This is a genomic window from Hydrogenophaga sp. NFH-34 (genome assembly GCF_021401345.1).
Taxonomy (GTDB): domain Bacteria; phylum Pseudomonadota; class Gammaproteobacteria; order Burkholderiales; family Burkholderiaceae_C; genus Hydrogenophaga; species Hydrogenophaga electricum.
The window spans coordinates 221977-278482 of record NZ_JACBGE010000003.1 but is presented as its reverse complement, the minus strand read 5'-3'; the positions used below and the strand labels follow the sequence as shown (position 1 = coordinate 278482).

The following is a 56506-nucleotide window of genomic DNA, read 5'->3' as shown; positions in this document are numbered from 1 at the left end:
GTTGGCCGAGATATTCAACCGGGTGGCCGGGCAGGGCACGGCGCTGCTGCTGATCGAGCAGAACATGTCTTTGGTGGTGCGGGTGGCGCAGCGCTACCTGGCCATGGCCAAGGGCTCGGTGATGGCGCAGGGGCCGGTGGTGCATTCGCGCCAGGGGCTTGAGGAGCTGGAGCGCCACGTGATGGTCTGAGGCCGGCGGTGGGGCAGCGACGCACGGACCAGCGCTCCTGCGGCAACCGAGCCCTCAGCCTTTGTCCTTCCCCTTTGTTCAACGGCTGCCGGACCGCTTCCGGCGATTGCAACCCCATGGAGACAAGATGTTCAAGCTGACCCCTCTTTCCCGCGTGCTCGCGGGTGCTGCGCTGATCGCGGTGTTGCCGCTGAACGCCGCTGCCCAGGCCAAGGACCCCATCAAGGTGGGTCTCGTGTCGTCCAAGTCGGGCGTGTTCGCCCAACAGGGCGAAGAAGTCATTCGTGGCGTGAAGTTCGCCGTGGAGGAAGCCAACGCCAAGGGCGGGATCGACGGGCGCAAGGTGGAACTGGCTGAGGGTGACGACGAAAGCACGCCCGATGCCGGCCGCCGTGTTGCCGAGAAGCTGGCCCGCGAAGGCCACAGCCTGCTGATCGGTGCGATCCCGTCCAACATTTCGCTGGCCATCGCACAGAGCCTGGAGCGCTGGGATGCGGCCTACTTCGCGGTGGCCTCCAAGTCCGACAAGCTCACCGGCGACACCTGCCGCCCGCGCAGCTTCCGCACCGTGCATTCGGATGCCATGGACATCGCCATGATCAACGAATGGGCCAAGAGCCTGAAAGACAGCAGCTTTGCCGTGCTGGCCGCCGACTACGCCTGGGGCCGCGATTCGGGCGAATCGTTCAAACGCGCCATCGAAGCTTCGGGCAAGAAGGTGCCGCTGAGCCTGTACGTGCCGCTGGGGACCAAGGACTTTTCGCCCTACATCGCGCAGCTCAAGGCCGCCAATGTGGACGCCATCTGGGTGGCCGAAGTGGGGCGCGATGCGACCGCCTTCATCAAGCAGGCCGAGGAATTCGGGTTGATTCCGAAGACCAAGATCATCGGTCACGCGCTGGTGCAGAACTTCATCATCAATTCCACCGGCAAGGCGCTCGAAGGCACGGTCGGCAACACGGCCTACACGCCCGATATCGACAATCCGCGCAACAAAGCCTTCGTCGATGCCTGGAAGGCCAAGTTCAACCGGCTGCCGACCGACAACGAAGGGCAGGCCTACAACGGCGTGCAGGTGATGTTTGAAGGCGTCAAGCTGGCGGGCAGTGCCAAGCCGGGCGACGTGAGCAAGGCTTTGCGGGGCGCGCAGCTTGACACCGTGTATGGCAAGGTGACGCTGCGCGCAGCGGACAACCAACTGGTGCTGCCCAACTATGTGGGCCGAGCCAAGGTGGTGGACGGGGTGCTGCGACCGGTGGTGGAGCAGGTCTTTCCGGCATCGCTGACGCCCGCGCCTTCCGCGCTCTGCAAGATGTGAACGAACGATCTCCCGGGCCCCCGTCCCGGGGGTGAACGAGGCGCTGCGGTGTCGCTGGAGCGCGGCCCGTCAGGCATGCCGGCGCGGCAGCTGGCGCTCAGCGCTCCACGCCCATGCGGTCCAGCAGGTCGGACACCAGTTCCAGCCGCAGCAGCGGGTTGTCCAGCGCCATCAGCCGCTGCTTGAGCTCGGCCGGCGCGGGCAGCAGCTCGGTCCAGCGGTTGGCGACCCAGCCGCAGTCGTCCCACTGGTAGGGCGGCTGCAGTGGCAGTTCGTTCACGGCCTGCGGCTCGCGCTCGCGCAGGTTGGCCAGCACGCGCTGCAGGGCATCGCGCGTGCTGCGCAGGTGCTCGGGCACGGCGACGGCGGGTTCGGCCGCATCGAGCTGCACGTCGGCGACCCATAGCCCGTGGGGCAGCTTGTGGCTGCTGGTGATGCGGAAGCGCTGCTGGCCCCGGCAGTGGATGAGCATGAGGCCAGCTTGCGGGCGCGCCACCTGCTCGATGCGTGCGAGCGTGCCCACTGGAAAGAAAGCCTCGCGCGCGAAACCATCGGGGGCCTTGGGGTCGGCACGGCGGACCTCGCTGCCTTCGGACAGGCAGACCACCCCGAAGGGCGCACCGGCTTCGTGGCAGCGCCGGATCATGTCCAGGTAGCGCACTTCGAAAATGCGCAACGGCATCCAGCCACCTGGGAACAGGACGGTCTGCAGCGGAAACAGGGGCAGGTGGGTGAGGCTCAGGGGCGCGCCGGAGCGGCCCTGGGCGGGCGCTTCACTCAATCGGTGACCACCGCGTCGGCGCTCTGGCGCTGCAGCATCGCCAGGGTGTTGGCCACGGTGCTGCGCAGCTCGCGCCGGTCGCAGATGAAGTCGACCGCGCCCTTGGTCTGCAGGAACTCGGCGCGCTGGAAGCCTTCGGGCAGCTTCACGCGCACGGTGTTTTCGATCACGCGCGGCCCGGCAAAGCCGATCAGCGCCTTGGGCTCGGCGATCACCACGTCGCCCACGAAGGCGAAGCCGGCGCTCACGCCGCCCATGGTCGGGTCGGTCAGCACGCTGATGTAGGGCAGGCCCTTCTTGGCCAGGCGCGTGAGGGCCGCGTTGGTCTTGGCCATCTGCATCAGCGAGAGCAGGCCTTCCTGCATGCGCGCGCCACCGGTGGCGGTGAAGCAGATGAAGGGCACTTTCTGGGCGATGGCTTCCTCGACGCCGCGCACGAAGCGCTCGCCGACCACGGAACCCATGGAGCCGCCCATGAAGTCGAACTCGAAGCAGGCCGCGACCAGGCTGATGCCCTGCACCGCACCGCCCATGACGATCAGCGCGTCCGTCTCGCCCGTGGTTTCCAGGGCTTCCTTCAGGCGCTCGGGGTACTTGCGGCTGTCTTTGAACTTCAGCGCATCCACCGGCAGCACTTCCTGCGCCAGCTCGTAGCGGCCTTCGGCGTCAAGGAAGGCGTTCAGGCGCGCGCGCGCGCCGATGCGGTGATGGTGGCTGCAGTGCGGGCAGACGTTCTGGTTTTTCTCCAGATCGTTCTTGTAGAGCACGGCTTCGCAGCTTGGACACTTGATCCACAGGCCTTCGGGCACGCTGCGGCGCTCGGCCGGGTCGGTTTGCGTGATCTTGGGCGGCAGCAGTTTTTCAAGCCAAGACATCAGATTTCTCCTTAACGACGGTGGATTAGACCACGGTGCCTGGCCCCGGGCCAGCCCGGGCGGATCGTCCCGCGAGGCCGGCGGGCGCCGGCTCTCGGGGCAGGCCGGGCTCAGGCATCCAGCGCTTTGCGGATCGTGCGCAGGAAGTTGGTGGCCACCAGACCCACCTTTTCAAACGGTTCGTTTTCGATCAGCTGAATGATCTTGCTGCCGATCACGACCGCATCTGCCGTCTGGCCGATGGCCTTGGCGGTTTCCGCGTCGCGGATGCCGAAACCGACACCGACGGGAATGTGCACGTGCTGGCGGATGCGCGGCAGCATGGCCTCGACCTGGCCCACGTCCAGCGTGCCGGCACCGGTCACACCCTTGAGCGACACGTAGTACACATAGCCGCTGGCCACGCGCGCCACCTGCGCCATGCGTTCGTCGGTGCTGGTCGGTGCGAGCAGGAAGATCAAGTCCAGGCCGGCAGCGCGCAGTTCGGCAGCAAAGTCTTCGCATTCCTCGGGCGGATAGTCCACCACCAGCACCCCGTCAACGCCGGCGGCCGCTGCGTCGCGCACGAAGGCGCCCGCGCCGTGCTTCTGGTTGTAGCGTTCGATCGGGTTGGCGTAGCCCATCAGCACCACGGGGGTGCTGTCGTTGTCCTTGCGGAAGTCGCGCACCATGGTCAGCACCTGGGACATCCCGATGCCCAGGGCCAGCGCGCGGTCGCCGGCCTTCTGGATCACCGGCCCATCGGCCGACGGATCGGAGAAGGGCACGCCGAGCTCGATCACGTCGGCACCGCCCTCGACCATGGCATGCATCAGCCGGGGCGTGATGTCGGCGTAGGGGAAACCGGCGGTGACAAAGGGGATCAGCGCCTTGCGGTTCTGCGCTTTCAGTGCGTTCAGGGCGGTTTCGATGCGGCTCATGCCTGGCCACCTTTCACGGTATGACCGCGCATGGACGGGCGGTCGTAGAAATCCACGCCGGAGAGGTCGGCCACGGTGCCGATGTCTTTGTCGCCCCGGCCGGACAGGTTCACCAGCACCGATTGCGTAGGGCTCATGGTTTTGGCCAGTTTCATGCCGTAGGCCACCGCGTGGCTGGATTCCAGCGCCGGAATGATGCCTTCGGCGCGGCACAGGTAGTGGAAGGCCTCGAGCGCTTCCTGGTCGGTGATGCCGACGTACTCGGCCCGCCCGATGTCCTTGAGGAAGGCGTGTTCGGGGCCGACGCCGGGGTAGTCGAGACCGGCGCTGATGCTGTGCGTCTCGGTGACCTGGCCGTTGTCGTCCTGCAGGATGTAGGTGCGGTTGCCGTGCAGCACGCCGGCGCTGCCGCGCTGCAGCGAAGCCGAGTGCTTGCCGCTGTCCAGGCCCTCGCCAGCGGCCTCGACACCAATGAGGCGTGTGGCCGAGTAGGGGATGTAGGGGTAAAAGATGCCCATGGCGTTGCTGCCGCCGCCGACGCAGGCGACCACCGCGTCGGGTTGCTCGCCCGTGCAACCGGCCTCCTGAAGCATCTGCGGCATTTGCACCAGGCATTCGTTGCCAATGACGCTCTGGAAGTCACGCACCATCATCGGGTACGGGTGCGGGCCAGCCACGGTGCCGATGATGTAGAAGGTGTTGTCGACGTTGGCCACCCAGTCGCGCATGGCTTCATTGAGCGCGTCCTTGAGGGTTTTGCTGCCGCTTTCCACCGGCACCACGGTGGCGCCGAGCAGCTTCATGCGGTAGACATTGGGGCTCTGGCGTTTGACGTCTTCGCTGCCCATGTAGACCACGCACTCCAAGCCGTAGCGGGCGCAGATGGTGGCGGTGGCCACGCCGTGCTGGCCAGCACCGGTTTCGGCGATGATGCGCGGTTTGCCCATGCGCTTGGCAAGCATGGCCTGGCCGATCACGTTGTTGATCTTGTGCGCGCCGGTGTGGTTGAGGTCTTCGCGCTTGAGGAAGATCTGCGCGCCGCCGGTTTCGCGGCTCATGCGCTCGGCGTGGTAGACCGGGCTGGGCCGGCCGACGTAGTGGGCAAGTTCCTTGCGGAATTCGGCCAGGAATGCCGGATCGTGCTGGTACTTCGTGTACGCGGCCTTGAGCTCGTTGATCGCGTGGGTGAGCGTCTCGCTCACGAAGTTGCCGCCGTAGATGCCGAAATGGCCGCGGGCGTCGGGTTGCTGGTAGCTGCTGGTGTCCATGAAGGGTGTCCCGTTGCTGGGGCCCGGGCCACCCGTCGGATATCGAACCGGGGTCAGCCTGGGCGGGAAATCTGGGTGTCGGCTGCGCGCACGGCAGCCACGAAGGCGAGCATGAGTTCGGGGTCCTTGATGCCTTTGAGGCCTTGGCCCTGCGGGCCGGTGGCTTCGACCCCCGAACTCACGTCAACGGCCCAGGGCCGCACGAGCGTCATGCCATCGGTCACGTTTGCAGGCGTGAGTCCACCAGACAAAACGAGGCGAGAGCTGGCGTTTAGTTTGGGGTGTGACCAAGGGAAAGCAGTCCAGTTGAACGATCGGCCCGCGCCACCGTAGCCCTCCACATGGGCATCGAGCAGGAGGGCCTGCGCGGCGGCGAAGTCTTCGGCGTATTTTAGGAGATCGAAGCCATCCCCGTCGGCACCGAGTGGAATGCGTGCCGCCCGCAGAAAGGGCCGGCCGGCGGCCAGGCAATCGGCCGGGCTTTCATCGCCATGAAACTGCAACAGCGCGTTGGGTACCGCAGCCACGCCCTGGGCGAGAAATTCGGGGCTGGCGTTGACGAACAGCAGAACCGGTGTGACGAAGGGCGGTAGTCGGCGCGCGAGTTCACCCGCCCGTGCGGGCGGGACGAAACGCGGGCTTTTCGGATAGAGCACGAAGCCGACGGCATCGGCTCCGGCGCGAACCGCTGCGTCGACGTCGGGCTCGCGGGTCAGGCCACAGATCTTGATGCGGGTTCGGTGCGGTGTCATGGCAGCCAGTCGAAAGCGGGTGTGCACTCGGGCAGACCCCAGGTCGCATCGTAGACCGGGCCGAGGAAGTACAGGCCGTCCGGGGAAAACGTTGGCGCGGCCGCGTCCCGGCTGCGGGCGGCCAGCACTTCGGCCATCCAGCCTGCAGGGCGGTTGCCGCTACCGATGGCAATGAGGCAGCCCATGATGTTTCGGATCATGTGGTGCAAGAAGGCATTGGCCTCGAATTCGAACCGCCAGTAGGCGCCTCGGCGGAGGATGCGAATCTGCCGCAGGGTCTTGACGGGCGTGTGGGCCTGGCAGGCGGCCGCACGGAACGATGTGAAGTCGTGCTCTCCGATCAGGGCTTCGGCCGCCGCAGTCATGGCGGCCTGGTCCAGCGGGCGGAAGACCCAGCCGACACGCCCGGCATCGACGCTGGGACGCACCGGGGATTCGAGCAGCACGTAGGCATAGCGGCGTGCGATGGCGCTGGCACGCGCATGGAAACGGTCGGGCACGTGACGTGCCCACTGCACGGCGATGTCGGGGGGCAAAAAACTGTTGGTGCCACGCACCCAGGCGTTTTCGGGGCGCGCCAGTGGGCTGTCGAAGTGCACCACCTGCCCCAGGCCATGGACACCGGCATCGGTGCGACCTGCACACAGCGTGGACACTTCGTCAACGGCCAGCAGACGGGCCAACGCCTGTTCCAGGTGGTCCTGGACGGTGCGACCACTGGGCTGGCTTTGCCAGCCATCGTAGGCCTGGCCGTTGTAGCTCACGGCCAACGCGACACGGCCACCGCCGCTGGGCGGTGGTGGGGTGGGGGGGGCTGGGTCGGACAAGGGCCGTGTCGGGCGCGGGATCAGGTCAGGTCCGCGAGGAAGGCGCTGGCCTTGGTCTTGAGCGTGCCGGTGGCTTCAGCCAGCACCTCTTCGGCCAGCGAACGGGCGCCTTCCAGATCACCGATGGCACGGAACTCTTCGGCCAGCGACAGCTTGGTTTCCAGCGGGTTCTCTTCGGTGAGGCCCATGGGCTGCGGCTCGGGCGCCTTTTCGCCGAGATCCAGGTTGATGTCGTTCAGATCGAACGAGAGCATGTCGGCCGGTGCCGGTGTGGCCGCAGCCAGCGGTGTCGGCTCGTCGAAGCTCAGATCGGGCAACTGCGTGTCGACGGAGGTTGCCTTGGGTGCCGACGGTGGTTGGTCCAGCGGTACGGGTTCCGACGGGAAGTCGAGGTCGAAGTCCATGGGCATGGAGGCGGGGCCCAGGCGCGACGGCGGGTCCTGCGTCAGCTCGGCGGTCTGGTCGAGATCGGCCATGCCGGAAACGGCGGGGTGGGCGTTGGTGAAGTTGGTCGATGGCGCCGGGGCGGGCGCGCCGCCCATATCCAGGTCCAGGTCGAGGTCCAGATCCAGCGGGAGGTCGGCATCGTCGGCCCCGCCGGCATCGCTCGCGTTCTGCATCAGGGTGCTGGCACCGAACGGGATGGTGTTGTTGGCGATCGCGCCCTCGGAGTTGACGGCGACCTTGCTGACGGGCTGGCCGCCGGGCTGGTAGAGGGTGTTGGCCGGATCGAGTTCGCGCCCGAGTTCGCAGGCGTGTTCCCACTCGGGGCCTTGGCCCTGTGTCAGTGCAAACGCTTCGTTGGCCACGACTTCAAACGCACGGGCGTCGCGGCGTTTGGCGTAAATCTCCAGCAGCTTGCCATGGATGGCCACACGGGTGGGCGTGGCGCGCATGGCTTCTTTGAGGATTTCTTCGGCTTGCAGGTCGCGCCCGTAGGCGAGGTAGACATCGGCTTCAGCGACCGGGTCGACATCGCCCGCCGCATCCAGCTGGCTGGGTGAATACACCATCGAAGAGCCGGACGCGGTGGCCTCCGCGGTGTCAATGCGTTGACCGCCGCTGGAGCCGAAGAACGAATCGGGCTGCAAACGGCTTTCAAGGAAGGAACTGTCGACGGCCGCGGCCTTCTTGCGCTGGCGCGCTTTGTACACACCGAGCCCCGCCAGCAAAGCCAGCAGCAAGGCTGCACCGGGCAGAACCAAGGGATTTTCGGTCAATTGCGACAGGAACGAGGGTTCGGCCGCCGGCGGTGGTGCTTTGGGCGCTGGTGTCGGCACCGCAGCCGCAGGGGCTGGCGCCGGTTCGGGGGCGGCTGCAGCAGGTGCCGGTGCCGTCGGCGTGTCGGTGGGCTCCGCTGCTGCGGGTGCCTCGGTCTGGGCAGGGGGCGCTGGGGTGGGCTCGGTCGCGGCGGTCGCCGGTGCCGCAGGCGGCGTTACGGCATTGAGCTTGGCGAGCTCTTCCACGTTGCGCGACAGTTCCGCGACCCGGGTGGCGCTGTCCTGGCTCTGGCGCTCTTCGGCGATCTTGGCCTCAGGTGCCGAGGCCGCAGGCGATTGAGGCTTGCTCAGCGTCAGCTTGTCCTGGGTGGGCGCTGCCGGCTGGGTTTCACGGACTTCGGCTTCAATGCGGCCGCTCGCTTGGCGGTCGGCTGTTGCCACGCTGGCCTGGGGCACGGTTTGGGCCACGCGACGGCGGAACTCGTTGAAGTCCCGGCTCTGCGCCGCAATGATCTGACGGGCTTCCGGCTGCGGAACCGATCCGGCAGTGCTCGCGTCCGGCATGTCGAGCACGGCGCCAGCACGCACGCGGTTCACGTTGCCCCCGATGAACGCATTGGGGTTGGCGCGGAGCATGGCGACCAGCATCTGGTCCAGCGAGACGCCGTCCGAACGGTTCGCGTTGGCGATGCGTCCGGCGGTATCCCCGGGCTTCACGCGCACTTGTGCTGCCTGGGCGGCCACTGGCGCTGGCGGTGTTGCTGCCGCACGTTCAGCCGGTTGCGGCGTAGGGACTGGGGGCCTGACGGTCGGTGTCGCTGGCTGGGTGGCCGGGGAGTGCGTCGGCGCAGGAGCAGAAGCGGGCGGCAGCGTCACGCTCGGCGGCATTGGGGCCGGCGCCGGGGCAGGACGGAGATTCGGGGGGTCGAACAGCAGGGTGTAGTCGCGCACCAGCCGACCGCTGGCCCACTGGGCTTCCAGAATGAGGTCCATGAAGGGCTCGTTCACGGGGCGGCTGGTGTGCAGGCGCAGATAGGCGCGACCATCGGGGCGACGCTGCAGGCTGATTTGCAGGTCGGCCAGGGCGGCGCTGATTTCCATGCCTGCGGCCCTGAAGGCATCGCTGGGCGCCAACTGGACACGCAGGCTGGACGCCTCTTCGGCGTTGATTTCGGGAACGTCGACCTCGGCGCGCAGCGGCTCGCCCAATGCCGATTGCACAGCGATGCGGCCCAAGGCCAGAGCTTGGGCGTCCAGTGGCTGCAAAAGGGTGGTGCCCAGAATCACCGCCGTGGCCACCGCATGCAACCGGGCAAGACCACTCGAACCGGACATAGGCTGGGACCCGGCAGGCAGGGATGGGGTTGAACGGGTCATGATGGGCACAGAAACCTCGACGTTATATACCGTGAATTGACCATAACATCAACGCATTACGGTGACAAGCTGAGAAACCGCTTGAGTTTCCGGCCTCGCTTCTGAACGTGACTTTCCTGTGGTTCTGTAACGACAAAGCCGGGTGGTCCCGACTTTGCCGATACAGCGCAAGAGGGCGGTTCAGGCCTCAAGCAGGATGCGCAACATGCGGCGCAAAGGCTCGGCAGCTCCCCAGAGCAACTGGTCGCCGATGGTAAAGGCCCCCACGTACTCGGGCCCCATCGCCAGCTTGCGGATACGGCCGACCGGAATGCTCATCGTGCCGGTCACGGCGACCGGTGTCAGATCCTTGACAGTCGCTTCCCGGGTATTCGGCACCACCTTGGCCCACGGGTTGTCGGCGGCGATCATGGCTTCGATATCGGCCACCGGCACATCCTTCTTGAGCTTGAACGTCAGGGCCTGGCTGTGGCATCGCATGGCACCGACACGGACGCAGAAACCGTCGACCGGGATCGGCGCCGAACCGAAGTCCTCGCCCAGACCCAGGATCTTGTTGGTTTCGGCCATGCCCTTCCATTCTTCCTTGGACATGCCGTTGCCCAAGTCCTTGTCGATCCAGGGAATCAGGCTGCCACCCAGCGGTACGCCGAAGTTGGCGGTCTCGGTGCTGCTGAGGCTGCGCTGCTTGGCAATGACCTTGCGGTCGATTTCGAGGATGGCACTCTTGGGATTGTCCAGCAGGGCCTTCACCTCGGCGTTCAACGTGCCGTATTGCGTGAGCAGCTCGCGCATGTGCTGGGCGCCACCGCCCGATGCGGCCTGGTAGGTCTGGGTGGACATCCACTCGACCAAGCCAGCCTTGTACAACGCGCCCACGCCCATCAGCATGCAAGAGACGGTGCAGTTGCCGCCGATCCAGTCCTTGCCGCCTTGGGCCAGGGCGTTCTTGATCACTGGCATGTTGACCGGGTCAAGCACGATGACTGCGTTCTTTTCCATGCGCAGGGCGGAGGCCGCATCGATCCAGTGGCCCTTCCAGCCGGTGGCACGCAGCTTGGGGTAGACCTCGTTGGTGTAGTCACCGCCCTGGCAGGTGACGATGATGTCGCAACGCTGGAGGGCGGCGATGTCGTTCGCGTCCTGCAGAGTGGCCTCGTTCTTGGCCATGGCCGGGGCTTGGCCGCCGGCGTTCGAGGTGGAGAAAAACAGCGGTTCGATGAGGTCGAAATCGTTTTCTTCGACCATGCGATCCATCAATACGGAGCCGACCATGCCGCGCCAGCCGACCAGACCAACCAACTTGCTCATTTACTAACGCCCTTTCAAGTGAAGAAACAGGTCACAACCGGACCGACTTGCCCCGGCTCGTCCGGCCGGGGAGGGCGCACGACGATCCGGAGCTGGGTCAGCCCTTAATGGTCGTGGTTTTGGTGGAGATTGCGCGCGCAGCCACGCCCGTCTTGGCGACGAGGGCGTTGTTCAGGGGGAACCGGCGGGTGGCAAACATGCCGGAATTGTAGCGGAATCCGCCTGTTGTGCGGTTGACGTGACGGGCCACACCGAGCCCTGCGTTTGTGGCGAGGGAGCGGTACGATGGCGGTCCGTCTTCCTAGGAAAACCGTTCCATGTACCTTGCTGCCCAAGGGGTCGTCCTGCTGGTCGCCCTGATCCACGTTTACATCCTCGTGCTGGAGATGTTCTTCTGGGACAAGCCGCGGGGCATGAAGGCCTTCGGCCTGCAACCCGAGTTTGCTGCAGCGACCAAGGTGCTCGCGGCCAACCAGGGGCTTTACAACGGCTTCTTGGCGGCTGGGTTGTTCTGGGGGTTGTGGCAGGGCGCACAGGGCCAGGCGGTACAGGTCTTTTTCCTGCTCTGCGTGCTGGTAGCGGGCTTGTATGGGGCAGCCACGGCGAGCCGGCGCATCCTGTTTGTGCAGGCCTTGCCGGCGGGTATGGGCCTTTTGCTGCTGGCTCTGGCCCGATGAATCTCGGGGGTTGAGGTCGCTGCAAGCACAGCGCCCTCAACCCCCGGCAGATCAAGCCAGGGCCTTCACGACCGCATCACCCATCTGTGCGGTGCCGACCTTGGTCGCGCCTTCGCTCCAGATGTCGCCAGTGCGCAGGCCCTGGGCCAGCACCTTCTGCACGGCGGCTTCGATGCGCTGGGCGGCTTCTTCCTGGTTCAGGCTGAATCGCAGCATCATCGCGGCCGACAGGATGGTCGCCAGCGGGTTGGCGATGCCTTTGCCCGCGATGTCGGGTGCGCTGCCGTGGCTGGGCTCGTACAGGCCCTGGTTCTTCACGTTCAGTGAAGCCGAGGGCAGCATGCCGATCGAGCCCGTCAGCATGGAAGCTTCGTCGGACAGAATGTCACCGAACATGTTGCCGGTAACGACGACGTCGAAGGCCTTGGGCGCCTTGACCAACTGCATCGCGGCGTTGTCGACGTACATGTGCTCCAGCGCCACGTCGGGGTACTGGGCGTGCACCTCGATCATGGTGTCCTTCCAGAACTGGAAGGTTTCCAGCACGTTGGCCTTGTCGACCGAGGTCACCTTCTTGTTGCGCTTGCGTGCGGCCTGGAAGGCTACGTGGGCGATGCGCTCGATCTCGGGCTTGGAATAGCGCATGGTGTCGAAGGCTTCGGGTGCGCCCTTGAATTCGCCATCCGGGGCCTCGCGGCGGCCGCGCGGCTGGCCGAAGTAGATGTCGCCGGTCAGCTCGCGAATGATGAGGATGTCCAGACCCGCCACCAGCTCGGGCTTGAGGCTGGAGGCATCGACCAGTTGCTCGTAGCAGATGGCGGGGCGGAAGTTGGCGAACAGGCCCAGGTTCTTGCGCAGGCCCAGGATGGCCTGCTCGGGGCGCAGCGGGCGGTCCAGCTTGTCGTACTTCCAGTCGCCGACGGCGCCGAACAGGATGGCATCGGCCTCCTTGGCCAGCTTGAGCGTGGACTCGGGCAGCGGGTGGCCGTGCGCGTCGTAAGCGGCGCCGCCAACCAGGGCCGATTCCATCTCGAACTTCAGGTCGAGCGCGTTGAGGACCTTGACCGCTTCGGCGACGATTTCGGTGCCGATGCCGTCACCGGGGAGAACTGCGATTTTCATGAGAGAACTTCAGATTGGGGTGGTGTGTTCGACGTTGCCGTGGAACCGGCTTTGCCGGGCCACTGGCAACGCCCCCTTGAGGGGGTGACGCCGCAGGCGGCGCGGGGGTGGGTCTGTTTACATGGTGTGCGCGAGCCAGGGCTTGGTCGCCAGGCGCACTTTCTCGAACGCCTCGATCTTGTCCTTGTGGCGCAGCGTCAGGCCGATGTCGTCCAGCCCGTTGATCAGGCAGTACTTGCGGAAGGCGTTGACCTCGAAGGGAATCTCTTCACCCTGCGGCTTGACGATGACCTGGCGCTCCAGGTCGATGGTCAGCTGATAGCCGGGGAAGGCGAACACTTCGTTGAACAACTGGTCCACCTGCGCTTCGCTCAGCACGATGGGCAGCAGGCCGTTCTTGAAGCAGTTGTTGAAGAAGATGTCGGCGTAGCTGGGCGCGATGATGGCGCGAAAGCCATACTGGTCGATAGCCCAGGGGGCGTGTTCGCGGCTGGAGCCGCAGCCGAAGTTGCGGCGCGTGATCAGCACCGACGCACCTTTGTAGCGCGGCTGGTTCAGCACGAAGTCCGGGTTGGGCTTGCGCGCACTTTCCGGCACACCGGGCTCGCCCGGCTGGTCCAGGTAGCGCCACTCGTCGAACAGGTTGGGGCCGAAGCCCGTCTTGCGGATCGACTTGAGAAACTGCTTGGGAATGATCGCGTCGGTGTCGACGTTCTCGCGGTCCATGGGGGCCACGAGGCCCTGGTGAATGGTGAATGTCTGCATGGTGATGGTGTTCAGTTGGTCGCGCCCTTGACGGCGTCGCCGGCTTTCTCCAGCCCGGAGCCGACCGCTTGGCCGGCCGCTTTGCCGCCTTCCACGGCCTTGTCCTTGACCTCGACGGCGGTGTCGACCACAACGTCTTTGACCTCAATGGCCTTGTCGACCACCTTGTCCTTGACTTCGACGGCCTTGTCCTTGACGACGTGCGCGTCGTGTTTGACGCCTTGCACGGTGTGGCTGCTGCAGGCGGCCAACGCGGCCAGCGTGGCGGCGGCGATCAGGTAGGCGACGGGCTTGAGCGTGGGCATGGGATGACTCCTGGCAAAGGGTTCAGGGTGAAAACTCAGGCGATGGTGCGCACGTCGATGAAATGGCCGTGGATCGCCGCGGCGGCGGCCATCGCGGGCGAGACGAGGTGGGTGCGGCCACCGGCGCCCTGGCGGCCTTCGAAGTTGCGGTTGCTGGTGGAGGCGCAGCGCTCGCCCGGCTCCAGCCGGTCGGCGTTCATGGCCAGGCACATCGAACAACCCGGCTCGCGCCACTCGAAGCCGGCGGCCTGGAAGATCTCGTGCAGGCCTTCGCGCTCGGCCTGGTCCTTCACCAGGCCGGACCCGGGAACCACCATGGCCAGCTTGATGTTTTTGGCGACCTTCTGGCCCAGCTTCTTCACGACGGCGGCCGCTTCGCGCATGTCTTCGATGCGGCTGTTGGTGCAGGAGCCGATGAAGACCTTGTCGACAAAGATGTCGGACAGCGGCTTGCCGGGTTCGAGTGCCATGTAGGTGAGCGCGCGCTCCATGGCACCGCGCTTGCTGGCGTCCTTTTCTTTCTCGGGGTCGGGCACGCGCGCGTCCACCCCCAGCACCATTTCGGGCGAGGTGCCCCAGGTGACCTGCGGCAGGATCTGGGCGGCGTCCAGCTCGACCACGGCGTCGAAGTGGGCGCCCTCATCGGAGTGCAGCGTCTTCCAGTAGGCGACGGCCTGGTCCCATTCCACGCCGGTAGGTGCCAGTGGTCGGCCCTTGACGTATTCGATGGTCTTTTCGTCCACCGCCACCAGACCGGCGCGCGCGCCGCCTTCGATGGCCATGTTGCAGACTGTCATGCGGCCTTCCATGCTCAGCGAACGGATGGCGCTGCCGCCGAACTCGATGGTGTAGCCGGTGCCACCGGCGGTGCCGATCCTGCCGATGATGGCCAGCACGATGTCCTTCGCGGTCACGCCCTTGGCGACCTGGCCCTCGACCTTGACCAGCATGTTCTTCGCCTTCTTGGCCAGCAGCGTCTGCGAGGCCATCACGTGCTCGACCTCGCTGGTGCCGATGCCGTGCGCCAGCGCGCCGAAAGCCCCGTGGGTGGAGGTGTGCGAGTCGCCACAGACCACGGTCATGCCGGGCAGGGTGGCGCCATTTTCCGGGCCGATCACGTGCACGATGCCCTGGCGTTTGGACATGAAGGGGAAGAACGCGGCGGCGCCGAACTCGGCGATGTTGCTGTCCAGCGTGGTGATCTGTTCCTTGCTGATGGGATCGGTGATGCCGTCGTAACCCCGTTCCCAGCCAGTGGTCGGTGTGTTGTGGTCGGCGGTGGCGACGATCGAGCTGACGCGCCAGACCTTGCGGCCGGCCTGGCGCAGGCCTTCGAAGGCCTGCGGGCTGGTCACTTCGTGCACCAGGTGGCGGTCGATGTAGAGGATGGACGTGCCGTCTTCCTCGGTGTGGACGACGTGTTCGTCCCAGATCTTGTCGTAGAGCGTGCGTGCCATGGGGCGGGGTTCTCCTGTGGGGCTTGAAATTCTAGGTCGGGCTGGTGGTGTCGGCGCTGCGTGCGGACAGGTGGTCCACCAGCAGGCGGGCGCTGACCGGCAGACTGGAAAAATCGCGGGCGGCCAGATCGATGCGGCGCGTGGCCCAGGTGTCGGTGAGCGGTATGGCGGCCAGTTCGCCCACGCCGTGCATGAGCTCGAACGCGCGTTGTGGCATCAGGCCGACGCCGAGGCCGTTGTGGATCATGCGGCACATGGCGTCCAGGCCCGTGACCCGGATGCGCAGGCGGATGCTGCGGCCTTCGCGCAGGGCGGCCTCGTGCATGGCGCGGTAGATCGAGCTGTTGGCGTGCAGGCCCACGTGGTCCCAATCCAGGCTGGCGGCGAAAGGCAGCTCGGAGTGCCCGGCCAGAGCGTGGGTGGCGGGGACGATGAGCACCAGCCGGTCCTGGCGGTAGGGCCGTGTCTGCAGAGCCAGGGCCTGCGCGTCTTCGCCCACATGACAGATACCCAGGTCGGCCGCGCCTTCCTGCACCGCGCGCAGCACCTCGGTGGACAGATGCTCCTCCAGATCGATCTTGATCGCGTCGTGGGAGCGGATGAAGGCGCCCAGATCTTCTGGCAGAAACTGCACGATGGCCGAGATGTTGGCGTGCACACGCACGTGGCCGCGTACACCATGGGCGTATTCCGACAGCTCGCCTTGCATCTTGTCCAGGCTGAACAGCACCGAACGGGCATGGTGGAGCAGGCTCTGTCCGGCCGGGGTGGGGGTGACGCCACGTGCGTGGCGTCGGAGCAGAGGCGTGCCGACTGTGGTTTCCAGATCCGACAGGCGCTTGCTGACCGCTGACGGCGCCATGAACTCGGTCTCAGCGGCTTTGCCGATGCTGCCGCGCTCACACACCGCCACGAACAGTTGCAGTGTGGTGAGGTCGAGTCGGCGGGTGAAGGCGCGGTCGGGAGTGTTCATGGAGAGTCATCGCGTTTGAAGATGACTTTACTGATTTTCCCTCTTTTGATTTTGTTTTTCCATCGTGATTTGCGATGTTAGGCCCCGCAAAAACAAAACCCGCCAGCGGCGGGTTTTGTGGGGCAGAAGCGGATCAGCGTTTGAAGGAAGCGGGCACGTCGCGGCGGACCGAGCCGGTGAACAGCTGGCGCGGACGGCCGATCTTGTACTCGGGGTCGGCCAGCATTTCGTTGAGCTGGGCGATCCAGCCCACGGTGCGGGCCAGCGCGAAGATGCCGGTGAACAGGCTGACGGGAATGCCGATGGCGCGTTGCACGATGCCGGAGTAGAAATCGACGTTCGGGTAGAGCTTGCGCTGCACGAAGTAGTCGTCTTCCAGGGCGATCTTTTCCAGTTCCTTGGCCAGCTTGAACAGGGGATCGTTTTCCAGGCCCAGTTCGGTCAGCACTTCGTTGCAGGTTTCCTGCATCAGCTTGGCGCGCGGGTCGTAGTTCTTGTAGACGCGGTGGCCAAAGCCCATCAGCTTGACGCCGCTGTTCTTGTCCTTGACCTTTTCCATGAACTCGCCGACCTTGGCGACACCGCCCTGACGCTGGATGTCTTCCAGCATGTTCAGGCAGGCTTCGTTGGCGCCGCCGTGCGAGGGGCCCCACAGGCAGGCCACACCGGCCGCGATGGCGGCGAACGGGTTGGTGCCCGACGAGCCGCACAGGCGAACGGTGGAGGTGGAAGCGTTCTGCTCGTGGTCGGCGTGCAGGATGAAGATGCGGTCGAGCGCGCGCTCCAGCACCGGGTTGACCTGGTATTCCTCGCAAGGCGTGCCGAACATCATGCGCAGGAAATTGCCGGCGTACGACAGGTCGTTTTGCGGGTACATGTAGGGCTGGCCGATGCCGTACTTGTAGGCCATGGCCACCAGCGTGGGCATCTTGGCGATCAGGCGGATCGCGGCGATGTGGCGGTGTTCCGGGTTGTTGATGTCGGTGCTGTCGTGATAGAAGGCCGAGAGGCCACCCACCAGACCGGTCAGCACGGCCATGGGGTGGGCATCGCGGCGGAAGCCCCGCAGGAAGAACTGCATCTGCTCGTTGACCATGGTGTGGTTGATCACGAGCTTGTGGAAGTCGGCGCGCTGCGATTCGTTGGGCAACTCGCCGTTGAGCAGCAGGAAGCAGGTGTCGAGGTAGTCCGCCTGGGTGGCGAGCTGTTCGATGGGGTAGCCACGGTACAGCAGTTCACCCTTGTCGCCGTCGATGTAGGTGATGGCCGATTGGCACGACGCGGTCGACAGGAAGCCGGGGTCGTAGGTGAACATGCCGGTCTGCGCGTACAGCTTGCGGATGTCGATGACGTCCGGGCCGATGTTGCCGGCATAGACCGGCAATTCGACGCTGGGGCTGCCGTTGGAGAACGACAGGGTGGCTTTGTTGTCGACGAGTTTCATGCGGATTCCTTTGTCGGAGGGCTTAAACAGGGTTGCGGGCAGATCGCAGCAGGCCCAGCACCTGCGCGACGTCGTCCTGGGCGATGGCATCCTGGGGCTCTTTCCGCCCGAGCAACAGATCGAGCAGATCGTTGTCGGACAGATCCATGAGGACTTCCAGGGCTTGCGCCTGACGGACGGTCAAGCCAGATTCGTGCCTGGCGAAGAAGCGCTCGATGAACAGATCGTTCTCGAGCAGGCCGCGCCGGCAACGCCACCGGAGCTTGCTCAGGGCGCGCTCGTCCAGAGGGCGGTCGGTGGCGTTGTGGTCGCTCATGCCGGTTCTCGGTGGGCCGGATGGGCGCTCAGACGGCGCGACGGACCATCAGTTCCTTGATCTTGCCAATGGCCTTCGTGGGGTTGAGGCTCTTGGGGCAGACGTCCACGCAATTCATGATCGTGTGGCAACGGAACAGGCGGTACGGGTCTTCGAGGTTGTCCAGCCGCTGGCTCGTGGCGTCGTCGCGGCTGTCGGCGATGAAGCGGTAAGCCTGCAGCAGACCGGCGGGGCCGACGAACTTGTCGGGGTTCCACCAGAAGCTCGGGCAGCTCGTCGAGCAGCTCGCGCACAGGATGCACTCGTACAGGCCGTTGAGCTCTTCGCGCTCTTCCGGGCTCTGCAGGCGCTCGCGCTCGGGCGGCGGGGTGTCGCTGATGAGGTAGGGCTTGATGCTGTGGTACTGCTTGAAGAACAGCGTCATGTCCACGATCAGGTCGCGCACCACCGGCAGGCCGGGCAGCGGCTTGAGGACGATGTCGCCCTTGAGCGTGTTCAGGTTGGTCAGGCAGGCCAGACCGTTCTTGCCGTTGATGTTCATCGCATCGGAGCCGCACACGCCTTCGCGGCAGGAGCGGCGGAACGACAGCGTGGGGTCCACGGCCTTGAGCTTGACCAGCGCGTCCAGCAGCATGCGCTCGGTACCGTCGAGTTCAAGCTCGATGGACTGCATGTACGGCTTGGCGTCCTTGTCCGGGTCGTAGCGGTAGATCTTGAAAGTGCGTTTGGCCATTTTTCAGGTTCCTTTTTTTCTCGCTCGTGTCCGGTCAGAAGGTGCGGGGCTTCGGGGGAACGGTCTCGGCCGTCAGGGGCTTCATGCGCACGGGCTTGTAGTCCAGGCGGTTGCCGTCCTTGTACCAGAGGGTGTGCTTCATCCACTCGGCGTCGTTGCGGCCCAGCGGGCAGGTCGGGTGGGTGACGTCGTGTTCGTAGTCGCGCACCAGGTGGGCGCCGCGGCATTCCTTGCGGGCCGCCGCGCTTTCCATCGTGGCCTGGGCCACTTCCATGAGGTTTTCCACTTCCAGCGCTTCGACGCGGGCGGTGTTGAAGACCTTGGAGTTGTCCTTGAGGCCGATGTTGCCGATGCGCTCACGCAGGGCAGCGATCTTCTTGACGCCTTCGTCCATCGATTCCTGGCTGCGGAACACGCCGGCATGCGCCTGCATGATGCTGCGCATGTCGTTGGCCACATCCTGGGCGTATTCGCCGTCCTTGCAATTGTCCAGACGGGCCAGGCGGGCCAGCGTGGCATCGGCGGCGTCGGCCGGCAGGGGCTTGTGTTCCCGCTGGGGGTCGACGTTGGCGATGATGTGGTTGCCGGCAGCCTTGCCGAAGACCAGCAGGTCCAGCAGCGAGTTGGTGCCCAGGCGGTTGGCGCCGTGCACCGACACGCAGGAGCATTCGCCCACGGCGTACAGCCCGTTGATGGGCTTGTCCTCGCCATTCACGCTCTGCACCACCTGACCGTGGATGTTGGTCGGGATGCCGCCCATCTGGTAGTGGATGGTCGGCACCACCGGAATCGGTTCCTTGGTGATGTCGACGTTGGCAAAGTTGTGGCCGATTTCTTCCACCGAGGGCAGGCGCTTGCGGATGGTTTCGGCACCCAGGTGGTCCAGCTTCATGTGGATGTAGTCCTTGTTGGGACCACAGCCTCGGCCTTCGAGGATTTCCTGGCCCATGCAGCGCGAGACGAAGTCGCGCGGCGCCAGATCCTTCAGCGTGGGCGCGTAGCGCTCCATGAAGCGTTCTCCGTTGCTGTTGAGCAGGATGGCGCCTTCGCCGCGGCAGCCTTCGGTCAGCAGCACGCCCGCGCCAGCCACGCCGGTGGGGTGGAACTGCCAGAACTCCATGTCCTGCAGCGCGATGCCGGCGCGGGCCGCCATGCCCAGGCCGTCGCCGGTGTTGATGAAGGCGTTGGTCGACGACTGGAAGATGCGGCCGGCACCACCGGTGGCCAACAGCACCGTCTTGGCTTCGAGCACGTACAGGTCGCCGGTTTCCATTTCGAGCGCGGTCACACCCACCACGTCGCCTTCGGCGTCACGGATCAGGTCCAAGGCCATCCATTCCACGAAGAACGTGGTGCGGGCCGACACGTTGGCCTGATACAGGGTGTGCAGCATGGCGTGGCCGGTGCGGTCGGCCGCGGCGCAGGCGCGCTGCACCGGCTTCTCGCCGTAGTTGGCCGTGTGGCCGCCGAACGGACGCTGGTAGATGGTGCCGTCGGGATTGCGGTCGAACGGCATGCCGAAGTGTTCGAGCTCGTACACGACCTTCGGCGCTTCACGGCACATGAATTCGATCGCGTCCTGGTCACCGAGCCAGTCGGAGCCCTTGACGGTGTCGTAGAAGTGGAATTCCCAGCTGTCTTCGCTCATGTTGCCCAGCGAAGCGGACACGCCACCCTGGGCGGCGACGGTGTGCGAGCGGGTCGGGAAGACCTTGGAGAGCACGGCGACCTTCAGGCCGGCGCGCGCCAGTTGCAGCGAGGCACGCATGCCGGAGCCGCCGGCCCCGACGATCACCACGTCGAACTTGCGTTTGGAAAGGGATGCTTGGGCAGACATGGATCAGAGTCTCCAGAGAACTTGAACAGCCCAGCCCAGGCAGGCGACGAGCCAGACGATGGTGAAAACGTGCAGGACGAGACGGATGCCGGCAGGCTTGACGTAGTCCATCCAGATATCGCGCATGCCGATCCAGATGTGGTAGGCCAGGGCCACGAACACGGCGAAGGTGAGGGCCTTCATCCACTGGGGCGAGAAGATGGCGGCCCAGCCTTCGTAGCCCAGGGGGCCGCTGGTCAGCAGCACCTTGGCCAGCACGATGAAGGTGAGCAGGGCGAACAGGGCGCCCGTGATGCGCTGGGCCAGCCAGTCGCGCAGGCCGTAGTGGGCGCCGGTGACGACGCGCTTGGAACCGTAGTTGACGGACATGTGGGTGTTTCCTTCCGACGCAGGGTTCAGTACAGACCGAACAGCTTGGCGCCCAGCACCACCGTCAGGCCGATGCTCAGAACCAGGGTGAAGAGGGCCGAGGACTTGCCAAATTCCTTGCTCACGGCGTGGTTCACGTCCATGTACAGGTGGCGCAGACCGGCGATCAGGTGGTGCAGGTAAGCCCAGATGATGGCCAGCACCACCAGCTTGACGAGCACGCCGGGCACGAAGCCGATGCCGGCGCTGAACGCAGACTGGAACACGTCGTGCGAGATCTCCGAGGACACGGAGGTGTCGAACAGCCAGACGATCAGGGGCAGCAGCAGGAACATCAGGGCGCCGCTGACGCGGTGCAGGATCGACACCCAGCCGGCCGGCGGCAGCCGGTAGGTGGTGAGGTCCCTGATGGCGTTGATGTTGCGGAACTCGGGCCGCTTCTGTGTCAACTCAGGCATGGTGGGGCTTTCTTCCGTATGCGCGGAGACGGTGGGGGGCAGGGATGTAACTCGTTGGTAACTCGGACCACGGGCCGGCAAATTCTATTGCAATGCACCATGCCCGGCACTGACATCGGCCGGATTGCTCAAGCATTCCGCTCGGGCAAGGGGCTTCTTCAGCTCAGTTCGTTGAAATAGTGGCGTGTTTCCGTTCGATACAGGCCGCGCCGCAGTTCCATGGGCACGTCGTTGTAGGTGAAGGCCAGGCGTTCGACGCTCAGCAGTGGATGGCCGGGCTGGATGCCCAGCAGGCTGGCGGCGTCGGCATCGGCGGCCACGGCCTTGAGCTTTTCCTGGGCCCGCACCATGCGCACGCCGAAGGCGGTTTCGAACAGGGCGTACATCGGGCCCATGTCGCCGGCGAGGGTTTCCTGGGTCAGGCCCTTGAACGGGGTGCCTGGCAGCCAGAGGTCTTCCAGGATGGCGGGTGTGCCCTCAAAGGCGAGCACGCGGCGGACCTGGATCACCGCATCGCCCGTGCGCAGGCTGAGCTGACGCGCCACCTCGGCCGGCGCACGCAGGCGGCGGCATTCGATGATGCGGCGCTCGGCCGGGCCCTGGCTGTCGCGCGTGCCGGCGTCGGGCAGCAGGCGCAGGAAGCGGAACTGCACATGCTGTTCCGCGTGGGTGGCCACGAACGTGCCCTTGCCCTGGCGCCGAACCAGCAGGTTGTCGGTCGCCAGCTCGTCGATGGCCTTGCGCACGGTGCCCTGGCTGACGCGAAAACGCGCGGCCAGTTCGAATTCGCTCGGGATCATGTCGCCGGGCTTCCATTCGCCGGCCTGAAGGCTGCGCAGGATCAGCGTCTTGATCTGCTGGTAGAGCGGACTGAATGCCGGGGTGGGGGGTAGGCCGGCCTCGGGGCTGGCAGCTTCAGCCAGCGGCAAGCCGTCCGGGGTGGACGGTTCCGGTGTGAGGCCAGGAGTGGGCGGGTTGGGGGCGGGCATGCGTGGGGGCGGTCCGGTGTCCCTGCGGGCAGGTGACGGGGTCGCAAAAGCGCAATGATATCTTATATAAGACATAAGACAAATTGACGCATGCGCTCGCGCAGAGGTACACTCCTTGGCTGACCTTGCGCCTGTTCTTACGGGTTTTCCCGCACGTGCGTGGCCCTTGTCCGCGAGACGCTGTCCCGCTGAATTTCCTCCCATTTTTTCCGCCCTTTCTGGAGTTTTCACCATGAGCAAGAAGCCCGTCCGAGTTGCCGTCACTGGCGCCGCCGGTCAGATCGGTTACGCCCTGCTGTTCCGCATCGCCTCCGGCGAAATGCTGGGCAAGGACCAGCCCGTGATCCTGCAACTGCTGGAAATCCCGGACGAGAAGGCCCAGAACGCGCTGAAAGGCGTGATCATGGAACTGGAAGACTGTGCCTTCCCGCTGCTGGCCGGCATCGAAGCCCACGCCGACCCGATGACCGCCTTCAAGGACACAGACTACGCCCTGCTGGTGGGTGCCCGTCCCCGTGGCCCCGGCATGGAGCGCGCCGACCTGCTGGCCGCCAACGCCCAGATCTTCACCGCTCAGGGCAAGGCCCTGAACGCCGTCGCTTCGCGCAATGTGCGCGTGCTGGTGGTCGGCAATCCCGCCAACACCAACGCCTACATCGCCATGAAGTCGGCGCCGGACCTGCCGGCGAAGAACTTCACCGCCATGCTGCGTCTGGATCACAACCGCGCTGCTTCGCAGATCGCCGCCAAGATCGGTTGCGCCGTCGGCGACATTGAGAAGCTGGCCGTCTGGGGCAACCACTCGCCCACCATGTACGCCGACTACCGCTTCGCCACGGTGAACGGCAAGTCCGTCAAGGACACCATCAACGACCACGACTGGAACGCCAACACCTTCCTGCCAACCGTGGGCAAGCGGGGCGCCGCCATCATCGCCGCCCGTGGCCTGTCGTCGGCCGCTTCGGCTGCCAACGCTGCCATCGACCACATGCGCGACTGGGCCCTGGGCACCAACGGCAAGTGGGTCACCATGGGCATCCCGTCCAAGGGTGAGTACGGCATTCCCGCTGACGTGATGTTCGGTTACCCCGTCACCTGCGAAGGCGGCGAGTACAAGATCGTCGAAGGCCTGGAGATCGATGCCTTCTCGCAAGAGTGCATCAACAAGACCCTGGCCGAGCTGCAAGGCGAACAAGACGGCGTCAAGCACCTGCTCTGAGTTGGTAACCGCTTGGTAACTCACTCGTGAAACCTCACCCGCGCGACATTCTTGCTGGGGCCCAGGCCGGTGCGTTTGCATTGCCGGTCTGCGACCACTACAGCGGTGTCGAGGCGCGGATGAAGAAAAGCCTGCAGTTGCAGGCCGAGTTGAGTGCCGAGTTCGGCACTTGCGTCTTCGATGTCACGCTGGACTGCGAAGACGGGGCGCCTGTAGGGGGCGAGGCCGAACACGCGGCCCTCGTCACCGAACTGGCGCTGGGTGCCCCTGTGGGTGCGCGTGTCGCAGCCCGGGTGCACCCGGTCGACCACCCGCATTTCGACGCCGATGTGGCGCAGATCGCCGGCCAGGCCGGCCAGCGCCTGTGCCACCTGATGGTGCCCAAGGTCGAGTCGGTCGCCGACGTCGGGCGCGCTGTCGCGGCCCTGGACGCGGCCGGTGCCACCATGCTGCCGCTGCACGTGCTGATCGAGTCGCCGGCAGCGGTGCACCGGGCCTTCGACATCGCGGCCCACCCGCGTGTGGCCTCGCTGAGTTTCGGTCTGATGGATTTCGTCTCGGCCCATGGCGGGGCGATTCCCGCCTCGGCCATGACGCTGGCTGGCCAGTTCAGCCACCCGCACGTGCTGCGCGCCAAGATCGATATGGCAGCCGCCTGCCACGCGCACGGCAAGGTGCCCTCGCACAACGTGGTGACCGAGTTCAAGGATCTGCCCGCGCTGCAGAATGCCGTCCGCCAGGCCGCTTCCACGTTGGGCTACACCCGGATGTGGAGCATCCACCCGGACCAGATCCGGCCCATCGTCACCGCGTTTTCACCGGCCGAGGCTGAAATCGACACCGCGGTGGCGATCATCGAAGCCGCCGCCGCCGCCGACTGGGCGCCTGTGCAGCACGAAGGCCGCCTGCATGACCGCGCCAGCTACCGCTATTACTGGCAAGTGATCGAGCGTGCGCACCATACCGGGCGAGCATTGCCCGAAATGGTGCGTGGCTGGTTTCTTGCATGAATCCATTCCAACACTATCCACCCCACCGGAGAACGCCATGTCGACCTTTCTGACCGACTACCGTGCCCACGCTGCCGAGCGCGCTGCGCTGGGCATTCCCCCGCTGCCGCTGGACGCCAAGCAGGTCGCGGCCCTGATCGAGCTGATCAAGAACCCGCCCGCCGGCGAAGATGCCTTCCTGCTGGACCTGCTCACGCACCGCGTGCCGCCGGGCGTGGACGATGCCGCCAAGGTCAAGGCCAGCTTCCTGGCCGCCGTGGCCCATGGTGACATCCAGGTCGCCCTGATCTCCAAGGCCAAGGCCACCGAGCTGCTGGGCACCATGGTGGGTGGCTACAACGTGCATCCGCTGATCGAGTTGCTGGACGACGCCGAAGTGGCGACCGTGGCCGGCGCGGCGCTGAAGAAGACGCTGCTGATGTTCGACTACTTCAACGACGTAGCCGAGAAGGCCAAGGCCGGCAACGCCGTGGCCAAGGAAGTGATGCAGAGCTGGGCCGATGCCGAGTGGTTCACCAGCCGCCCCGAAGTCGAGAAGAAGATCACCGTCACCGTGTTCAAGGTGCCCGGCGAGACCAACACCGACGACCTGTCGCCTGCGCCCGACGCCACCACGCGCCCGGACATCCCGCTGCACTACCTGGCGATGCTGAAGAACACCCGCCCCGACGCGGCCTTCAAGCCGGAGGAAGACGGCAAGCGCGGCCCGATGCAGTTCATCGAAGACCTCAAGAAAAAGGGCAACCTCGTCGCCTACGTGGGCGACGTGGTCGGCACCGGCTCCTCGCGCAAGTCCGCCACCAACTCGGTGATCTGGGCCACCGGCCAGGACATCCCCTTCGTGCCGAACAAGCGTTTCGGCGGCGTGACCCTGGGCGGCAAGATCGCTCCGATCTTCTTCAACACGCAGGAAGACTCGGGCTCGCTGCCGATCGAAGTGGACGTGAGCAAGCTGGAAATGGGTGACGTGGTCGACGTGCTGCCCTACGACGGCAAGCTGGTGAAGAACGGCGAAACCGTGGCCGAGTTCAAGCTCAAGTCCGACGTGCTGTTCGACGAAGTGCGCGCCGGCGGCCGCATCAACCTGATCATCGGCCGCTCGCTGACCGCCAAGGCACGCGAGTTCCTGGGTCTGCCCGCCTCCACGCTGTTCCGCCTGCCGTCGTCGCCCGCCGCCACCCAGGCCGGCTTCACGCTGGCGCAGAAGATGGTCGGCCGCGCCGTCGGTCTGCCGGAAGGTCAGGGCGTGCGCCCCGGCACCTACTGCGAGCCGAAGATGACCACCGTCGGCAGCCAGGACACCACCGGCCCGATGACCCGTGACGAGCTGAAGGACCTGGCCTGCCTGGGCTTCTCGGCCGACATGGTGATGCAGTCCTTCTGCCACACCGCCGCCTATCCCAAGCCCGTGGACGTCAAGACCCACCGCGAGCTGCCTGCCTTCATCAGCAACCGCGGCGGCGTCGCCCTGCGTCCGGGCGACGGCGTGATCCACAGCTGGCTCAACCGCCTGCTGCTGCCCGACACTGTCGGCACCGGCGGCGACTCGCACACCCGTTTCCCGATCGGTATTTCCTTCCCGGCCGGCTCCGGTCTGGTGGCCTTCGGCGCCGCCACCGGCGTGATGCCGCTGGACATGCCCGAATCGGTGCTGGTGCGCTTCAAGGGCCAGATGCAGCCCGGCGTCACCCTGCGTGACCTGGTGCATGCGATCCCGCTGTACGCCATCAAGGCCGGTCTGCTGACCGTGGCCAAGGCTGGCAAGAAGAATATCTTCTCGGGCCGCATCCTGGAAATCGAAGGTCTGCCCGACCTGAAGGTGGAACAGGCGTTCGAGCTGTCCGACGCCTCGGCCGAGCGCTCGGCCGCCGGTTGCACGATCAAGCTCAACCAGGAGCCTGTGATCGAGTACCTGAAGTCGAACATCGTGCTGATGAAGAACATGATCGCCGATGGCTACCAGGACGCGAAGACGCTGGCCCGCCGCATCGAGAAGGTCGAGGCCTGGCTGGCCAAGCCCGAGCTGCTCGAAGCCGACAAGGACGCCGAATACGCCGCCGTGATCGAGATCGATCTGGCCGAGATCAGCGAACCCATCGTCTGCTGCCCGAACGATCCGGACGATGCCAAGACGCTGAGCGAAGTCGCCGGTACGCCTATCGACGAGGCCTTCATCGGTTCGTGCATGACCAACATCGGTCACTTCCGCGCTGCGGCCACCGTGCTCGGCGGCGCCCGCGACATCCCGGTCAAACTGTGGGTCGCCCCGCCGACCAAGATGGACGAGAGCGAGCTGATCAAGGAAGGCCACTACGCCAGCTTCGGCGCCGCCGGTGCCCGCACCGAAATGCCCGGCTGCTCGCTGTGCATGGGCAACCAGGCGCAGGTGCGTGAAGGCGCGACGGTGATCTCCACCAGCACCCGCAACTTCCCGAACCGCCTGGGCAAGAACACCAACGTGTTCCTGGGCTCGGCCGAACTGGCCGCCGTGGCCTCCAAGCTGGGCAAGCTGCCGACCAAGGACGAGTACCTGGCCGCCACCGGTGTGGTCACCGCCAAGGCCGACCAGATTTACAAGTACATGAACTTCGACCAGATCGAAGAGTACGTGGAGACGGCCAAGACCGTGGCCTGATCGCTGCACGCTTCCCCTCCAAGGCCCGCCCCCCGTGCGGGCCTTTTTTTGTGCGCGGGCGAAGAGCCGCCCTGCGCGGGCTGTGCCGCAGCGCGGCCGCCTATACCGAACGCTGGATCGGTTCGCGGGCGCGCTCAATGGTGAGGGGTTTGGTCAGGTAGCCGCGGCTCACGGGCATGCTGGCGGCACGCTCCTGGTCCAGCCGCACCCGCGTGCACCACCCGCCATGACCGGTTCGGGCAGGCGGATGGCGTGGGCGCAGAAGGCTTCGCAGTGTCGGGTCTGTTGGCTGATCGCGTCCTCCCCCCGGCGCGAGAGGTGCCACTGGCGGTCGGTGTCAATCAGCATGATCAGGTGACGGGCAGAGCCTGCCGCCAGCGCGGGGATCATCGCGAGTTCGGTCGCGTCGACCGGTCTTGGGCTGTGATTGATTCCCGCTGCTGCCGTTTCAGGTGCTCTGGCGTTCCATGAGCCGGTTGATGCGCAAGGCCCCGAGGGTGCACACGACGCCCGACAGCAGGTACAGCGACAGGGCGACGAGACCGAACTGCACGGACAGCCCCAGGGCCACCAGCGGGGCGAACGCCGCGCCGATGAGCCAGGCCAGATCGGTCGACAGCGCCGCGCCCGTGTAACGGTATTGGGTCGAAAAATTGGCCGTGACCGTGCCCGAGGCCTGCCCATAGGACAGGCCCAGCAGCACAAAACCCACCAGCAGGAACAGGTTGTTGCCCGTGGCGCCGCCGGCCAGCAGCCAGGGCGCAAACAGGCTGAAGACCCCGATCAGCACGGCCATGGCCCCCAGCAGGTTGCGCCGCCCCACGCGGTCGGCCAGCCAGCCGGAAAGCACGACGGCCCCGGCGGCCAGCAGGGCGCCCAGGATCTGCACCCCGAGCACCTCGGTGACAGGCTGGTGGTCGTGCAAAGCGATCCAGGACAGCGGGAACACGGTCACCAGGTGGAACAGCGCGAAGCTGGCCAGGGCGGCAAAAGCCCCCAGCACGACGTTGCGTCCCTCTTCGCCCATCACGCGGGACACGGCCACCGGTTGCAGTTCGCGTTCTTGCAGCAACTGGGTGTAGGACTGCCCCACGATCAGCCGCAGGCGGGCGAACAGGGCCACCACGTTGATGGCGAAGGCCACGAAAAAGGCGTAGCGCCAGCCCCAGGCCAGGAATTCGGGCGTGCTCAGGCTGCCGTACAGGTAGGCGAACAGGCTGGCGGCGAGCACGAAGCCCAGCGGTGCACCCAACTGGCCCATCATGGCGTACCAGCCGCGGCGCTCGGGCGGTGCGGACATCGACAGCAGCGAGGGCAGGCCGTCCCACGAACCACCCAGCGCGATGCCCTGGCCGATGCGCAGCACCAGCAGGGCGACGATGGCGGTGGCGCCGGCGGTGTCGTGGCTGGGCAGGAAGGCCATGCCCACGGTGCAGATGCCGAGCAGGAACAGCGCCAGGGTCAGCTTGGTGCCGCGGCCCCAGTGGCGCTGCACGGCCATCGACAGCGCCGTGCCGAAGGGCCGCACGACGAAGGCCACGGCCAGCAGCGCAAAAGCGGCCAGCGTGCCTTCCAGCGGCGACAGGAATGGAAACAGGAAGGCCGGGAAGACCAGGACGCAGGCGATGCCGAAGACGAAAAAGTCGAAATACTCGGAGGAGCGGCCGATGATCACCCCGACAGCGATTTCTCCGGGCGTGACGTCCTCGTGCGTGTCGGCACGGGACAGGGCAGCAGGGCTTTCCTCGAAGGCGGCAGAGGCAAAGGTGGCAGAGGCGGCACTGCTCATGAAAAAGGTCTCCTGATTGTTGTGTGGCGTGATGCCAACACGGTTCTACACCCAAGCGCGGGGGCCGACAAGTGCGCTTTCACCTAGCGTGGCGCTATCCCAAAACCGTGGTCTGGCACTTGACCTTGGACAAAATGTCCAATCGACAAACGTGAGCAGATGGGTAAATTCGCGGCGAATTGTTTTTTGTCATCCTCGTTTACCCTTAAATCCGCTTCCGCATGTCCCGTATGCATCTCCCGCCGAGGCCCCGCAGGGCCGCGTGGCTGGCCGCCCTGGCGGCGCTGGCCGGCCTGACCGGCTGCAGCAAGGCCGTCGTTCTCAATCCCGCCGGCGACATCGCCGCCCAGCAGGGGCACCTGGTGGTGCAGGCCACGCTGCTGATGCTGGTCATCATCGTGCCGGTCATCACGCTCACGCTCTGGTTCGCCTGGAAGTACCGGCAGTCGAACGCGGCCAACACCGAGGCCGATTACGCGCCCGACTGGCACCACTCCACCATGCTGGAGTTGGTGATCTGGAGCGGCCCCCTGCTGATCATCATCGCGTTGGGGGCCATCACCTGGATCAGCACCCACAAGCTCGACCCGTACCGCCCGCTGGACCGCATCTCGGCGTCCCAGACGCTGTCGCCGGACGTCAAGCCGCTGGAGGTGCAGGTGGTCGCGATGGACTGGAAGTGGCTGTTCTTCTACCCGGAGCAGGGCATTGCCACCGTCAACGAACTGGCCGCACCGGTGAACCGCCCGATCCTGTTCAAGCTGACGTCCACCACGACCATGAACGCGTTCTACGTGCCGGACCTGGCGGGCATGATCTACACCATGCCGGGCATGCAGACCGAGCTGAACGCCGTGATCAACCAGCCCGGTGTGTACAAGGGCATGTCCTCGCACTACAGCGGCGCCGGGTTCTCGGGCATGACGTTCAAGTTCCATGGCCTGAGCGACGCCGACTTCGACCAGTGGGTGCAGAAGGCCAAGACCGAAGGCCAGGCGCTCGACCGGGCCACCTACGTGAAGCTGGCCGAACCCAGCGAACGCGATCCCGTGCAGCGCTTCGCCTCGGTCGAGCCCGGCCTGTACGACAAGGTGCTGAACCGCTGTGTGGAAGACGGCAAGATGTGCATGCACCACATGATGGCCATCGACGCCCTGGGGGGCGAGGCCTACGTCAAGGCGCAGGGGCTGAACCTGCCGCAGGACATCTGCACCGCCGAAGAGTCCATCCAGGTGCTGGCCGCGCTCGATTCGCGCACCGCCCGCTACGCCACGACCCGCCAATGATCCCCCGACCCAGCACCACCGCAGGGCGGTGGTGCCGGGCGACTGCCTGAGCGAGAACAACATGTCATCCGTTACCCCTGTCGAGGCCCACTGGGCCCTGGGCCGGCTTACCTGGGATTCGGTTCCCATGGCGCACGAGCCCATCCTGCTGTGGACCTTCATCGCCGTCGTGCTGGGGGGCGTGGGCGTCCTGGCCCTGCTGACCCGCTACCGCCTGTGGGGCCCGCTGTGGCGCGACTGGTTCTGCAGCATCGACCACAAGAAGATCGGGATCATGTACATGATCCTGGGCATCGTGATGCTGCTGCGCGGCTTCGCCGACGCGGTCATGATGCGGCTGCAGCAGGCCATGGCCTTCGGTGACAGCATGGGCTACCTGCCGCCGCACCACTACGACCAGATCTTCACCGCCCACGGCGTGATCATGATCTTCTTCGTGGCCATGCCGCTGGTCACCGGGCTGATGAACTACCTCGTGCCGCTGCAGATCGGTGCGCGCGACGTGGCCTTTCCGTTCCTCAACAACTTCAGTTTCTGGATGACCACCGCCGGCGCCGTGCTGGTGATGGTGTCGCTGTTCCTGGGCGAGTTTTCCACCTCGGGCTGGCTGGCACTGTCCAACCTGGGGGCGCAGAACCCCGGAGTGGGGCTGGACTATTACATATGGTCGCTGCAGATCGCCGGGGTGGGCACCACGCTGTCCGGCATCAACCTGATCGTGACCATCATCAAGATGCGCGCGCCCGGCATGAGCCTGATGAAGATGCCCGTCTTCACCTGGACCTCGCTGTGCACCAACGCGCTGATCGTGGCCTCGTTCCCGGTGCTCACGGCCGCCCTGGTGCTGATGAGCCTGGACCGCTATGTCGGCACCAACTTCTTCACGAACGACTTCGGCGGCAACCCGATGCTCTACGTGAACCTGATCTGGATCTGGGGCCACCCCGAGGTCTACATCCTGATCCTGCCGTGCTTCGGCATCTTCTCCGAAGTCGTGGCCACCTACAGCCGCAAGCGCCTGTTCGGCTACACCTCGATGGTCTACGCCACGGTGGTGATCACCATCCTGTCGTACATCGTCTGGCTGCACCACTTCTTCACCATGGGCTCGGGCGCGAGCGTGAACGCCTTCTTCGGCATCACGACCATGATCATCTCGATCCCGACGGGCGCCAAGATCTTCAACTGGCTGTTCACCATGTACAAGGGCCGCATCCGTTTCGAGCTGCCCATGATGTGGACCGTGGCCTTCATGGTCACCTTCGCCATCGGCGGCATGACCGGCGTGCTGCTGGCCGTGCCCCCGGCCGACTTCGTGCTGCACAACAGCCTGTTCCTGATCGCCCACTTCCACAACGTGATCATCGGCGGCGTGCTGTTCGGCCTGTTCGCTGGCATGAACTACTGGTTCCCCAAGGCTTTCGGCTACAAGCTCGACCGCACCTGGGGCGTGCGTTCGTTCTGGCTGTGGGTGGTGGGCTTCTACGTGGCCTTCATGCCGCTGTACGTGCTGGGCCTGATGGGCGTGACGCGCCGCGCCAACCACTTCGAAGACACCTCCCTGCAGATCTGGTTCCAGGTCGCCGCTTTCGGGGCCTTCCTGATCGCGCTGGGCATCGCCTGCTTCCTGATTCAGCTTGTGGTCAGCTACCTCAAACGCGACCAGCTGCGCGACGTGACCGGAGACCCCTGGGACGGCCGCACGCTGGAGTGGGCGACCTCGTCGCCGCCGCCCGACTACAACTTCGCCTTCACCCCCGTGGTGCACGAAATCGACGCCTGGTGGGACATGAAGAAACACGGCTACCAGCGCCCGCTCACCGGCTTCCAGCCGATCCACATGCCGGCCAACACGGCCGCGGGCGTGGTGATCTCGGCCCTGTCGCTGGTGCTCGGCTTCGCGCTGATCTGGCACATGTGGCTGCTGGCCGGCGCTTCCTTCGCCGCGATGGTGATCGCCGCGATCGTGCACACCTTCAACTACCAGCGCGACTTCCACATCCCGGCTTCCGAAGTGACGGAAACCGAAAACCTGCGCACCCAACAACTGCGGGCCGCCCATGTCTGATCTCCACCTTCAATCCGGCGCCGGCGGCGCCACCCTGAGCCCGCGCGCCTACCACCTGGCGCACGAACCGCATCCGGAAAACGGCACCTCGCTGGGCTTCTGGCTCTACCTGATGAGCGACTGCCTCATCTTCGCGGCGCTGTTCGCCACCTACGGCGTGCTCGGCCGCAGCTACGCCGCCGGCCCGACCGGCGCCCAGCTGTTCGACCTCACGCTGGTCGCCATCAACACCGCCTTCCTGCTGCTGTCGTCGATCACCTTCGGTTTCGCGATGCTGCGCAAGCAGAAGAACGACGTGAAGGGCACGCTGCTGTGGCTGGCCGTCACCGGCCTGTTCGGCCTGTGCTTCCTGGGCCTGGAGCTGTACGAGTTTGCCCACCTGCTGCACGAGGGCGCCGGCCCGCAGCGCAGCGCCTTCCTGTCGGCCTTCTTCACGCTGGTGGGCACGCACGGTCTGCACGTCACCTTCGGCCTGATCTGGCTGGTGGTGCTGATGGTCCAGATCGGCAAACACGGCCTGATCCATGAGAACCAGCGCCGCCTGATGTGCCTGTCGATGTTCTGGCACTTTCTGGACGTGGTCTGGATCGGCGTCTTCACCTTTGTCTACCTGATGGGAGTGCTGTGATGAGCGCACACGACATGCATGCACCGGCGCACGCCCACGATGACGGCCATCACCACGCCGCGGGGCCGCACGTCACGCTGCGCGAATACGCCACCGGCTTCGTGCTTTCGGTCATCCTCACGGCGATCCCGTTCTGGCTCGTCATGGCCAAGGTCATCACCGACCGGCCGACCGCCGTGCTCGTGCTGGGCGCGCTGGCCGTGGCCCAGATCCTGGTCCACATGGTGTTCTTCCTGCACATGAACGGCAAGGTCGAAGGCGGCTGGACGCTGCTCTCCACGATCTTCACCGTGGTCTTCGTTGTCATCGCGATCGCCGGCACCCTGTGGGTCATGTTCCACATGAACACCAACATGATGCCGGAGCACCCCACGCTGCCGCAGAGCCTGGGGGCCGCCAGCACGCCCTGGGTCGGCTGAGCATGGCGCTGCCGGGCTGCGGGCGCCGGGTCGTCCTGGCGGTGCTGGGTCTGGTGCTGCTGGCCGGTTTCCTGGCGCTGGGTACCTGGCAGGTGCAGCGGCGCGCCTGGAAGCTGGCGCTCATCGACCGGGTGGACCAGCGCGTCCACGCCGCGGTGGGGGCCTTGCCCGCGCCGGCCCAGTGGCCACAGGTCCATCCGGCCGAACACGAGTACCTGCCGGTGGAGGTGCGCGGTCGCTGGCTGCCCGAGCGCACGCTGCTGGCCCAGGCCGTCACCGACCTGGGCCCGGGTTTCTGGGTCATGACCCCGCTGCAGCAGGCCGACGGCAGCGCTGTCTGGGTCAATCGCGGTTTTGTGCCGCAGACGCAGCGGGCGCAGTGGCTGGCCCCGCCCGCCGACGCGGGCGATGCCGGGGCGGTGGTGGTGCAGGGCCTGCTGCGGATGAACGAGCCGGGTGGTGGCTTTCTGCGCCGCAATGACCCGGCCGGCCAGCGCTGGTATTCGCGCGACGTGGTCGCCATGGGCCAGCGGCAGGGCCTGTCGCGGGCCTCGCCCTTCTTCATCGATGCCGGCCTGCCCGGCCGGCGGCCCGCAGACCAGGCCACCGCCTGGCCACGCCCGGGCCTGACGGTCATCCGATTTGCCAACAGCCACCTGGTCTACGCCCTGACCTGGTACGGCATGGCGTTGCTGGTTGCCGGGGCGGCCTGGTATGTGGCACGCTACGAGCGCGGCCGTCGCCCGGTGGGCGAGCCTCTCTCCACGCCTGCCCATGACCGTTCCCCGCGCTGAGCCTCCCGACACCGGGTCTGCCACCCCGACCCGTTCCGCCGAAGCGGCAGCGGGCCTCAAGAACCTGCAACAGCTGATCCAGCTGCGCTGGATCGCCGTGATCGGCCAGGTGGTCACCATCGACCTGGCGTATTACGGTCTGGGGCTGAGCCTGCCGCTGCGCGAGATGCTGCTGGTGGTGGGCTGCCTGGCGCTGTTCAACGTGGCCAGCCTGCTGCGCTGGCGGCTGGGCCACGATGTCCGCAGTTCCGAGCTGTTTGTGGCTTTCATGGTCGACGTGGCGGTGCTGACGCTGCAGCTCTACCTGAGCGGCGGCATCACCAACCCCTTCGTCTTCCTGTATCTGCTGCAGCTCACGCTCGGCGCGGTGCTGCTGCGTGGGCCGCACATCTGGTCCATGGTGCTGATCACCGCGGTGTGTTTTGGCGCACTGGCCCGTTACCACCTGCCGTTGCCGCTGCCACTCGATCTACACGAAGGGTTTTCCAGCGTCTACGCGCTCGGGCTGCTGGTGTGTTTTCTGCTGAACGCGACGCTGGTGATCGTCTTCATCACCCGCATCCACCGCAACCTGCGCGAGCGCGATGCGCGCCTGGCGGCGGCGCACCGGCGGCGTGTGGAAGAAGAGCACATCGTGCGCATGGGGCTGCTGGCGTCGGGGGCTGCGCACGAGCTGGGCACGCCGCTGTCGACCCTGGCCGTGATCCTCGGCGACTGGCAGCACGACCCGCGCCTGACCGATGAGCCGCTGCTGCGCGAGGACATCGCCGAGATGCAGGCGCAGGTGCAGCGCTGCAAGCACATCGTCAGCGGCATCCTGCTGTCGGCGGGGGAAACCCGCGGCGAAGCGTCGGCGCAGACGACGGTGCGGGCTTTCGTGGACGCGCTGGCCCAGGAATGGCGCGACACGCGCTCGCTCCACCAGTTCGTCTACGACAACGGGTTCGGGGACGACATCCCCATGGTCTCCGATACCACGCTCAAGCAGATGGTTTTCAATGTGCTCGACAATGCGCGCGAAGCTTCGCCCGGCTGGGTGAAACTGGCCGTCACGCGCGAGGCCGATGCCCTGTGCCTGACGGTGACCGATCGGGGTCCGGGTTTTGCCCCGGGCATCCTGGCCCAGGCAGGCACGCCTTACCAATCGACCAAGGACCGTCCGGGTGCCGGCCTGGGCCTGTTCCTGGTGTTCAACGTGGCGCGCACCCTGGGCGGACGTGTGACCGTTCGCAACCGTCCCGAAGGCGGCGCGGAAGTCGCCATCCGGTTGCCGCTGGCGGCCATCACCCTGTCGGGCGGCAAGGCCTGAGACCCATGGAAAACGAAGAACGCTGTTTGCTGCTGGTGGAAGACGATGAGGCCTTTGCCCGGACGCTGCGCCGTTCGTTCGAGCGGCGCGGCTACCGGGTGCTTCACGCCACCAGCCTGCAGGAGGTCGAGGACCTGCTGACCCGCTCGACACCCGGCTACGCGGTGGTCGACCTCAAGCTCAAGGGCGAGGCGTCGGGGCTGGCCTGCGTACAGACCCTGCACCGTGCCAGCGCCGGCATGCTCATCGTGGTGCTGACCGGGTTTGCCAGCATCGCCACCGCGGTGGAGGCGGTCAAGCTCGGCGCCTGCCACTATCTGGCCAAGCCGTCGAACACCGACGACATCGAGGCCGCTTTTGCCCAGAAGGCGGGCAACACCGAGGTCGAGATCACCAACCGCACCAGCTCCATCAAGACGCTGGAGTGGGAGCGCATTCACCAGGTGCTGGCCGAGACCGACTTCAACATCTCCGAGGCTGCCCGCCGGCTCGGCATGCACCGGCGCACCCTCACGCGCAAGCTCGACAAGCGGCAGGTGAGCTGAGCGCGCGCCCGCTTCAGAACGGGACCTTGTCGGTCGGGTACTTCCAGAAGTCGCGCAGCAGGTAGTTGACCGGCAGGTTCAAGGGCGAGCCGTTGGGGGGAATCGGTTTTTCGAACCAGGTGCTGTAGATGCCCAGGATTTCGCCGCTGTAGATCAGGCGGCGCATTTCGTCGTCCACGATCTTTTTGAGCGCCTCGTCGTCCTTGGGCAGCATGATGGCCAGCGGCTCGGTGGTCAGGAACTGGCCCACCACCTTCAGCGCCTTGGGGTCGGTGCGGCCGGCGGCCAGGCCGTAGAGCAGCACGTCGTCCATGGCGAAGGCGTCGGCCTGGCCTTTCTCCACCATCGCCACCGCCTGTTCGTGGTCGTCGGCCTCGACGATGGTCAGGGGCAGCGCCCGCACGCGCACCGCCTGGCGCAAGGCGGCCAGCGGGGTGGTGCTGCGGGTGGACACGACTTTCTTGAGCTGCGGGTGGTCGATGCGGTCCACCGGGCTGTCGGCCTTCACCAGCAGGCGGGCCCCCGTGATGTAGTGCGGAATGGTGAACGCGACCTGCTCACGCCGGCTGGCGTTGTTGGTGGTGGAGCCGCATTCCATCTGCGCCTGGCCCTGGGCCACGGCCTCGATCCGGTTGGCGGGCGTGACCTGCAGGTAGGCCACGGTCAGGGTTTTCAGGCCGAGCTTCTGTTGCACCGCCTGGGCCAGGCGTTTGCAGATGTCCAGCGCGTAACCGACGGGCTGCCCTTGCGGGTCCAGGTAGGAAAACGGCACCGAGGCGTTGCGGTGCGCGAGGGTGATGGTCCCTTCGGAGCGGATGCGTTCGAGTACCGGGCCGCCATGGGCGGGCAAGGCACCCAGCAGCCACGCGGCGAGGAGGGCGGGAACCAGCGGGGAACGGATGCTCATGGAAGGCTCCGGAGGTGGGTGGACTGACTGCGGTGCATGCAAGGGCGATGCCATGCGGGCGGTGGCGCCTTCAGGGCAGCGTTTGCGCCAGTGTGCGCAGCGCCTGGGCAGAGGCTTCGTCGCCCGGGAAAAAAGTCTCCATCGCCAGCTCCTGCAGGGTGATGTCGGTGGGCGAGCCGAACACCGTGGTGGTGCTGATGAGGTGCAGCACGCCGGTCGGGGTGTGCACCAGGAAAGGCATCAGCACGCCCGGGTGCTCGCCGTCCAGGCGGCGGATCTGCTCGGGCGGCTGGTCCGGATAGGCCTGCAGCTCCTGCAGCAGGGCCGCCAGCCCGGCGTCGCCGGTGGTGTGCAGTTGCTGCTGCAGGCGCGCGAACAGGTGTTCGCGCCACTGGTGCAGGTTGGCGATGCGTGGCGCCAGGCCGCCCGGGTGCAGGCTCACGCGCAGCAGGTTCACGGGCGGCACCAGCAGGGCCGGGTCGACGCCGGCCAGCAGCGGCACCACCATGCGGTTGGACAGCACCAGGTTCCAGTGCCGGTCGAAGGCCACGGCGGGCCAGGGTTCGTGGCGGTCCAGGATGTGCTGCACCGCCTGCCGCGCCGCCTGCAGCGGGGGATCGTCGAGCCGGTGCTCTCGGTACATCGGCGCAAAACCGGCCGCCACCAGCCAGGCGTTGCGCTCGCGCAGCGGCACCGAGAGGTGCTCGCACAGGCGCAGCACCAGTTCGCGGCTGGGGCTGGCCTTGCCGGTCTCCACGCAGCTCAGGTGCCGTGTGGACAGGCCGGCGTCGAAGGCCAGATCCTGCTGGCTCAGGCGGCGCTGCTGGCGCCAGTGGCGCAGGTGATCGCCGACGGCAACACGGCGGACGGCGGGGTGGGCGTTCATGCCGCCATCGTAGGCGGTCCGCGTGTCGATGTCATGACCTCGCAGGTCATGGACGCCATGCCCGGGTCGCCGGAGCATCGGGCTCCCATCGTTTTTCAAGGAGTCCACCATGTTCACCGTCTCTGTGTCCACCCTGCGCCGTGTGCTTGGGCTCGATGCCGCCTGCGGCATCGGCCTGGGCCTGTCCCACCTGGCGCTGGCCGGGTCGTTGTCCACCTGGACCGGCATTCCCGCCAACTGGCTGCAAGTGACGGCGCTGATTGTGATCGTGGCGGCGTCCACCGCCGGCTGGCTCGCGGCCCGGACCGAACCGCCAGTGGGCGGTGTCCGGCTGCTGGCCGCCGGCAACTTCGCCTGGGTCGCCGCCAGTCTCTGGCTGGCTTTCGGGGCCGGTCTGCCATTGACGGGGCTGGGGTTGGGCTGGGTGCTGGCGCAGGCGCTGGTGGTGCTGGTCATGGCCGAGCTGGAATGGGCGGGGGCACGCGGAGCGCAGCGTCTCGCGATGGCCTGAGACCCGGGTGACAGGGGTGCGGGGTGGGCGGCAGGGCGTGGGCCGTGCCTGGGTTCCTGGCGGGCACAATGCGCGCTCTGTCACCACTGTCTTGCTGTCACATGCCTTTTCCAAACAACCACGCCCCATCGGCGGGCGCTGCCACCGTGCGGCATCTGCCCATCACCTTCACGGGCTCGGGGAGCGAGTACTTCCGCATCTGGATCGTCAACCTGCTGCTGCTTTTCGTCACCCTGGGTCTGTATTGGCCCTGGGCCAAGGTGCGGCGGCTGCGCTATTTCTGGGCCAACACCCTGGTGGATGGCGATCCGCTGGGCTTTCACGGCGAGGCCCGGCAGATGTTCAAGGGCTGGGTGCTGGTCGGGGTGCTGTTCGTGCTCTACAACTGGGCCAGCAGCTTCTCCGCGATCGCGGGACTGGTGGCGTTCGTGGCGCTGGCCGCGCTGTGGCCGGCGCTGTGGCGCTCGTCGCTGGCCTTTCGCCTGGGCAACACCAGTTGGCGGGGCCTGCGTTTTCGCTTCGTGGGCTCGCTGCGCGATGCCTATCTGACGCAACTGCCGTCGTTCCTGGCGGCCTTGCCGCTCGTGCTGCTGTCTTTTGCCCTTCCCGAAGACCCGGACGCGACGCCGCCCGCGTGGTGGGCAGGGGCCTTTGGCGGGGCGCTGCTGCTGTTTCTGCTGACCCTGCCGTGGCTGTTCTGGCGCATGAAGGCCTACCAGCACCGGCACTACAGCTATGCGGGCCTGCAGACCGACTTTCGCGCCGGGCTGGGCGCTTTCTACCTGATCGCGCTCAAGCCCCTGTTGGTGCTGCTGGCGCTGGTGGGACTGAGCATGCTGTATGTCGGGCTCCGTTTCGCTGGTGGGATCGCCTGGGACGGTGTGCTGTGGGTGCTGTTCCGCGTGCTGCCGATGCTGTTTGCCGGAGCCGGCTTGCTGATGTTTTTCGTGATCGGTCCCTGGCTCACCGCGCGCCTGCAGAACCTGGTCTGGACCAAAACCGGCAATGCGCAGATGCGTTTCATCAGCCAGCTTGGCTTTCGCCGTTTGTTGCTGCTGGGTTTCAAGAACGGTCTGCTGATCGCGCTCACCCTGGGGCTGTACTGGCCGTTTGCCAAGGTCGCGGTGGCGCGCCTGCGGCTGGAGGCGGTGCACATCCGCAGCGTCATCGACATGGAGGCCCTGGCAGCGGCGAAACATGAGCAGCCGGGTGAGGCCGCCGGCGAGGCCGCGGGCGACCTGTTCGGTCTCGACATGGGCCTCTGAGCTGGCGCGCGCATGGAGCACCGACCACCCGTACCGGACGAGGGGCTGAACGTCCGCTACTTCGATGGCCGCAGCAACCGGGCCCAGGCGGTGCGGGCCCGGTTGACGGACGGCTGGCTGCACATCGACGCGGCCGAGGCGCCGCGCCAGATCGAGGCCCGGCGCGTGCAATGGCCGGAACGCACGCGGCGCGGCCCGCGCATCGCCCTGTTGCCCGACGGGGGCAGCATCCAGTCCACCGACGCCGCGGCCTGGGACGCCTGGGTGCGTGCCGGGGGCCAGTCCGAATCGCCCGTTGTCCGGCTGCAGCAGAGCTGGCGCGGGGTGGTGTTGAGCCTGTGCCTGCTGGTGGCGCTGTGCGCGAGCGGCTACGTCTGGGGGCTGCCGTGGGCGGCCCGGGTGATCGCCGACCGTTTTCCCGACGCTGCCGAGCGCCAGATCGGCGAGGCGGTGCTGGCCCAGGTGGGTGATCTCATGCAGCCCAGCCAACTCGCCGAGGCCCAGCAGCAGGCGATCGAGCGGGCCTGGCAGCAGGTGCAACGGGCGCACACGGCGGCGCAGGCGGCGCGCGGTGTGAGCGTGCGCCCCGCGCGCCTGCTGATCCGCCACAGCGAGGACATCGGCCCCAACGCGTTGGCACTGCCGGGCGGCATCCTGCTGCTGACCGACGACATGGCCCGGCTGCTGCAACACGACACCGAGGTGATTGCCGGCGTGCTGGCGCACGAACTCGGCCATGTGCAGCACCGGCACGGGGTGCGCATGCTGGTACAGATCGGGGTGCTGGGGTTTGCCGCTTCGGCGCTCTGGGGCGACTACAGCGGGGTGCTGGCGACGGTGCCGCTGTGGCTGGGGCAGGCCCACTATTCGCGCGAAGCCGAGCGCGAGGCCGACGCTTACGCCGCCACGGTGCTGCGCGATGGGGGCCTGTCGCCGGCGCTGATGATCCGGCTGTTCGAACGCTTCGCGCTGTTCAAGCGCTGTGGCGATGAACTGCTTCAACCGGAACCGGCCGAGACCGAGGTGGTGTGTGCAGAGCCAGCCACTTCCGAGCAACCGCAGCAAGGCAGGCTCTGGGGCCTGGGCTTCGCCTCGCACCCGGCGGACGCCGATCGGATCAGCTTCTTCCGCGACGCGGCGCGCTGAGCGAGCGGCTCAGGCTGACCCGCCGCTGGCCCCCTTGGGAGCCAGCGACCCACACAGCGGTGGAGCGTGGGGGCTCAGGCCATCAATCGGGCGATCAGTGCGCCTTCGCTGGGCGCGGCCAGCGGTACCCAGACCTTGACCGGGCTGCCCTGGGCGACGTCGATGGCGGCGCCGTCCTGGTTCTGCATCGCGTCCAGCTGCACGATGCGGTTGCCGCTGGGGTGAATGACTTCCAGCCGGTCGCCGACAGCGAAGCGGTTCTTGGTTTCCACCTCGGCCCAGCCGTCTTCGCGCACCTGCAGCACCTCGCCCACGAACTGGCTGCGGTGGCTTTCGCTGTGGCCGGTGATGTAGTTCTGGTAGTCCTGCGCCGGGCGGCGCTCCATCAGGCCGCCGGTGTAGCCGCGGTTGGACAGGCCTTCCAGCTCCAGCAGCAGCTCGGGGTTGAAGGGCTTGCCGGCCACGGCGTCGTCGATGGCGCGGCGGTAGACCTGCGCGGTGCGCGCCACGTAGTAGTGGCTCTTGGTGCGACCTTCGATCTTGAGCGAGTCGATGCCCATGGCGGCCAGCTTGCCCACGTGCTCGACCGCGCGCAGGTCCTTGCTGTTCATGATGTAGGTGCCGTGCTCGTCTTCCATGATGGGCATCAGCTCGCCGGGGCGACCGGCTTCCTCGATCAGCCAGACCTTGTTGGCCTCCGGGTGGCGCTGGCCCGAGCCCGTGGTGGAAAACGCGCTCGCGGCTTCCTCGTCTTCCTGCGCGAAGTTGAAGCCGTCGAGCTTGGCCACGGGGGCGGCGTCGCCGGTGTCGGTGTCGGTGGTGGCGGCCTGGGTCTTGTATTCCCAGCGGCAGGCGTTGGTGCAGGTGCCCTGGTTGGGGTCGCGGCGGTTGAAGTAGCCCGACAGCAGGCAGCGGCCGGAGTAGGCGATGCACAGGGCGCCGTGCACGAAGACTTCGAGTTCGATGTCCGGGCAGTCGTTGCGGATCGCCTGCACCTCGTCCAGGCTGAGTTCGCGCGACAGGATGATGCGGCTGATCCCTTGCTTCTGCCAGAACTTCACCGCGGCGCTGTTGGTGGTGTTGGCTTGCACCGAAAGGTGGATCGGCACCTCGGGCCAGAGGCCCTTTTCCATCTGCTCGCGCACCAGCATGATCAGGCCGGCGTCGGCCATGATGAGCGCGTCGGGCCTGAGTTCGACCACCGGCTGCAGGTCGCGCAGGTAGGTGCGCAGCTTGTCGTTGTGGGCGATCAGGTTGCTGGTGACAAAGAACTTCTTGCCGCGCCGGTGCGCTTCGCCAATGCCCTCGGCGATCTGTTCGAGCCGGAATTCGTTGTTGCGCGCGCGCAGGGAATAGCGCGGCTGGCCGGCGTACACCGCGTCGGCGCCGAAGTTGTAGGCGGCGCGCATGCGGTGCAGCGAGCCGGCGGGCAGGAGCAGTTCGGGGGCTTTCATCAGGGGGTGAATTGTCCCGCATTGGCTGTTGGGGCGGCCGGGCTATACCCGTATGCCGCACGCAGGCATTGCCGCTGTCCACAATAGGGTCATGGTGCCCGCCGGGGGCGCCCCCACGATCAAAGGAGCCCGCCTTGGCCACGTCCACGTCTTTTGCCCACCCCTTTGCCAAGACGCTCAAGACCTTCAAGACCGCGTCGGGCAAGCCGGGTCGCTTCTATTCGTTGCCGGCGCTGGCGCAGGCGTTTCCGAACGTGCAGCGCCTGCCGGTGTCGCTGCGCATCGTGCTGGAGAGCGTGCTGCGCCATTGCGACGGCGAGCGGGTGCTGCCGGCGCATGTCGAACAACTGGCCAACTGGCAGCCGGCGGCGTCCCGCACGGAAGAAATCCCGTTCACCGTGGCGCGTGTGGTGCTGCAGGACTTCACCGGCGTGCCGCTGCTGGCCGATCTGGCGGCCATGCGCAGCACCGCAGCCCGGCTGGGACAGGACCCGAAAAAGATCGAACCCCTGGTGCCGGTCGATCTGGTGGTCGACCACTCGGTCATGGTCGATTACTACGGCCAGAAGAACGCGCTCGACCTGAACATGAAGCTGGAATTCCAGCGCAACCGCGAGCGCTACCAGTTCATGAAATGGGGCATGCAGGCCTTCGACACCTTCGGCGTGGTGCCGCCGGGCTTCGGCATCGTGCACCAGGTGAACCTGGAGTACCTGGCGCGCGGCGTGCACCTCAAGGGGGGGCTGTACTACCCCGACACCCTGGTCGGCACCGACAGCCACACCACCATGATCAATGGCATCGGTGTGGTGGGCTGGGGCGTGGGCGGCATCGAGGCCGAAGCGGCCATGCTGGGCCAGCCGGTGTACTTCCTCACGCCCGACGTGGTGGGCTTCGAGTTCACCGGGCAACTGCGTGAGGGCGTGACCGCCACCGACCTGGTGCTCACCGTGACCGACATCCTGCGCCGCCACAAGGTGGTGGGCAAGTTCGTGGAGTTCTTCGGCGAAGGCACGGCCTCGCTGTCGCTGCCGGACCGCGCCACCATCGCCAACATGGCGCCCGAGTACGGCGCCACCATGGGCTTCTTCCCGGTCGACGGCAAGACGCTGGACTACTTCCGCGGCACCGGCCGCAGCAAGGCCGAGATCGAGGCCTTCGAGGCCTACTTCCGCGCCCAGGGCCTGTTCGGCGTGCCGGGCGCGGCGGGCGCACAGATCAAGGCCGGTGAGATCGCCTATTCGCAGGTGATCACGCTCGACCTGGGTACCGTGGCGCCGTCGCTGGCCGGCCCCAAGCGGCCGCAGGACCGCATCGAACTGGGCCTGGTGGCGTCGCAGTTCCGCAGCCTGTTCAGCCAGCCGGCCGCGAGCAACGGCTTCAACCAGCCCGAAGACAGGCTGCCGGTGCGCCACCCGGTGGTGACCAGCGAAGCCGGCGCGGCCCCGGCCAAGGGCTATACCCTGGGCAATGGCGATGTGCTGATCGCCGCCATCACCAGTTGCACCAACACCAGCAACCCGAGCGTGCTGCTGGCGGCGGGTCTGCTGGCCAAGAAGGCGGTGGAAGCGGGGCTGAAGGTGCGGCCGCACATCAAGACCTCGCTGGCACCGGGCTCGCGCATCGTCACCGAATACCTGACCGAGACCGGCCTGCTGCCCTATCTGGAAAAGCTCGGGTTCGCGCTGGCCGGGTACGGCTGCACCACCTGCATCGGCAACGCGGGCGACCTGGCGCCGGCGATCAACGACACCATCGTGCGCAACGACCTGGTCTGCGCGGCTGTGTTGTCGGGCAACCGCAACTTCGAGGCGCGCATCCACCCCAACCTCAAGGCCAACTTCCTGGCCAGTCCGCCGCTGGTGGTGGCCTATGCCATCGCGGGCACCGTGCTCAAGGATTTGATGACCGAGCCGGTGGGGCAGGGCAAGGGCGGGAAAGACGTGTACCTGGGCGACATCTGGCCCACCAGCGACGAGATTCACGCGCTGATGCGCCACGCCATGAAGGGCAAGGCCTACCGCGAAAACTACGCCCAGGTGCGCACCGAGCCGGGCAAGCTGTGGGAGCGCATCCGCGGGGCCGCCGGCACCACCTACGACTGGCCATCGAGCACCTACATCGCCGAGCCGCCGTTCTTCACGGGCTTCTCGCTGCAGGGCGGCCCGGCCGACGTGCCGGTGTCTATCCAGGGCGCGCGGGTGATGGCGCTGTTCGGCGATTCGATCACCACCGACCACATCTCGCCGGCCGGCTCGATCAAGGAGAGCTCGCCCGCCGGACTGTGGCTCAAAGAGCACGGTGTGCTCAAGGCCGACTTCAACAGCTACGGCTCGCGCCGGGGCAACCACGAGGTGATGATGCGTGGCACCTTCGCCAACGTGCGCATCAAGAACCTGATGCTGCCGCCCAAGGCCGATGGCGCGCGGGAAGAGGGCGGCTTCACGCTGCACCAGCCCTCGGGCGAGAAGCTGGCCATCTACGACGCGGCCATGCGCTACCAGGCCGAAGGCGTGTCCACCGTGATCTTTGCGGGCGAGGAGTACGGCACCGGCTCCAGCCGCGACTGGGCCGCCAAGGGCACGCAGTTGCTGGGCATCAAGGCCGTGGTGGCGCGCAGCTTCGAGCGCATCCACCGCTCCAACCTGGTGGGCATGGGCGTGCTGCCGCTGCAGTTCAAGACCGGGGACTCGTGGGAATCGCTGGGCCTGCGCGGCGACGAAACCGTGGACGTGGTGCCGCATCCCGCGCTGACCCCGCAGAGCGATGCGCAACTGGTCATCACCCGTCCGGACGGTACGCGCCGCACGCTGACCGTCACGCTGCGCATCGACACCCCGATCGAGGTGGGCCACTACCGGGCCGGCGGAATTCTCCCTTACGTGCTCAGGCAATTGCTCGGCGCTTGAGCGCAGCGCCGCAAGGCGGCATGATGTGAGCCACGCGCCCGCCGGGCGCCCTGCAGGGAGTTGCCATGCGCAAGCCAGCCCTCTACAGCCCCTCCGCCCGCTCCGGCCCGGCGCCGGTTCCCGGGGAGCCGGCCGTGGCCGTGCCTGCCGATGGGATGGCGGCACCGGCCCCTGTGCGCGGGCGCTGGCGCCGCTGGCTGACCGATGTGCGGGGGCTCTGGGTGGCCCTGCTGCTGCTGGCAGCGTTGCTGGCGGCCAGTGTCTGGTGGCAGCGCGCGCAGGGCCCGCGCGCGCTCACGCAAAAGGACATCGACGCCGCGGTCCTGCGCACCCTCACCACGCAGAACTTGCCTTCGGCGGCCGCGCGCGCTGCGGCCAAGATCCGCCCCGCCGTGGTGCGTGTCGAGTCCTTCGCGAACAACCGCAAGGGTGAAGAGGTGGAGCAGAGTGTCGGCACCGGGGTCGTGATCGTCGACACCGGCCTGATCCTGACCAACCTGCACGTGGTGCAGTCGGCCGAGCGCCTGCGCCTGGTGTTTGCCGACGGCTCCGAATCCGGCGCCACCGTCACCACCGTGCAACCCCAGAACGACCTGGCCGTGCTGCAGGCCCACACGCTGCCCGACGACCTGCACGCGGCCACGCTGCGGGGCACCGGTGACCTGCTGCCCGGCGACCAGGTGGTGGCGGTGGGCTACCCCTTCGGCATCGGCCCGTCCACCTCGGCCGGGGTGATCTCGGGTTTCGGCCGCTCGTTCCGTGCGCCCGAGGGGCAGCAGGACATCGAGAACCTCATCCAGTTCGACGCGGCGGCCAACCCCGGCAATTCGGGCGGGCCGCTGGTCACCATGGACGGCGAGGTGGTGGGCATCGTCACCGGCATCCTCAACCCCACCAGCCACCGCACCTTTGTCGGCATCGGTTTTGCCGTGCCGATCGAGAGCGCTGCGGCGGCGGCCGGCCTTCCCCCTTTCTGAACCTCCAGGAGCGCTGCATGAGCGAACACACTTCCCCCGACCACGCGCAACTCATGGAACAGATCCTCTACGAGGTCAAGCGCGTGGTGGTGGGCCAGGACCGTTTTCTCGAACGCGTGATGGTGGCCATGCTGGCGCAGGGGCATCTGCTGGTCGAGGGGGTGCCCGGGCTGGCCAAGACGTTGACCGTCAAGACCCTGGCGGGGGCGGTGCAGGGCCGCTTCAAGCGCATCCAGTTCACCCCCGACCTGGTGCCGGCCGATCTGGTGGGCACGCGCATCTACAACCAGAAGACGGGCGAGTTCGCCACCGCGCTGGGTCCGGTGTTCGCCAACCTGCTGCTGGCCGACGAAATCAACCGCGCGCCGGCCAAGGTGCAGAGCGCCCTGCTGGAGGTGATGCAGGAGCGGCAGGTCACCATCGCCGGCGAAACGCACCAGGTGCCCGACCCCTTCCTCGTCATGGCCACGCAGAACCCCATCGAGACCGAAGGCACTTACCCGCTGCCCGAGGCGCAGGTGGACCGCTTCATGATGAAAGTGCTGGTGGACTACCCGACCGACGAGGAGGAGTACGTCATCGTCGAACGTGTCACGGGACCGCGCCTGGAGGTGCAACCGGTGGCGACCACCGCCCAGCTGGCCGACCTGCAGCGCCAGTGCCGCGATGTGTACGTGGACCCGTCGCTGGTGCAGTACGCGGTGCGCCTCGTATCGGCGACCCGCACGCCGGAGCGGCACGGCCTGAAGGACATGGCGCGGCTCATCACCTATGGCGCCAGCCCGCGTGCCACCATCGGGCTGGTGGAGGGCGCGCGTGCGCTGGCGCTGCTGCGGGGCCGCAGCTATGCGCTGCCGGAAGACATGGTCGATCTGGTGCCCGACGTGCTGCGCCACCGCGTGGTGCTGTCCTACGAAGGCCTGTCCGAAGGGCTCGACGGCGACGCGCTGGTGGCGCGCATCATGAAAACCGTGCTGCCACCGGCCAAGCCGCTGGCGCCCGAACGCAAGGCGGCCTGAGATGGGGCTGTTCCGCCGCCGCCAGGCCCCTCCCGCCGCGCCGCCCGTGCCGCCGCAGGCCGCAGACAACGGCCGCACCGAAGCCCTGCTGCGCCGGCTCGAATGGACGGTGATCCGCCGGCTCGACGGCCTGTTGCAGGGCGATTACCGCACGCTGATGCGCGGCACCGGGCTGGACTTGGCCGACCTGCGCGAATACCAGTTGCACGACGACGTGCGCCACATCGACTGGAACGTGACCGCGCGCCTGCAGCAGCCGCACGTGCGCGTGTTCACCGAAGACCGCGAGATGGCGGCCTGGTTCCTGCTCGACCTCAGCCCCTCGGTCGATTTCGGTTCCGGTGAGCAGCGCAAGCGCGAGGTGCTGCAGGGCTTTGTGGGGGTGCTGGCGCGGCTCATCACCCGCCATGGCAACCGGGTCGGCGCCGCCCTCTACGGGGGGCGCGGGCAGGCGGCGGTGCACGCCGTGTTGCCGGCACGGGGCGGGCGGGGGCAGGTGCTGCGCCTGATGCAGATGCTCGGGCCCGAGGCACCCGCAGTCTCCGCTGGCAAGGCGCCGCCGCACGGCCCCACGCGGCTGGCCGACCTGCTGCGCGCCGCCACGCACACGGTGCGCCAGCGCAGCACGGTGTTTGTGGTGTCCGACTTCATCAGCGAGCCCGGCTGGGAGCAGCCGCTGGGTGAACTGGCGCGCCGGCACGACGTGGTCGCGGTGCGCCTGCTCGACCCGCTCGAACTTGAACTGCCCGACCTCGGGCTGCTGACCCTGCGCGATGCCGAAACCGGCGAACAGCTGCTGGTGGACACGCACGACCGCGGCTTTCGCCAGCGCTTCGCCCGCATCGCCGCCCAGCGCGAAGCGGTCTTGCGCGAAAGCCTGGCCCGTGCCGGCGTGGATGCGCTGGAGCTGTCCACCGACGACGATCTGGCCGATGCGGTGGTGCGTTTCGTCGACCTGCGCAAACGCCGTTCCGGTGCACACCGGGGCGCCTCGACCGGGCCGGTGCCGGTGCGCGTGGCCACCGGCACCGCGCGAAAGGAGGCCGCTGCATGAACAACCTGCCCGTCACCTTTATCTGGCCGCAGTTCCTGTGGCTGTTGCTGCTGCTGCCGGTGCTGGTGCTGCTGTACTGGTGGCTGCTGCGTCGGCGCCGGCAGACGGCGCTGCGTTATGCGAGCCTGTCGATCGTGCGCGAAGCCATGGGGCGGGGCGGGAACTGGCGCCGCCACGTGCCGCCCGTGCTGCTGTTGCTGGCTTTTGCGGCCATGCTGCTGGCCGCGGCGCGGCCCATGGCCACCATCCTGCTGCCGTCCACCCAGCAGACCATCATCCTGGCGATGGACGTGTCCGGCAGCATGCGCGCGACCGACGTGGAACCCAACCGCCTGGTGGCCTCGCAGAACGCGGCCAAGGCCTTTCTGGCCGAGCTGCCGCGCCATGTGAAGGTGGGCATCGTGGCCTTTGCCGGCTCGGCGCAGGTGGTCCAGCCGGTGACGCTCAGCCGCGAAGACCTGCACGCCGCCATCGACAAGTTCCAGATGCAGCGCGCCACCGCCATCGGCAGTGCCATCGTGGTGGCGCTGTCGGAGATATTCCCCGGCCAGGTGGACCTCGCCAGCGTGACCTGGGGCCGACGCAACGACCCTTTCGGTCCGCAGGGCCGTCCCATCGACCAGCAGCCCGCGGTCCAGGGCGAGGCCAAACCGTTTGAACCGGTGCCGCCCGGGTCGTACAGCTCGGCCGCCATCATCCTGCTGACCGATGGCCAGCGCACCACGGGGGTGGACACGCAGGAGGCGGCCAAGATGGCGGCCGACCGCGGGGTGAAGGTCTACACCGTGGGCGTGGGCACGGTCGATGGCGAGGTGATCGGCTTCGAAGGTTGGTCCATGCGCGTGCGGCTCGATGAAGACAGCCTCAAGGAAGTGGCGCGTGCCACCCAGGGCGAATACTTCTATGCCGGCACCGCCGACAACCTCAAGAAGGTGTACGAGTCGCTGAGCACCCGGCTCACGGTCGAAAAAAAGGACACCGAGGTTTCCGGCCTGCTGGCCCTGGTCGCGGCCGTGCTGGTGCTGCTCTCGGCCGGGCTGTCGCTGTTCTGGTTCCAGCGGGTGCTGTAGCGCTCCACCGCTGTCGTCCACGGCATCGATGACGGGGTTTGCTGATCCCCGTCAAGCTGCACCGGCGCTTGGTCGGCACAATGCCGCCTCATGAAAGAAAACGTCGTGGTGGCCGGTGGTGGCATCGGCGGCATGGCCAGCGCGCTGGCCCTGGCCCGTTCGGGCTCGGTGGTGCAACTGGTCGAGCAGGCCGAGGCCTTCGGCGAGGTCGGGGCTGGTATCCAGCTGGGCCCGAATGCCGTGCGCGTGCTGCAGGACTGGGGCCTGACCGAGGCGCTCAACGCCTGTGCAGCCTTTCCCGAAGAGCTGCAGGTGCGCGACGCGCATGGGGGGCACCGCATCGGGCGCATGCGCCTTGGGCCGCTGTTCCGGGCGCGCTACGGCCAGGCCTACGCCACCATCCACCGTGCCGATCTGTTGGCCATGCTGCACGACGCCGTGCGCCAGCGGCCCGAGGTGCGTCTCACGCTCGGCACGCGCGTGGCGTCCTACGAGGCCCTGCCGGGTGAAGTGCGCGTGCACGCCGAAAACGATGCGGAGTTCCGCGGTGAGGCGCTGATCGGCGCCGACGGGCTCTGGAGCCGGGTGCGCCACCAGTTGCTGGGTGCGCAGCCGGTGCGGGCCAGCGGGCACCTGGCCTACCGGGGCATGATCGCCGCGCGCGATGTGCCGGCGCTGTCGCGCGCCAACGCGGTCACCGCCTGGCTGGGGCCGCGCCTGCACGTGGTGCATTACCCGGTGCGGCGCGGCGAGTGGTTCAACATCGTGGCCGTGGTGCACGGGGTGCTCGGGCAGGGGCATGGCGGCCCGCCGGGCAGCGATCCGCAGGCCTGGAGCCACGAGGCGCGCGATGCCGATCTGCGGCGCGCGCTGGGTCCGGTCTGTTTTGAACTCATGGACATGCTGCGTTCGGTGCAGGACTGGAAGCTCTGGGCGCTGAACGACCGGCCGCCCATGACCGGCGTGCAGGATCAGGCTCGCGGCCGCGTGGCCCTGCTCGGGGACGCGGCGCACCCCCTGCGTCCGTACCTGGCGCAGGGGGCAGCGATGGCCCTGGAAGATGCCTGGACCCTCGGGCGCCTGCGCTCGGTCGCCGAAGCCCCGGGCGGCGTGGTCGACTGGCCGACCCTGCTGGCGCGCTATGCGCAGGTGCGGTGGGCGCGCAATGCGCGGGTGCAGGCCCGCTCGGCGCGCAATGGCAGCATCTTTCACGCCGTGGGGCCCGTGCGGCTGGCGCGCAACCTCGCGATGGCGGCGCTGGGCGAGTCCGTGATGGACAATCGCTGGCTTTACAGCGGACCGCCCGACCCCCTGGCCTGAACGACGGCCGGGCCTGCTACGCTTGCCGGGACGCCGGCCCCGAGACGGGCGGCGCAGCCAAACACCCGAGGACGACGCCCATGAGAACCCCCGCACCCGTCCTGTTGCCGCAACCCCTGCGCCGCCGCCTGCTGGCCCTGCCGGCCGCCCTGGCGCTGGCCGCCACGGGCGCCAGCGCGTGGGCCGACAACGCCCCCTGGCCGAACCGGCCGCTCAAGCTCGTGGTGGGATTCCCGGCGGGTTCTTCGCCCGACCTCACGGCCCGGGTGCTGGCCGATCCGCTGGCGCAGGCGCTCGGTCAGCCGGTGGTGGTGGAGAACCGGGTGGGGGCCGGCGGCAACATCGGGGCCGCCGTCGTGGCGCACGCCACCGACGACCACACCATCGGGCTGATGATCAATGGCAACCTGACCATTGCCAAGATCCTCAACCCGGCCACCACCTACGATCCCCTCAAGGAATTGCAGCCGGTGTCGCTGATCGCGGTGTCGCCCCTGGTGCTGGCGGTGCCGGCCAGCACGGCGACCAGCGGTGCGGCCTTTTTCGAGGCGGCGCGGCAGAGCGGCGACCGCTGGAACTACGGCACGCCGGGCATCGGCACCGTGGCCCATCTGGGCATGGAACTGCTCAAGGCGCGGGCGGGCATCGCGCCGATGCACGTGCCGTATCCCGGCAACCCGCAGGTCATCACCGGCCTCATCGGCGGGCAGGTGCAGATGGCCTTGCTGCCGCCGGGGCTGGCCATGTCGCAGGTCAAGGGCGGCAAGCTCAAGGCGATCGGGGTGACGTCAGCCGGGCGCAGCAGCGTGGTGCCCGATGTGCCCAGCCTGAGCGAGGCGGGCGTGAAAGACCTCAACCTCGAGATCTGGAACGCGGTGGCCGCGCCGCAGAGCCTGCCGCGTGCCCATGTGCAGCGCCTGTCGGAACTGCTGGCCGACATCGTGCGCCGGCCCGAGGTGCGCGAGCGCATCGCGGCCCAGGGCTGGCAGGTGGTGGGGACCGCGCCCGAAGGGCTCGCGCACCGCATCCGGACCGACACCGAAGCCATGGCCGAGGTCATTCGCAAGAACGACATCCGGCCCCAGTGAGGGCGGTGAGGCCGGGCCCGGCGAGCGCCTGAGGCCCTGGTACTTGCCGGGCCCGGGTGAGCGGCCCTGCCGTCAGGCCAGGGCGGCTGCGGGCTCCGGGGCGGGGAAGCCGTTGCGCCCCGGGAACTCGGGCGCGAGCGGGCGCGCGTTGCCCATCTTGAGCCACAGACGGATCATCTTGCGCCAGCGGGCCGGATCGGGGTCGTCCTCGAAGCCCGTGCGCGAGTGCAGCACGGCGTAATTGTTGGCGAACTGGATGTCGCCCGGCTCCAGCATCATGTCCAGCCGGATGTTCGGATCGTGCATGACGTCGTCGAACAGGTCGAGGGCGGCGATTTCCACCCGCGAGAGCGGCTGTTCCATGATTTCATGCCCCAGCTCCAGGTACTGGCGCAGGTAGCGGCAACTGAGCTTGCCTTCGTGGTAACTGAAGATGGGCGAGAGGCTGGGCCGGGGCTCGCACAGGTGCTCGAAATACATCGGCCGGTAGTACAGGCCGATGTATTCGGGGTGCCGGGTCAGGATCTCGTTGTAGATCGCGGCCACGCTGACCAGGCTGCTCAGGCCGCCACGCAGGGCCTTGCGCACGCACAGCAGGGCGACCACGTCGGACGGGTCCGAGTGGTAGGGCAGGTAGAGGTTGGTTTCGTAGACCCGCGTGCTCTTTTGCGTCGCGTCGCCGACGTTCATCACGGCGCCCAGCAGGTCCCCGCGCGGGTTCTGGCGCACCGGGGTGCCCATGTGCAGGCCCAGGCCGTAGTAGATGGCGTCGAGGTCTTCGTCGCTGTAGCGTTCCACCGGCAGACCCCGCAGCACCAGAAAGCCGCGGCCGTTTTCCAGCTCATCGGTGTAGCGCGCCAAGTCGGGCGCGAGCGCGTGGATCGGGAAGTCGTCCCGGGTGAAGTCGGGAAAGCGCAGGCCGCGCGACTTGAGCTGTGCCAGCGCGGCGTCGATCACGGCGAGGGCCTCGGGCGTGATCGGGTGGATCCAGCTGTGGTCGTGGGCGAAGTCGGGGCCGCGCCAGGCGGCGGGACCGGTGATCGGGGTCGATTGGATGAGACTCATGGGAGAAGGCTTATTGCGGTTTGTAGCCGGCGTTGCGGACCATGGTGGCGGAAAAGTCCTGCGTGGCCTTGAGGCGGGCGTTCAGGTCGGCGGCGCTGCCGGCGTGGGCGCTGATGCCCAGGTTGGCGAGCTTGTCGGCAAACTCGGGCGACTTCACCACCTTGGTGATGGCCGCGCTGTAGCTGTCGATCACGGGGGCGGGGGTGCCGGCCGGGGCGAAGACGCCGTTGAAGATCATGTCTTCGTAGCCCTTGATGCCGAGCTCGGCATAGGTGGGTACGTCGGGCAGGATGGGCAGGCGGCTGGTGCCATTGACGGCGACGATGCGCAGCTTGCCGGCCTTGGCCGGCTGCAGCATGGCGCCCACCGAGCCGATGCCGGCCGGCACCTGGCCGGCCATCACGTCCTGCACGATGGGGGCGTCGCCCCGGTAGGGCACCGACTTCAGGTCGGCGCCGAGCGCCCTGGCCACCACGCCGACGGCAAAGTCGGGCGCGCTGGCCGGTGCGGGCACGCCGACATTGCCTTTGGCCGGATTGGCCGCGACCCACTGGGCAAAGTCGCGCAGGCCGGCATTCGGTTTGCCCAGCACGCCGGTGTTGAGCACGAACACGTCGGGGTTGACCGCCACCATGGCCACGGGGGCGAAGTCCTTGGCGGTGTCGAAGCCCGGGTTGCTGATCGTCAGCGGGATCATGGCGACCGTGTGGCTGTTGGAGAGGAACAGCGTCGTGCCGTCGGGTTTGGCGCCCTTGAGCGTTTGCGCCGCGATCTGGCCGCCGGCGCCGGGTTTGTTTTCCACCATGACGCTGCGCCCCAGTTCCTGCTGCAGGCCCTGTGCCAGCAGGCGCGCAATGGCATCGCTGCTGCCGCCGGCCGGGAAGCCCACCAGGATGCGGATGGCCGGGCCGCTGTCGGCCTGCGCGGCCGAGGTGGCCAGCAGGGCGGCGGCGCCAAGGCCGAGGAGGGCGTGGAAGGTGGTGCGTCGTTGCATGCTCGTGGGTCCTGGAGGAAGTGGAAGAAAAGGCGAAGGGAGGGAAACGGGTTCAGGCCGGGTCGAACACCTTGCCCGGGTTGAGCAGGTGCAGCGGGTCGAGGGCCTGCTTGATCGCGCGCATGACCGCCAGTTCGGCGGGGCTGCGGCTGGCGTGCAGGAAGGGCTTTTTGTGCAGGCCAATGCCGTGTTCGGCCGAGATGCTGCCACCGGCCTGCGCGACCAGGGCGTAGACGATGGCCTCGACCGCCTGCTCGGCCTCGTCGAAGCCCAGGCCACCGAGCGATCGGGCGTCGGTGCTCAGGTGCAGGTTGCCGTCGCCGAGGTGGCCGAAGCGCAGCGAGCGCTGCCCGGGCCAGCGTTCGCTCAGGGCGTCCACGCAGCGGTCGGCGAAGCGGCCCAACTGGTCGAGTGGCAGGCTGATGTCGAAGTTGATGGGCGCGAGGTGGGTCGGGAATTCGGCCGTGACCTCCCGCAGGCGCCACAGGCTGGCTGCCTGGGCGCGGGACTGTGCGATCACGGCATCGCGGACCAGGCCTTCTTCCAGCGCCTGGCCGAGCACGGCTTCGAGCGCTTCGGTCAGGGCGGGCTCGTCGTTGCCGCTCAGATCGGTGAGCACCAGCAAGGGGTGGCTCTGCGCCAACGGCGCCGGGGTCCGCGTCCAGCGCAGCGCGTGGTCGAGGAAGTCCTGCCACATCAGTTCGAAAGCGGCCACACCGCCGGGGCAGTGTGTCTGCAGCCGGCGCAGCAGGCGCAGGGCGCTGTCGCAGTCGGCCACGGCCGCGAGCGCGGTGGCGCGCGCCCGGGGGGCGGGATGCAGGCGCAGCAGCGCGCGTGTGATGACGCCCAGCGTGCCCTCGGCCCCGATGAAGTGCTGCTTGAGGTCGTAGCCGGTGTTGTTCTTGACCAGCGGGCGCATCATGTCCAGCACCGTGCCATCGGCCAGCACCACTTCCAGGCCCAGGGTCTGCTCGCGCATCATGCCGAACTGCACCACGCCATTGCCGCCGGCATTGGTCGACAAGGTGCCGCCGATCTGGCACGAGCCGCGGGCGCCCAGGTCGACGCCCAGCAGGCAGCCGGCTTCCTGGGCCGCTTCCTGCGCCGCCTGCAGGGTGGCGCCGGCCTGCACGGTGAGGGTGCGGGCGTCGGCATGGACCGCTTCGATCGCGTTCATGCGGTCCAGCGACAGGGCCACGGCCCCGGCCGAAGGCACGGCGGCGCCCGCCAGGCCGGTGAGGCCGCCCTGGGGCACCACCGGCACCCGGTGGGCGTGGCAGGCGCGCAGCACCGCCGACACCTGGGCCGTGCTGGCCGGACGCAGCAGCGCCAGCGGCGCCTGGGGCGGGGTGCCGCTCCAGTCGGCATGGTGGCGTTCCGGGATGGCGTTGCCCAAGGAAAGACCTTCGGGACCGACGGCGTCGGTCAGGGCGGCCAGGAATTCAGGGTTCAGGACAGGCATGGATCTGTGACCAGGGTGTGAAGCGCAGTATGAAAGTGCCTGGTCACGAGCACCAATACCATCTGCTCTTTCAATCCATAGGCTCGGACCTATGCCTGTCGATCCGGGGCAGCCTTCCCTGGAGCACGCGCCGTTCGATGAGGTCGGAAATGGTGTCGTGCAGACACTGGCGCGTCGCGTCGGCGGCCGGGGTGAGCGGCGTGCCGGCGGGCCAGGCAATGGACTGGATGCGGTTGAGCGGCGGGTCGGTGATGTCCAGCGACTGCACACCGTGGCGCCCGTCGGCGGCGGCGAACGCGTTGCAGGGCAGCACGGCCTGGGCCAGGCCGCCGCGCACCAGGGCGCGGGTGAGGTCGGCGTCGTTGACCTCGTAACGCACGTTCAGGCTGCGTTTGCGGGCGTTGGCCACGCGCTCGATGAGTTTGCGCTGGTCGTGGTGGCGATCGGCCGCGACCAGCGGGCGGTCGCCGATGTCGTCGAAGCGGATGCGCCGCTGGCCGCGGGCAAAGCTGCCGCGGGCGCCGAAGAGGCAGAAGTGCTCTTCGTAGACCGGCTCGCTCAGCAGGCTCGGCAGCTCGAAGGCGTTGGGCATCAGGGCCAGGTCGACGCTGCGGGCCTCGACCACCTGGCGCATCTGGTGCGACAGGCCGGTGACGACAAACACCCGCACGTCGGGATAGCGGGCTTCCATGGCCCGGTACAGCGGCGCGATCACCACAGCGGCGATGGAGCCGTCCATGCCCAGCCTGACTTCGCCCCGGGGCAGGCCCTGCACCGCCGCGACCTCGTCGGGCAGGTGGTCGAGCTGGCGCAGGATGGCGCTGGCACGGTCGAACAGGCGCTGCCCGGCGGGGGTGAGGGTGACCCCCCGGGCGTGGCGTTTGAGCAGGGGAACGCCCAGTTCCTCCTCGATGGCCGCCATGTGCTGGCTCAGCGAGGGCTGGGCGATGTGCAGCGCGGCCGCGGCCTGGCTGATGCTGCCCGAGCGGGCGATGGCGACGAAGTAGCGCAGTTGCCGGGGGCTCATCGGCTGTCGTCGCCTGCCGGGAGTCAGAGTGCGGTGCGCAGCCGCCAGATCTCGGGGAACAGCACCACGTCGAGCATCTTGCGCAGGTAGCTCACGCCGCCCGTGCCACCGGTGCCGCGCTTGAAGCCGATGACCCGCTCGACCGTGGTCAGGTGGCGGAAGCGCCAGAGGCGGAAGGCGTCTTCGAGGTCGGTGAGTTCTTCAGCCAATTGGTACAGGTCCCAGTGCGCCTTGGGGTCGCGGTAGACCTGCAGCCAGGCCTGTTCCACACCATCGTCGTCGGCGTAAGGCTGGGTCCAGTCGCGCTGCGTGTGGCTCGCCGGCACCGCGATGCCGCGCCGTGCCAGCAGGCGCAGGCATTCGTCG

The 56506-nt window shown here is 67.2% G+C and carries 52 protein-coding genes and 1 pseudogene (1 of these 53 cut by a window edge); 23 read left to right on the top strand and 30 right to left on the bottom strand.

Features of this window, described 5'->3' with window-relative positions; translation table 11 throughout:
* Nucleotides 1-190 (top strand): annotated as a pseudogene (locus L0977_RS04740) (ABC transporter ATP-binding protein); the annotation flags it as partial.
* A gap of 127 nt (nt 191-317) precedes the next feature.
* A complete protein-coding gene (locus tag L0977_RS04735) occupies nt 318-1508 on the top strand; it encodes an ABC transporter substrate-binding protein (protein WP_234263631.1) in 1191 nt (396 codons plus the stop codon).
* Nucleotides 1509-1605: 97 nt separating this feature from the next.
* Here L0977_RS04735 and L0977_RS04730 read toward each other — a convergent pair whose 3' ends face one another.
* From L0977_RS04730 to asd, 8 genes are all read right to left on the bottom strand, one after another.
* Nucleotides 1606-2289: an LON peptidase substrate-binding domain-containing protein gene (locus tag L0977_RS04730; protein WP_234263630.1), complete on the bottom strand. Its 684-nt coding sequence runs from the start codon at nt 2287-2289 to the stop codon at nt 1606-1608.
* Entirely contained in the window at nt 2286-3164 is an 879-nt protein-coding gene (accD, locus tag L0977_RS04725) for an acetyl-CoA carboxylase, carboxyltransferase subunit beta (RefSeq protein WP_234263629.1), read from the bottom strand. The genes L0977_RS04730 and accD overlap by 4 nt, the downstream gene beginning before the upstream one ends.
* A 110-nt stretch (nt 3165-3274) precedes the next feature.
* Nucleotides 3275-4084, bottom strand: a complete 810-nt coding sequence (trpA, locus tag L0977_RS04720; protein ID WP_234263628.1) for a tryptophan synthase subunit alpha — start codon at nt 4082-4084, stop codon at nt 3275-3277.
* Complete coding sequence (trpB, locus tag L0977_RS04715) at nt 4081-5352, bottom strand: tryptophan synthase subunit beta (protein WP_234263627.1); 1272 nt, start codon at nt 5350-5352, stop codon at nt 4081-4083. The genes trpA and trpB overlap by 4 nt, the downstream gene beginning before the upstream one ends.
* Before the next feature lie 53 nt (nt 5353-5405).
* Nucleotides 5406-6104 (bottom strand): phosphoribosylanthranilate isomerase, encoded by a 699-nt coding sequence (locus L0977_RS04710; RefSeq protein ID WP_234263626.1) that lies wholly within the window; start codon nt 6102-6104, stop codon nt 5406-5408.
* Nucleotides 6101-6931 carry a tRNA pseudouridine(38-40) synthase TruA gene (gene truA, locus L0977_RS04705; RefSeq protein ID WP_234263625.1) on the bottom strand — a complete coding sequence of 277 codons (831 nt, stop codon included), beginning with the start codon at nt 6929-6931 and terminating at the stop codon, nt 6101-6103. Before truA ends, L0977_RS04710 begins: the two co-directional genes overlap by 4 nt.
* Nucleotides 6932-6951: 20 nt before the next feature.
* Nucleotides 6952-9486 carry a FimV/HubP family polar landmark protein gene (locus L0977_RS04700; protein ID WP_234263624.1) on the bottom strand — a complete coding sequence of 845 codons (2535 nt, stop codon included), beginning with the start codon at nt 9484-9486 and terminating at the stop codon, nt 6952-6954.
* Between the two features lie 222 nt (nt 9487-9708).
* On the bottom strand, nt 9709-10839 hold the full coding sequence (gene asd, locus L0977_RS04695; RefSeq protein ID WP_234263623.1) for an aspartate-semialdehyde dehydrogenase: 1131 nt from the start codon (nt 10837-10839) through the stop codon (nt 9709-9711).
* A 317-nt stretch (nt 10840-11156) separates the two neighbouring features.
* On the opposite strand from asd, the gene L0977_RS04690 reads away from it, so the two are divergent.
* Nucleotides 11157-11516 carry a DUF1304 domain-containing protein gene (locus L0977_RS04690; RefSeq protein WP_234263622.1) on the top strand — a complete coding sequence of 120 codons (360 nt, stop codon included), beginning with the start codon at nt 11157-11159 and terminating at the stop codon, nt 11514-11516.
* 51 nt (nt 11517-11567) lie between these two features.
* On the opposite strand, the gene leuB is transcribed toward L0977_RS04690, so the two are convergent.
* The 12 genes from leuB to L0977_RS04630 all read right to left on the bottom strand — a co-directional run bounded on the left by leuB (nt 11568) and on the right by L0977_RS04630 (nt 22284).
* Nucleotides 11568-12638 carry a 3-isopropylmalate dehydrogenase gene (gene leuB / locus L0977_RS04685; protein WP_234263621.1) on the bottom strand — a complete coding sequence of 357 codons (1071 nt, stop codon included), beginning with the start codon at nt 12636-12638 and terminating at the stop codon, nt 11568-11570.
* Between the two features lie 117 nt (nt 12639-12755).
* The gene (leuD, locus tag L0977_RS04680; RefSeq protein ID WP_234263620.1) at nt 12756-13403 is read right to left on the bottom strand and encodes a 3-isopropylmalate dehydratase small subunit; all 648 of its coding nucleotides are present in this window, start codon (nt 13401-13403) and stop codon (nt 12756-12758) included.
* 11 nt (nt 13404-13414) lie between these two features.
* Nucleotides 13415-13708 (bottom strand): hypothetical protein, encoded by a 294-nt coding sequence (locus L0977_RS04675; protein WP_234263619.1) that lies wholly within the window; start codon nt 13706-13708, stop codon nt 13415-13417.
* A 35-nt stretch (nt 13709-13743) separates the two neighbouring features.
* Nucleotides 13744-15165: a 3-isopropylmalate dehydratase large subunit gene (gene leuC / locus L0977_RS04670; protein WP_234263618.1), complete on the bottom strand. Its 1422-nt coding sequence runs from the start codon at nt 15163-15165 to the stop codon at nt 13744-13746.
* 31 nt (nt 15166-15196) lie between these two features.
* A complete protein-coding gene (locus tag L0977_RS04665; RefSeq protein ID WP_234263616.1) occupies nt 15197-16138 on the bottom strand; it encodes a LysR substrate-binding domain-containing protein in 942 nt (313 codons plus the stop codon).
* Between the two features lie 133 nt (nt 16139-16271).
* The gene (locus L0977_RS04660; RefSeq protein WP_234263615.1) at nt 16272-17582 is read right to left on the bottom strand and encodes a citrate synthase; all 1311 of its coding nucleotides are present in this window, start codon (nt 17580-17582) and stop codon (nt 16272-16274) included.
* A gap of 22 nt (nt 17583-17604) precedes the next feature.
* On the bottom strand, nt 17605-17898 hold the full coding sequence (locus tag L0977_RS04655) for an FAD assembly factor SdhE (protein ID WP_234263614.1): 294 nt from the start codon (nt 17896-17898) through the stop codon (nt 17605-17607).
* Nucleotides 17899-17926: 28 nt separating this feature from the next.
* Entirely contained in the window at nt 17927-18631 is a 705-nt protein-coding gene (locus L0977_RS04650) for a succinate dehydrogenase iron-sulfur subunit (protein ID WP_234263613.1), read from the bottom strand.
* A 34-nt stretch (nt 18632-18665) separates the two neighbouring features.
* A complete protein-coding gene (sdhA, locus tag L0977_RS04645; protein WP_234263612.1) occupies nt 18666-20468 on the bottom strand; it encodes a succinate dehydrogenase flavoprotein subunit in 1803 nt (600 codons plus the stop codon).
* A 3-nt stretch (nt 20469-20471) separates the two neighbouring features.
* Nucleotides 20472-20837, bottom strand: coding sequence for a succinate dehydrogenase, hydrophobic membrane anchor protein (gene sdhD / locus L0977_RS04640; protein ID WP_234263611.1), 366 nt, complete (start codon nt 20835-20837; stop codon nt 20472-20474).
* A 26-nt stretch (nt 20838-20863) separates the two neighbouring features.
* Nucleotides 20864-21295, bottom strand: coding sequence for a succinate dehydrogenase, cytochrome b556 subunit (gene sdhC, locus L0977_RS04635; RefSeq protein ID WP_234263610.1), 432 nt, complete (start codon nt 21293-21295; stop codon nt 20864-20866).
* A 158-nt stretch (nt 21296-21453) separates the two neighbouring features.
* A complete protein-coding gene (locus L0977_RS04630) occupies nt 21454-22284 on the bottom strand; it encodes a GntR family transcriptional regulator (RefSeq protein ID WP_234263609.1) in 831 nt (276 codons plus the stop codon).
* A 232-nt stretch (nt 22285-22516) separates the two neighbouring features.
* Here L0977_RS04630 and L0977_RS04625 point away from each other — a divergent pair, with 232 nt between their 5' ends.
* The 3 genes from L0977_RS04625 to acnB are packed head-to-tail and all read left to right on the top strand — an operon-like array spanning nt 22517 to nt 27148.
* Nucleotides 22517-23503 (top strand): malate dehydrogenase, encoded by a 987-nt coding sequence (locus tag L0977_RS04625; protein ID WP_234263608.1) that lies wholly within the window; start codon nt 22517-22519, stop codon nt 23501-23503.
* Nucleotides 23504-23529: 26 nt separating this feature from the next.
* Nucleotides 23530-24513: an HpcH/HpaI aldolase/citrate lyase family protein gene (locus tag L0977_RS04620; RefSeq protein WP_234263607.1), complete on the top strand. Its 984-nt coding sequence runs from the start codon at nt 23530-23532 to the stop codon at nt 24511-24513.
* A gap of 37 nt (nt 24514-24550) precedes the next feature.
* Complete coding sequence (gene acnB / locus L0977_RS04615) at nt 24551-27148, top strand: bifunctional aconitate hydratase 2/2-methylisocitrate dehydratase (RefSeq protein ID WP_234263606.1); 2598 nt, start codon at nt 24551-24553, stop codon at nt 27146-27148.
* A gap of 168 nt (nt 27149-27316) precedes the next feature.
* Here acnB and L0977_RS04610 read toward each other — a convergent pair whose 3' ends face one another.
* Entirely contained in the window at nt 27317-27496 is a 180-nt protein-coding gene (locus tag L0977_RS04610; RefSeq protein ID WP_234263604.1) for a hypothetical protein, read from the bottom strand.
* A 100-nt stretch (nt 27497-27596) separates the two neighbouring features.
* Nucleotides 27597-28937 carry an MFS transporter gene (locus L0977_RS04605; RefSeq protein WP_234263602.1) on the bottom strand — a complete coding sequence of 447 codons (1341 nt, stop codon included), beginning with the start codon at nt 28935-28937 and terminating at the stop codon, nt 27597-27599.
* A gap of 230 nt (nt 28938-29167) precedes the next feature.
* On the opposite strand from L0977_RS04605, the gene cyoA reads away from it, so the two are divergent.
* From cyoA to L0977_RS04570, 7 genes are all read left to right on the top strand, one after another.
* A complete protein-coding gene (cyoA, locus tag L0977_RS04600; protein ID WP_234263601.1) occupies nt 29168-30223 on the top strand; it encodes a ubiquinol oxidase subunit II in 1056 nt (351 codons plus the stop codon).
* Nucleotides 30224-30284: 61 nt separating this feature from the next.
* A complete protein-coding gene (gene cyoB, locus L0977_RS04595) occupies nt 30285-32291 on the top strand; it encodes a cytochrome o ubiquinol oxidase subunit I (protein WP_234263599.1) in 2007 nt (668 codons plus the stop codon).
* Nucleotides 32284-32919 carry a cytochrome o ubiquinol oxidase subunit III gene (gene cyoC / locus L0977_RS04590; RefSeq protein WP_234263598.1) on the top strand — a complete coding sequence of 212 codons (636 nt, stop codon included), beginning with the start codon at nt 32284-32286 and terminating at the stop codon, nt 32917-32919. The genes cyoB and cyoC overlap by 8 nt, the downstream gene beginning before the upstream one ends.
* Complete coding sequence (gene cyoD / locus L0977_RS04585; RefSeq protein ID WP_234263597.1) at nt 32919-33338, top strand: cytochrome o ubiquinol oxidase subunit IV; 420 nt, start codon at nt 32919-32921, stop codon at nt 33336-33338. Before cyoC ends, cyoD begins: the two co-directional genes overlap by 1 nt.
* 2 nt (nt 33339-33340) lie before the next feature.
* Nucleotides 33341-34132 carry an SURF1 family protein gene (locus L0977_RS04580; protein ID WP_234263596.1) on the top strand — a complete coding sequence of 264 codons (792 nt, stop codon included), beginning with the start codon at nt 33341-33343 and terminating at the stop codon, nt 34130-34132.
* Entirely contained in the window at nt 34113-35441 is a 1329-nt protein-coding gene (locus L0977_RS04575; RefSeq protein WP_234263595.1) for an ATP-binding protein, read from the top strand. The genes L0977_RS04580 and L0977_RS04575 overlap by 20 nt, the downstream gene beginning before the upstream one ends.
* A gap of 5 nt (nt 35442-35446) precedes the next feature.
* Nucleotides 35447-35986 carry a response regulator transcription factor gene (locus L0977_RS04570; RefSeq protein WP_234263594.1) on the top strand — a complete coding sequence of 180 codons (540 nt, stop codon included), beginning with the start codon at nt 35447-35449 and terminating at the stop codon, nt 35984-35986.
* 13 nt (nt 35987-35999) lie between these two features.
* On the opposite strand, the gene L0977_RS04565 is transcribed toward L0977_RS04570, so the two are convergent.
* Both L0977_RS04565 and L0977_RS04560 read right to left on the bottom strand, forming a co-directional pair.
* A complete protein-coding gene (locus tag L0977_RS04565; protein ID WP_234263593.1) occupies nt 36000-36893 on the bottom strand; it encodes an amino acid ABC transporter substrate-binding protein in 894 nt (297 codons plus the stop codon).
* Between the two features lie 70 nt (nt 36894-36963).
* Nucleotides 36964-37779 (bottom strand): helix-turn-helix domain-containing protein, encoded by an 816-nt coding sequence (locus tag L0977_RS04560; RefSeq protein ID WP_234263592.1) that lies wholly within the window; start codon nt 37777-37779, stop codon nt 36964-36966.
* Nucleotides 37780-37888: 109 nt separating this feature from the next.
* On the opposite strand from L0977_RS04560, the gene L0977_RS04555 reads away from it, so the two are divergent.
* The 3 genes from L0977_RS04555 (at nt 37889) to L0977_RS04545 (ending at nt 40701) form a co-directional block, all read left to right on the top strand.
* Nucleotides 37889-38290, top strand: a complete 402-nt coding sequence (locus L0977_RS04555) for a hypothetical protein (RefSeq protein ID WP_234263591.1) — start codon at nt 37889-37891, stop codon at nt 38288-38290.
* Between the two features lie 101 nt (nt 38291-38391).
* Entirely contained in the window at nt 38392-39555 is a 1164-nt protein-coding gene (locus L0977_RS04550; RefSeq protein WP_234263588.1) for a YjgN family protein, read from the top strand.
* A 12-nt stretch (nt 39556-39567) separates the two neighbouring features.
* Nucleotides 39568-40701: a M48 family metallopeptidase gene (locus L0977_RS04545; RefSeq protein WP_234263587.1), complete on the top strand. Its 1134-nt coding sequence runs from the start codon at nt 39568-39570 to the stop codon at nt 40699-40701.
* Nucleotides 40702-40775: 74 nt separating this feature from the next.
* Here the strand turns inward: L0977_RS04545 and trhP are convergent, their stop codons facing one another.
* Nucleotides 40776-42155, bottom strand: coding sequence for a prephenate-dependent tRNA uridine(34) hydroxylase TrhP (trhP, locus tag L0977_RS04540; protein WP_234263586.1), 1380 nt, complete (start codon nt 42153-42155; stop codon nt 40776-40778).
* 134 nt (nt 42156-42289) lie between these two features.
* Between trhP and acnA the strand changes: the two genes are divergently transcribed.
* From acnA to L0977_RS04505, 7 genes are all read left to right on the top strand, one after another.
* Nucleotides 42290-45064: an aconitate hydratase AcnA gene (gene acnA / locus L0977_RS04535; RefSeq protein ID WP_234263585.1), complete on the top strand. Its 2775-nt coding sequence runs from the start codon at nt 42290-42292 to the stop codon at nt 45062-45064.
* 65 nt (nt 45065-45129) lie between these two features.
* Nucleotides 45130-46041 carry a S1C family serine protease gene (locus L0977_RS04530; RefSeq protein WP_234263584.1) on the top strand — a complete coding sequence of 304 codons (912 nt, stop codon included), beginning with the start codon at nt 45130-45132 and terminating at the stop codon, nt 46039-46041.
* 17 nt (nt 46042-46058) lie between these two features.
* A complete protein-coding gene (locus L0977_RS04525) occupies nt 46059-47060 on the top strand; it encodes an AAA family ATPase (protein WP_234263583.1) in 1002 nt (333 codons plus the stop codon).
* 1 nt (nt 47061) lies between these two features.
* Entirely contained in the window at nt 47062-48114 is a 1053-nt protein-coding gene (locus tag L0977_RS04520) for a DUF58 domain-containing protein (protein WP_442786608.1), read from the top strand.
* Complete coding sequence (locus L0977_RS04515; protein ID WP_234263582.1) at nt 48111-49184, top strand: VWA domain-containing protein; 1074 nt, start codon at nt 48111-48113, stop codon at nt 49182-49184. Before L0977_RS04520 ends, L0977_RS04515 begins: the two co-directional genes overlap by 4 nt.
* A gap of 90 nt (nt 49185-49274) precedes the next feature.
* On the top strand, nt 49275-50504 hold the full coding sequence (locus L0977_RS04510; protein WP_234263581.1) for an FAD-dependent monooxygenase: 1230 nt from the start codon (nt 49275-49277) through the stop codon (nt 50502-50504).
* Between the two features lie 80 nt (nt 50505-50584).
* Complete coding sequence (locus L0977_RS04505) at nt 50585-51592, top strand: Bug family tripartite tricarboxylate transporter substrate binding protein (RefSeq protein ID WP_234263580.1); 1008 nt, start codon at nt 50585-50587, stop codon at nt 51590-51592.
* A 72-nt stretch (nt 51593-51664) separates the two neighbouring features.
* Here L0977_RS04505 and L0977_RS04500 read toward each other — a convergent pair whose 3' ends face one another.
* The 5 genes from L0977_RS04500 to kynA all read right to left on the bottom strand — a co-directional run.
* The gene (locus tag L0977_RS04500) at nt 51665-52657 is read right to left on the bottom strand and encodes a TauD/TfdA family dioxygenase (protein ID WP_234263578.1); all 993 of its coding nucleotides are present in this window, start codon (nt 52655-52657) and stop codon (nt 51665-51667) included.
* Between the two features lie 10 nt (nt 52658-52667).
* Nucleotides 52668-53651 carry a tripartite tricarboxylate transporter substrate-binding protein gene (locus tag L0977_RS04495; RefSeq protein ID WP_234263576.1) on the bottom strand — a complete coding sequence of 328 codons (984 nt, stop codon included), beginning with the start codon at nt 53649-53651 and terminating at the stop codon, nt 52668-52670.
* Nucleotides 53652-53703: 52 nt separating this feature from the next.
* Entirely contained in the window at nt 53704-55113 is a 1410-nt protein-coding gene (locus L0977_RS04490; protein WP_234263575.1) for an FAD-binding oxidoreductase, read from the bottom strand.
* A 70-nt stretch (nt 55114-55183) separates the two neighbouring features.
* A complete protein-coding gene (locus L0977_RS04485) occupies nt 55184-56140 on the bottom strand; it encodes a LysR family transcriptional regulator (protein ID WP_234263573.1) in 957 nt (318 codons plus the stop codon).
* 23 nt (nt 56141-56163) lie between these two features.
* Nucleotides 56164-56506: the 3' end of a tryptophan 2,3-dioxygenase gene (gene kynA / locus L0977_RS04480; RefSeq protein ID WP_234263571.1), read on the bottom strand. The gene runs 497 nt beyond the window's last position; 343 of the gene's 840 nt are visible here — the last part of the coding sequence; the start codon falls outside the window, past its right edge; it ends in the stop codon at nt 56164-56166.

Excerpts from the sequence above, each read along its gene's own strand:
- L0977_RS04735 (WP_234263631.1), top strand. The coding sequence starts at position 318 with ATGTTCAAGCTGACCCCTCTTTCCCGCGTGCTCGCGGGTGCTGCGCTG.
- accD (WP_234263629.1), bottom strand. The coding sequence starts at position 3,164 with ATGTCTTGGCTTGAAAAACTGCTGCCGCCCAAGATCACGCAAACCGAC.
- trpA (WP_234263628.1), bottom strand. The coding sequence starts at position 4,084 with ATGAGCCGCATCGAAACCGCCCTGAACGCACTGAAAGCGCAGAACCGC.
- trpB (WP_234263627.1), bottom strand. The coding sequence starts at position 5,352 with ATGGACACCAGCAGCTACCAGCAACCCGACGCCCGCGGCCATTTCGGC.
- L0977_RS04710 (WP_234263626.1), bottom strand. The coding sequence starts at position 6,104 with ATGACACCGCACCGAACCCGCATCAAGATCTGTGGCCTGACCCGCGAG.
- L0977_RS04700 (WP_234263624.1), bottom strand. The coding sequence starts at position 9,486 with ATGTCCGGTTCGAGTGGTCTTGCCCGGTTGCATGCGGTGGCCACGGCG.
- asd (WP_234263623.1), bottom strand. The coding sequence starts at position 10,839 with ATGAGCAAGTTGGTTGGTCTGGTCGGCTGGCGCGGCATGGTCGGCTCC.
- L0977_RS04690 (WP_234263622.1), top strand. The coding sequence starts at position 11,157 with ATGTACCTTGCTGCCCAAGGGGTCGTCCTGCTGGTCGCCCTGATCCAC.
- leuB (WP_234263621.1), bottom strand. The coding sequence starts at position 12,638 with ATGAAAATCGCAGTTCTCCCCGGTGACGGCATCGGCACCGAAATCGTC.
- leuD (WP_234263620.1), bottom strand. The coding sequence starts at position 13,403 with ATGCAGACATTCACCATTCACCAGGGCCTCGTGGCCCCCATGGACCGC.
- L0977_RS04675 (WP_234263619.1), bottom strand. The coding sequence starts at position 13,708 with ATGCCCACGCTCAAGCCCGTCGCCTACCTGATCGCCGCCGCCACGCTG.
- leuC (WP_234263618.1), bottom strand. The coding sequence starts at position 15,165 with ATGGCACGCACGCTCTACGACAAGATCTGGGACGAACACGTCGTCCAC.
- L0977_RS04665 (WP_234263616.1), bottom strand. The coding sequence starts at position 16,138 with ATGAACACTCCCGACCGCGCCTTCACCCGCCGACTCGACCTCACCACA.
- L0977_RS04660 (WP_234263615.1), bottom strand. The coding sequence starts at position 17,582 with ATGAAACTCGTCGACAACAAAGCCACCCTGTCGTTCTCCAACGGCAGC.
- L0977_RS04655 (WP_234263614.1), bottom strand. The coding sequence starts at position 17,898 with ATGAGCGACCACAACGCCACCGACCGCCCTCTGGACGAGCGCGCCCTG.
- L0977_RS04650 (WP_234263613.1), bottom strand. The coding sequence starts at position 18,631 with ATGGCCAAACGCACTTTCAAGATCTACCGCTACGACCCGGACAAGGAC.
- sdhA (WP_234263612.1), bottom strand. The coding sequence starts at position 20,468 with ATGTCTGCCCAAGCATCCCTTTCCAAACGCAAGTTCGACGTGGTGATC.
- sdhD (WP_234263611.1), bottom strand. The coding sequence starts at position 20,837 with ATGTCCGTCAACTACGGTTCCAAGCGCGTCGTCACCGGCGCCCACTAC.
- sdhC (WP_234263610.1), bottom strand. The coding sequence starts at position 21,295 with ATGCCTGAGTTGACACAGAAGCGGCCCGAGTTCCGCAACATCAACGCC.
- L0977_RS04630 (WP_234263609.1), bottom strand. The coding sequence starts at position 22,284 with ATGCCCGCCCCCAACCCGCCCACTCCTGGCCTCACACCGGAACCGTCC.
- L0977_RS04625 (WP_234263608.1), top strand. The coding sequence starts at position 22,517 with ATGAGCAAGAAGCCCGTCCGAGTTGCCGTCACTGGCGCCGCCGGTCAG.
- acnB (WP_234263606.1), top strand. The coding sequence starts at position 24,551 with ATGTCGACCTTTCTGACCGACTACCGTGCCCACGCTGCCGAGCGCGCT.
- L0977_RS04610 (WP_234263604.1), bottom strand. The coding sequence starts at position 27,496 with ATGCTGATTGACACCGACCGCCAGTGGCACCTCTCGCGCCGGGGGGAG.
- L0977_RS04605 (WP_234263602.1), bottom strand. The coding sequence starts at position 28,937 with ATGAGCAGTGCCGCCTCTGCCACCTTTGCCTCTGCCGCCTTCGAGGAA.
- cyoA (WP_234263601.1), top strand. The coding sequence starts at position 29,168 with ATGCATCTCCCGCCGAGGCCCCGCAGGGCCGCGTGGCTGGCCGCCCTG.
- cyoB (WP_234263599.1), top strand. The coding sequence starts at position 30,285 with ATGTCATCCGTTACCCCTGTCGAGGCCCACTGGGCCCTGGGCCGGCTT.
- cyoC (WP_234263598.1), top strand. The coding sequence starts at position 32,284 with ATGTCTGATCTCCACCTTCAATCCGGCGCCGGCGGCGCCACCCTGAGC.
- cyoD (WP_234263597.1), top strand. The coding sequence starts at position 32,919 with ATGAGCGCACACGACATGCATGCACCGGCGCACGCCCACGATGACGGC.
- L0977_RS04580 (WP_234263596.1), top strand. The coding sequence starts at position 33,341 with ATGGCGCTGCCGGGCTGCGGGCGCCGGGTCGTCCTGGCGGTGCTGGGT.
- L0977_RS04575 (WP_234263595.1), top strand. The coding sequence starts at position 34,113 with ATGACCGTTCCCCGCGCTGAGCCTCCCGACACCGGGTCTGCCACCCCG.
- L0977_RS04570 (WP_234263594.1), top strand. The coding sequence starts at position 35,447 with ATGGAAAACGAAGAACGCTGTTTGCTGCTGGTGGAAGACGATGAGGCC.
- L0977_RS04565 (WP_234263593.1), bottom strand. The coding sequence starts at position 36,893 with ATGAGCATCCGTTCCCCGCTGGTTCCCGCCCTCCTCGCCGCGTGGCTG.
- L0977_RS04560 (WP_234263592.1), bottom strand. The coding sequence starts at position 37,779 with ATGAACGCCCACCCCGCCGTCCGCCGTGTTGCCGTCGGCGATCACCTG.
- L0977_RS04555 (WP_234263591.1), top strand. The coding sequence starts at position 37,889 with ATGTTCACCGTCTCTGTGTCCACCCTGCGCCGTGTGCTTGGGCTCGAT.
- L0977_RS04550 (WP_234263588.1), top strand. The coding sequence starts at position 38,392 with ATGCCTTTTCCAAACAACCACGCCCCATCGGCGGGCGCTGCCACCGTG.
- L0977_RS04545 (WP_234263587.1), top strand. The coding sequence starts at position 39,568 with ATGGAGCACCGACCACCCGTACCGGACGAGGGGCTGAACGTCCGCTAC.
- trhP (WP_234263586.1), bottom strand. The coding sequence starts at position 42,155 with ATGAAAGCCCCCGAACTGCTCCTGCCCGCCGGCTCGCTGCACCGCATG.
- L0977_RS04530 (WP_234263584.1), top strand. The coding sequence starts at position 45,130 with ATGCGCAAGCCAGCCCTCTACAGCCCCTCCGCCCGCTCCGGCCCGGCG.
- L0977_RS04525 (WP_234263583.1), top strand. The coding sequence starts at position 46,059 with ATGAGCGAACACACTTCCCCCGACCACGCGCAACTCATGGAACAGATC.
- L0977_RS04520 (WP_442786608.1), top strand. The coding sequence starts at position 47,062 with ATGGGGCTGTTCCGCCGCCGCCAGGCCCCTCCCGCCGCGCCGCCCGTG.
- L0977_RS04515 (WP_234263582.1), top strand. The coding sequence starts at position 48,111 with ATGAACAACCTGCCCGTCACCTTTATCTGGCCGCAGTTCCTGTGGCTG.
- L0977_RS04510 (WP_234263581.1), top strand. The coding sequence starts at position 49,275 with ATGAAAGAAAACGTCGTGGTGGCCGGTGGTGGCATCGGCGGCATGGCC.
- L0977_RS04505 (WP_234263580.1), top strand. The coding sequence starts at position 50,585 with ATGAGAACCCCCGCACCCGTCCTGTTGCCGCAACCCCTGCGCCGCCGC.
- L0977_RS04500 (WP_234263578.1), bottom strand. The coding sequence starts at position 52,657 with ATGAGTCTCATCCAATCGACCCCGATCACCGGTCCCGCCGCCTGGCGC.
- L0977_RS04495 (WP_234263576.1), bottom strand. The coding sequence starts at position 53,651 with ATGCAACGACGCACCACCTTCCACGCCCTCCTCGGCCTTGGCGCCGCC.
- L0977_RS04490 (WP_234263575.1), bottom strand. The coding sequence starts at position 55,113 with ATGCCTGTCCTGAACCCTGAATTCCTGGCCGCCCTGACCGACGCCGTC.
- L0977_RS04485 (WP_234263573.1), bottom strand. The coding sequence starts at position 56,140 with ATGAGCCCCCGGCAACTGCGCTACTTCGTCGCCATCGCCCGCTCGGGC.